This window comes from Streptomyces sp. NPDC048361 (assembly GCF_040651795.1).
In the GTDB taxonomy this organism is placed as follows: Bacteria; Actinomycetota; Actinomycetes; order Streptomycetales; family Streptomycetaceae; genus Streptomyces.
In genome coordinates, this window is record NZ_JBEZKW010000019.1 from 5,884 (window position 1) to 62,293 (window position 56,410).

Genomic DNA, 56,410 nt, shown 5'->3' on the forward strand with positions numbered 1-56,410 from the left:
CCCCGCGCCCCTGTAGGGCACCCGGAGTCGACCGGTCGCGCCCGCCGCGGCGGAGCCGCGCACGTGTCACAGCCCCGCGCCCCTGTAGGGCACCCGGAGTCGACCGGTCGCGCCCGCCGCGGCGGAGCCGCGCACGTGTCACAGCCCCGCGCCCCTGTAGGGCACCCCGAGTCGACCGGTCGCGCCCGCCGCGGCGGAGCCGCGCACGTGTCACAGCCCCGCGCCCCCGTAGGGCACCCGGGGCGAGTGACGGCAGGACACCGCGTACCGGCGGGCGGTAGGCACCCGGTGCCGAAGTGGTGTCAGGACGCATCCAGCATCGCGTGGGAGGCCTGGGGGCGCGACGGAATGCCGAGGAGGGGCGGGGCTGGTGGACAGGATGGCCATGGTCGGCTCCACCTGGGCGTACTTACTCTGGACCCATGACCCCTCAAGGCACCCCCGATCCGACGGCCGGCGCGGCAGTAAAGGCCGCCGACCGCGCGCACGTGTTCCACTCCTGGTCCGCCCAGGGCCTGATCGACCCGCTCGCCGTGGCCGGCGCGGAGGGGTCCTATTTCTGGGATTACGAGGGCAACCGCTACCTCGACTTCACCAGCGGGCTCGTCTTCACCAACATCGGGTACCAGCACCCGAAGGTCGTCGCCGCGATCCAGGAGCAGGCCGCGACGATGACGACGTTCGCGCCCGCGTTCGCGGTCGAGGCGCGCTCGGAGGCGGCCCGGCTGATCGCCTCGCACACCCCGGGGGACCTCGACAAGATCTTCTTCACCAACGGGGGCGCCGAGGCCGTCGAGCACGCCATCCGCATGGCCCGGCTGCACACCGGGCGCCACAAGGTGCTGAGCGCGTACCGCTCGTACCACGGGGGGACCCACACCGCGATCAACCTGACGGGCGACCCGCGCCGGTGGGCGTCGGACAGCGGCTCGGCCGGGGTCGCCCGGTTCTGGGCGCCGTTCCTCTATCGTTCGCCCTTCCACGCCACCACCGAGGCGGAGGAGTGCGAGCGCGCCCTCAAGCACCTTGAGGACACCATCGTCTTCGAGGGTCAGGGCACCGTCGCCGCGATCATCCTGGAGTCCGTGCCGGGCACCGCCGGCATCATGGCGCCGCCGCCCGGCTACCTGCCCGGCGTGCGCGCGCTCTGTGACAAGTACGGGATCGTGCTCGTCCTGGACGAGGTCATGGCCGGGTTCGGCAGGACCGGTAAGTGGTTCGCCTGCGAGCACTACGACGTCGTGCCCGACCTGCTGACCTTCGCCAAGGGCGTCAGCTCCGGGTACGTGCCGCTCGGCGGCGTCGCCATCAGCGCCGAGATCGCCGCGACCTTCGAGCACCGGCCCTTCCCCGGCGGCCTCACCTACTCCGGGCACCCGCTCGCCTGCGCCGCCGCCGTCGCCACCATCAAGGTGATGGAGGAGGAGCGGATCGTCGAGCAGGCCGCCCACATCGGCGCGACCGTCCTTGAGCCGGGGCTGCGTGAGATCGCCGAGCGGCACCCTTCCGTCGGCGAGGTGCGCGGTACCGGTGTGTTCTGGGCGCTGGAGCTGGTGCGCAGCAAGGAGACGCGCGAGCCCCTCGTGCCGTACAACGCGAGCGGCGCGGAGAACGCGCCGATGGCCGCGTTCGGCGCCGCCTGCAAGAAGAACGGCCTGTGGCCCTTCATCAACATGAACCGCACCCACGTCGTGCCGCCCTGCAACGTCACCGAGGCGGAGGCCAAGGAGGGCCTCGCCGTCCTCGACGAGGCGCTGACCGTGGCGGACCAGCACACCGTCTGACGCCGGCCGACGCGTCGGGCCGCCGCACCGGGCTCGACGCGTCCGGCCTGGTCAGGGTGGAAACGTACGCTCTCCTTTGTTCGGTTTCCGGGCACCCCATAGGGTGGCCGGAGCCGGAGAAGGGGAGCGAACCATGCCCGCGAGCGGAGCGGTCACCCGCAACACCCTTCGACAACAGATCGCGGACGCGCTCCGTGACGAGGTGCTCGCGGGGCGTATGTGCCCCGGCGAGGAATTCACGGTCAAGCAGATTGCCGAGCAGTACGGCGTCTCGGCCACGCCCGTGCGCGAGGCGCTCGTCGACCTCTGCGCGCAGGGCCTGCTCGACTCCGACCAGCACCGCGGCTTCCGCGTACGGGTGTTCACCGTCGAGGACTACAAAGGCATCGTCGAGGCGCGCGCCCTGGTCGTCGACGGGATATTCCGGCGGGCCGCGGTCCCCGGCTCCCTCGACGCGTACGGGCCGGCCCTCGTGTCGGTGCGGCGGCGCGGCGAGGAGGCGGCGCGGGCCGCGCGGTGCGGCGACCTGAACATCCTGGTCGGCTACGACCTGCGGTTCTGGCGCGAGCTGTGCGCACTGGCCGGCAACACCTACATCTCCGACTTCCTGCACCGGCTGCGCATGCAGAGCTGGGTGTTCGCCGTGCCCCATCTGCGCGGACACGGCGACTTCGGCGAGTCGCTGTGGACCGGCCACGGCGAAGTCGTCGCCGCGCTGGGCCGGGGCGACTTCGAGGCGGCGCGGGTGCTGATCGCCGCGTACAACGACGCATCCCTGACGTGGGCGGAGCGGCTTCCCCGGTGACGACGAACCCCCCGGCCGGAGCGGTCGAACTGAGCGTCGTCGTCCCCGCCTACAACGAGGAGCAGCGCCTCGCGCCGACCCTCGACGCGATCCGCGCCCACCTCGGCGACAGCTGTGTCTGGGAGCTGATCGTCGTCGACGACGGGTCGGGTGACGAGACCGTACGGGTGGCGAGGGAAGCCGCCGCCCGCGATGCCCGTATCCATGTCGTCGTCAGCGAGAGCAACCGCGGCAAGGGGCACGCCCTGCGGCTCGGGGTGCTCGCCTCCTACGGGCGGCGCGTCCTGGTCACGGACGCCGATCTCGCCACGCCCATCGAGGAGTTGGACCGCCTCGACAAGGCGATGACCGAAGGCGACACGGCCGCGGCGATCGGCTCGCGCGCTCACCCCGACGCACGCATAGAGGTCCACCAGAGCCGGCTGCGCGAACACCTCGGGCGGATGGGCAACCGGCTCATACGGGCCGTCGCGGTGCCCGGCATCCGCGACACCCAGTGCGGCTTCAAGCTGTTCGACGGCGAGAAGGCGCGCGCCGCGTTCGCCGACGCCCGCCTCGACGGCTGGGGCATCGACGTCGAGATCCTCCAGTTCTTCCGCCGCCGCGGCTGGCCGGTCGCCGAGGTCCCGGTGCGCTGGTCGCACCAGGAGGGCTCCAAGGTGGGCGCGGCCGACTACGGCAAGGTGCTGTGGGAGCTGGCCCGGCTCAAGGCGCGCGCGGTGCGCCGCGTCGACCTGGTGCTCGGCGCCCTGTTCCTGCTGTCGTCGGTGCTGCTCTACAAGAACCTGTGGCACGGCCTCGGGCGGAGCTACCTCACCGACTCGATGCAGGACCAGAACCAGTGGGAGTGGTTCTTCGCGGTCACCGCGGACAACGTGGCCCATCTGCGCGACCCGCTGTTCACCACCGTCCAGAACTTCCCCGACGGTGTGAACCTCATGGGCAACACCCCGATGCTGGGCCTGTCCGTGCCGCTCGCGCCGGTCACGCTGGCGTTCGGGCCGAGCCTGACGTGGGCGCTCGTCCTCACCCTGGGGACATCGGCGACCGCGTACGCCTGGTACTGGCTCTTCGCGCGCCGCGTGACCGAGAACCGGTGGGCGGCGGGGCTCGGCGGGGCGCTCGCCGCGTTCGCGCCGCCGATGGTCTCGCACGGCACCGCGCACCCGAACTTCTGCGTCCTGTTCATGCTGCCGCTGATCATCGACCGGGCGCTGCGGCTGTGCGAGGGCCGCGACGTGCGCCGGAACGGCATCGTCCTCGGCCTGTTCACGGTCTACCAGATCTTCCTCGGCGAGGAGGTACTGCTCCTCGCCACGCTCGGCATGGCCCTGTTCGCCCTGGCGTACGCGCTGGCCCGCCGCGATGTCGCGCGGGCCGCGCTCCGGCCGCTGGCCACGGGGGCGGCGTACGCGCTCGGGGTCTGCCTGGTGCTGCTCGCCTACCCGCTGTACCGGCAGTTCGCCGGCGCGCAGAGCTACCACAGCGTGCTGCACGGCGACAGCGCGGGCAATTCGCCGCTCGCGCTCGTCGACTTCGCGGGACGCTCGCTCTTCGGCGACGAGGCCACCGCCGACAAGCTGGCCCTCAACCGCACCGAGCAGAACGCGTTCTACGGCTGGCCGCTGGTGGCGCTCGCCTTCGCGCTCCTCGTACGGCTGTGGCGGCGGCCCCTGGTCAAGGCGCTGGCCTTCACCGGGGTGGCCGCCGCGGTGCTCTCGCTCGGGCAGAAGATCCGTATCCCGTACACGGACGTGGTGTTCGCCGGGCCGTGGAAGCTCCTCGCCCACCAGCCGCTCTTCGAGTCGGTGATCGAAGGCCGGGTCGCGATGATCTGCGCGCCGGTGCTCGGCGTGCTCGTCGCGCTCGGCGCGGGGCGGCTCGCGCACAGCCCGGTCCGCCTGAACAAGGCGGTCGGGTTCACGGCGATCACCCTGGCGCTGCTCCCGATCGTGCCGACGTCGTACCCGACCAACGCGCGCCCCGAAGTGCCCGAGTTCATCGCGTCGGGCATGTGGAAGAAGTACGTCGGGCCCGGGGAGTCCCTGGTTCCGGTGCCGCTGCCCGACCCGGGGTCGGCGGAGGCGCTGCACTGGCAGGCGGAGACGGGCCTCGGCTTCTCGGTGCCGGGCGGCTACTTCAACGGGCCCTGGGGGCCGGACCGGATCGGCATCTACGGGGCCTCACCGCGCTGGACGTCGAACCTGTTCGGCGACGTCCGCTCCGGCAAGCCGATCCCCGACATCGGCACGGACTGGCAGAACCAGGCCCGGGCGGACCTGGCGTACTGGCGGGCCGGCGTCCTCGTTCTGGAGCCGCAGCCACGGGCGCCCGAGCTGTACGAGACGGTGTCGCGGCTGCTCGGCCGGCCCGGCGTCAAGGTGGGCGGCGTGTGGATCTGGGACGTGTCGCCGGGGCGCTGACGCCCGCGGCTCCGAGTAACGGACGGGCTGGTGGGTAAACCTCTGCGACCGGGGCGCGCGGGGGGAACCGGTCACCCGCCGCCGGGAGTTGACGGGCGCTCTTCGCGGGGCGTGCCCGGCGCACTACGCTGTCCCGACCATCGCACGAACGAGTTGAGAGCGAGCCCGTCTTGGCCTGTGACCTGTGGCTGGTCCCCCTCGTCGACGTGCTGTGCCACAGCCCCGACAATCCGTTCGCGGAGGAGATCGCCTCGTACGACAAGGCGCTCGGCGAGGCCGGGCTTCCGGCCGTGCCGGTCTTCGCGTACATGCCGGGGCTCTCCGGCGACGTGGCTCCGGTGGCCGGGTTCGACTACGACGCGCTGCACTTCCTGCGGCGGGCCTACCTGCTCCAGCTGTGCGGGCTCGCGGTGACGCCGGTCGACGAGCTCGGCGGGGACTACGAGCAGCTCCTGGAGATGTTCGAGGCGACGGCTCAGCAGTCGCATCTGGTGTGGCACTACGACCACGCGGGGGCGTATGTGCCGGTCGACTTCGCGGTGCCGCTGTCCAACGAGGAGCTCCTTGCGGGGGGCGGGCCGCTCGGCTCCGCGCAGGGGTTGTTGCGGGAGCTCCAGTTCGTGGGGCCCGCGATCGGGATAGATCCGGCCAACCCGCCGGCGCCGCCGGAGCCGCCCGCTCGGCCGACCTCTTTGGAGGAGCCGGCCGGGCCCATCCCGTACGACGAGAGTCCGTTCGCGCGTGAGCGGCATGTCTGGCTCGGGCTCCATGCGGCCGCCACGCGCAGTCTGGCCCAGGGCTCAATGATCATCTTCAGCTGACCCTGCGGCTCGGGCATGCTGCCAAGGTCGGCCCACCCAGGGGCGCGGGGAACTGCGCGAGACGCGGGCACGGTCCGCAGGCGAAGGCGGGGTTGCTGGGGCTCCGCCCCAGACCCCGTTTCGGGCCTGAACGGCCCTCGTCCTCAATCGCCGGACGGGCTGAGGTGGCCCGCGTGGGCCGGGGCGGGGCAGCCGGACGGGCTGAGGTGGCCCGCACTGGGCGTGCTGCCGAGGCCGGCGCACCTGGGAACCGCATGGGTCAGCGGGGGCCCTCTGGGGGGCGTTGGCGGGGCATGTTGGGGCGGGTGGCCGGGGGGAGGGGGAAGCGGCCGGGGCCGGGGGCGCCGTCCATGCGCGGGGCCGCGGGGCTCAGGGTCTGCATGACCAGCGGCGCGGGCCCCGAGCGGAACTCCACCATCCAGTCCGCCGTCTCCGACCGCACCAGCTCCGTCACGTCCTCGGTGAACCGGCGCAGGACGCAGAGGCAGCGTTCGGCCGCCTCGCTCGCCGTGCCGTCCGTGGGTCCGAGTACCTCGCGCACGCTCTCCGAGGCCCAGTCGAACTGGAGGGTCTGAAGCCGGCGCTGCACGGCCTGCGCCGTGGCGACGTCCCGCATCCAGCCCGAGGTGAGCCCGAAGAAGCGGTCGCAGGCCAGGCAGGCCGCGCCGAGCAGCAAGCAGAGATAGCCCCAGCCCGCCGCGCCGGCGAGCGCCCGCGTCAGGTCGAGCAGCGGCAGGACGGCCCCCGCGATCGCCCCGGCCGCCGTACCGCACCGCAGGACACGCGCGCCGCGGCGCTTCCACAGCCGGTCGGCGAGGTACCAGTCCGCGGTGCGCAGGGCGCCCGTCTCGACCCACTGGTACAGCTCGTAGAGGCGTTCGGCGGGCTCGCCCCAGTCGCCGAGCGGGAACGGCCGCCCGGTCAGATCGCCCGTCGGCGCGCCCTCGTCCCCCCGGGCCTGGCCCGGGGCCCCCTCGGGCTGCATGTCAGGCTGGCTCACCCGCCGCTCCCTCCGCACTGCTGGCTGGCATCCGGACCACGTGGACGTACGCAGTCCCCAGTGACCGGTGACGCGGTGACCGGCGACGCCGTGACCGGTGACGCGGCGACTGGTTACGTAGTGATCGGTGACGCGGTGACTGGTTCGTAGTGATCGGTTACGTAGTGACGTAGTACAGGACGTAGTAAAGACGTGCCCACCCCGGTGACACTCGCGGTGCGTGTGCGCCGCTTGACGCGTAGTGATGCGTCCGACCGCCATTCCTACCGCCGAATGGAGGGCCCAGGGGGCGGTATCCAGGTATTTCCGCCCGGAAGTAGCCCTTGATCAGGTATAGGAACACGCACCGCATCACTCGAAAGAGTTGCGGAGCAGCGCGCCGGTCGACCACGTAGGCTCGGAGTGCCCGTCGAACCGTCCTAGCGAAACCCGGAGTGAACCGTGATCCCTGGTGGTGGCCAGCCCAACATGCAGCAGCTTCTCCAGCAGGCCCAGAAGATGCAGCAGGACCTCGCCGTGGCCCAGGAAGAGCTCGCGGCGACCGAGGTCGACGGCCAGGCCGGCGGCGGCCTCGTCAAGGCGACCGTGACCGGCTCGGGCGAGCTGCGTTCCCTCGCGATCGACCCGAAGGCGGTCGATCCGGAGGACACCGAGACCCTCGCCGACCTCATCGTGGCAGCCGTGCAGGCCGCCAACGAGAACGCGCAGCAGCTCCAGCAGCAGAAGCTGGGCCCGCTGACGCAGGGCCTCGGCGGCATGCCCGGCCTGCCCTTCTAGGGCCGGTCCCCCCGCGCGCGCCCGGTCGCGCGGAGCCAACCGTGCGCCCGCCCTACTGAGGCGGACGAAGAGCAACTACCGTAGGCATCAGAGCAACCCACGAGAGGCGTTCCGTTGTACGAAGGCGTGGTTCAGGACCTCATCGACGAGTTGGGCAGGCTGCCCGGCGTCGGTCCCAAGAGCGCGCAGCGGATCGCCTTCCACATCCTCCAGGCGGAGCCGACCGACGTGCGCCGCCTCGCGCACGCCCTGCTCGAAGTCAAGGACAAGGTCCGCTTCTGCGCGGTGTGCGGCAACGTGGCGCAGGAGGAGCGGTGCAACATCTGCCGCGACCAGCGGCGCGACCTGAGCGTCATCTGTGTCGTGGAGGAGCCCAAGGACGTGGTGGCGATCGAGCGGACGCGTGAGTTCCGCGGCCGCTACCACGTGCTCGGCGGTGCCATCAGCCCGATCGAGGGCGTCGGCCCGGACGACCTGCGCATCCGCGAGCTGCTCGCCCGCCTCGCGGACGGCACGGTCACCGAGCTGATCCTGGCCACCGATCCGAACCTGGAGGGCGAGGCGACGGCGACGTACCTCGCCCGCATGATCAAGCCCATGGGGCTCAAGGTCACCCGGCTCGCCAGCGGCCTGCCGGTGGGCGGCGACCTCGAATACGCCGACGAGGTCACCCTCGGCCGGGCCTTCGAAGGAAGGCGGCTGCTCGATGTATGACGCACCCGCGCAGGACGCCCACGGGCAGGACGCCCACGGGCAGGACGCCCACGCGGGCCACGAGGAAGGTCAACTCGATGTCTGACGCAACGCTGCACGCGACCACACAGGACCCGGACTCCTTCGCGGTCCAGATCGCCGACCAGGTCGAGTCCTTCATCGTCGCGGTCACCGAGGTGGCCAAGGGCGACGAACCCGACAGCGCGGTGCCGTTCCTGCTCCTTGAGGTCTCCCAGCTCCTGCTGGCCGGCGGCCGGCTCGGCGCGCACGAGGACATCGTCCCCGACGAGCGCTACGAGCCCGACCTCGGCCCGGAGGCCGACGCCGACGAGTTGCGCGAGCGCTTCGCCCGCCTCCTCGAACCCATCGACGTGTACTCCGAGGTCTTCGACCCGTACGAGCCGCGCAAGGCGCCGGTGCCGTGCCGGATCTCCGACGATCTCGCCGACGTCGTCACCGACCTGCGCCACGGCTTGGCCCACTACCGCGCGGGCCGCACCTCCGAGGCGCTGTGGTGGTGGCAGTTCTCGTACTTCTCCAACTGGGGCTCGACGGCCTCCGCCGCGCTGCGCGCCCTCCAGTCGCTCGTCGCCCACGTCCGCCTCAACCAGCCGCTCGAAGAGCTGGACGGCCTGGACACCGACGAGGAGCTGACGGAGGACGCCCTGGAGGAGGCGGCCGGCCGTGTGATGGCCCAGGAGCTGGCAGGTCCGCTCGGCCTGGGTGACGTCAAGTAGCCCTCGGTCCAATCGAGGTGGCCCTCGTTCCAAGGAAGCCCGCGCCCGGTCCGGGCGCGGAACGCACGCCCGGCCCCGTCAAGTCGGCGCCCATACAGGGGAGTTGGCGCGGCCCTGAGTGGACCAGTTCATCGGGACGGCGGTCGGCAGCTGGGTCGGGGTCAGGCCCGTCGCCGCCTTGAAGACGTGGTTGTAGTGGGCCTGGTCGTGGAAGCCGCAGCGCTCGGCGACCAGGCCCGGCGGCAGCCCGCTGTCCCGCAGCCGCAGCGCCGCCCGGAACCGCAGAATGCGGGCGATCGCCCCGGGTGAGCGCCCCACCTGTTCGCGAAAGCGCCGCTCCAGGTGGCGCACGCTGCAATGCGTGGTGGCGGCGAGATCCCGCACGGTGGTCCTGCCGCGCCGCAGCTCCAGCTCGCGCCACGCCCAGTCGACCTCGGGAGCCGTGCGCGGACCGCCGTCGAGCAGCCGGCCGAGCTGCTCGTCCAGGAGCCGGCACTGCTCCGGCCAGCCGGGCGCCGCCTCCAGCCGTTCCGGAAGGTGGCGCAGGGCGTACGGCAGCAGATGTGCGGGGTCCAGATGCGGTACGTCCCACTCGTGCATCGCCACCCCGAACAGCCGGTGGGCGCCCATCGGCGTCAGCCGCACCGCGACACCCCGCACAGCGCCCTGGTGGTGCCCCAACAGGGCGGTGGTGAACGGGAGATCGGCCCGCGAGCGGCAGCTCACCGTACGGGCCGGCTCGACCAGGCCCACGATGTGTACGGGCGCGTCGAACCCGAAGACGACGGTGCTCGCCGGGTCGGGGAAGAGCAGTCTGCGCTGCGGGCTGTGCGGCGGGTAGTGGTAGCCGAAGTAGCCCAGCACGTGCGGCCGCAGGCGTGGGCCGGGTGGTCTGAAGCGGAGTGGCGGTGCGCCCATGCGGGAACCCCTTCACGAACCTTCCTGTGGTTGTCCGGACGCGCAGATGCTCCTCGCGGCCCCGGCCGGCCCGCAACGGACTCGCGCGCCAATTACGGCAGTTGGTGACCGGATCGGGCCTCGTACGGCAAAGGACCCGTTAGCTCCGGATCGTGTCGCCTCCGTACAAAGACGGGGGCGGCCGGGCGGGGCAGGGTGGGTGACCGCCGCACCGGAACGGTTTCCGGTGGCGGCCTCGTGCGTCCGCCCTCCCGACAGGAGACGACCATGAACCTCTCCCGGCACATCCCGTACCGCGCGGCCCGGATCGCCGGGGCGCTCGGCGCCGCCGCGGCCCTTGCCTTAGTGGGCACCGGCACCGCGTCGGCCGCCCCGCCCGCCCCCGCCCCGCCGGCCAACTCCGTCAAGCTGCTCCCGGGCAGCGCCCAGGCCGTGCGCGCCCTGGACTCCGGCGCGCTGCGCAACCTCAACACCGGCCGCTGCGTCGACGACAGCGGCGCGTACGGCCTGCGGGCCTTCGGCTGCAACGGCATGAACTACCAGTACTGGGGCCTGTACGGACAGTCCAACGGCAACTGGGTCCTGAAGAACGGCAACACCGGCCGCTGTATCGACGACAGCGGCGCGTACGGCCTGCGGTCCTTCGGGTGCAACGGCATGAACTACCAGCGCTGGGCGCTCTACTACAACGGCAACGGCACGCTGACCTTCAAGAACGAGAACACCGGCCGCTGTATCGACGACAGCGGTGCCTACGGTCTGCGGTCCTTCGGCTGCAACGGCATGAACTACCAGCAGTTCGTGGGCCAATAACCCGTACGGGGCCAGTAACCCATACGGACGAGAACGCCACAGAGGGGCCCGGGGCAGCGTCCCCGGGCCCCTTCTCCCTGCGGGCTACGATCGGCTCGCCGAGCCCGGCGGTGCGGGGCCGCCCCCTGTGAGCCCGGACACATGCCGCGTATCCGGCGGGCGCACGGGCAGGCAGACCCGTGCGAGCGGTGCCGGTGCACGCCCGGTGTCATGGAGTGAGCGGGACATCTCACGAAGTGATACGGGGCGGGCGAATCCGGCCCGCTCGTTAAACTGAGCCGACCGCAGTAATGAAATGAGCGAGGAGCGCACGTGGGCCTTGTCGTGCAGAAGTACGGAGGCTCCTCCGTTGCCGATGCCGAGGGCATCAAGCGCGTCGCCAAGCGGATCGTGGAAGCCAAGAAGAACGGCCACCAGGTGGTCGTCGTGGTTTCCGCGATGGGCGACACGACGGATGAGTTGATCGAGCTCGCGGAGCAGGTGTCACCCATGCCTGCCGGGCGGGAATTCGACATGCTGCTGACCGCCGGAGAGCGGATCTCCATGGCCCTGCTTGCCATGGCGATCAAAAGCATGGGCCACAAGGCCCAGTCCTTCACGGGCAGCCAGGCCGGTGTCATCACCGACTCGGTCCACAACAAGGCGCGGATCATCGACGTCACCCCGGGCCGCATCCGGACCTCGATCGACGAGGGCAACATCGCCATCGTCGCCGGGTTCCAGGGTGTCAGCCAGGAGGGGAAGAACATCACCACGCTCGGCCGTGGTGGTTCGGACACGACGGCCGTCGCGCTGGCCGCCGCCCTCGACGCCGAGGTCTGTGAGATCTACACGGACGTCGACGGCGTCTTCACCGCGGACCCCCGCGTCGTGAAGAAGGCGAAGAAGATCGACTGGATCTCCTTCGAGGACATGCTGGAGCTGGCCGCGTCCGGCTCCAAGGTGCTCCTGCACCGGTGCGTCGAGTACGCCCGCCGGTACAACATCCCGATCCACGTGCGGTCGTCCTTCAGCGGACTTCAGGGCACCTGGGTCAGCAATGAACCACGTTCCAAGTCGGAGGGTCAGCAGGTGGAGCACGCCATCATCTCCGGAGTCGCCCACGACGTCTCCGAGGCGAAGGTCACGGTCGTCGGGGTGCCCGACAAGCCGGGCGAGGCCGCGGCGATCTTCCGCACGATCGCCAACGCGGAGATCAACATCGACATGGTGGTGCAGAACGTCTCCGCCGCGTCGACGGGGCTCACCGACATCTCGTTCACGCTCCCCAAGGCGGAGGGCCGCAAGGCCATCGACGCCCTGGAGCGGTCCAAGCCCGCCATCGGCTTCGAGTCGCTGCGCTACGACGACCAGATCGCCAAGATCTCGCTCGTCGGCGCCGGCATGAAGACCAACCCGGGCGTCACGGCCGGCTTCTTCGAGGCCCTGTCGGACGCGGGCGTGAACATCGAGCTCATCTCGACCTCCGAGATCCGCATCTCGGTCGTCACCCGCGCCGACGACGTCAACAACGCGGTGCGCGCCGTGCACTCGGCCTTCGGCCTAGACTCCGACAGCGACGAGGCCGTCGTCTACGGGGGCACCGGGCGATGACCCACAGGCCGGCGCTCACGGTCGTCGGAGCGACCGGGGGCGCCGGTGCGGTGATGCTCCAGATCCTGTCCCAGCATGCCGATGTCTGGGGCGAGGTCCGGCTTGTCGCGTCCGCACGCTCGGCCGGCCGTACCCTGCTCGTCCGCGGGCAGGAGTGCGAGGTCCTCGCGCTGAGCGAGGAGGCCCTCGACGGGGCCGACATCGTCCTGTTCCTGGTCCCCGCCGACGTGGCCGCCCAGTGGGCGCCGGTCGCGGCCGCCAAGGGCGCGGTGGTGGTGGACAGTTCGGCCGCCTTCCGGATGGACCCGGACGTGCCGCTGGTGGTGCCCGAGCTCAATCCGCACGCCGTACGGATGCGGCCGCGCGGAATCGTCGCGAGCCCGCACGCCACCACCCTCGCCATGAGCGTGGCGGTGGGCGCGCTGCACGCCGAGTTCTGTCTGAGCGAGCTGGTCGTCTCCACGTACCAGGCCGTCAGCGGTGAGGGGAAGGCCGGTGTCGAGGCGCTGCGCCGGCAGATCTCCCTGGTCGCCGGTACCGGCCTCGGCACGAGCCCCGGCGATGTGCGCCGGGCCGTCGGTGACGACCTCGGCCCGTTCCCGGCGCCGCTCGCCCTCAACGTGGTGCCCTGGACCGGTGAACTCGCCGATGACGGCTGGTCGTCGCAGGAGCTGGGCATCCGCGCCGAGCTGCGCAAACTGCTCGACCTGCCGCGCCTTCCGGTCGCCGCCACCTGTGTGCGGGTCCCGGTGGTGACCACGCACTCCGCGTCCGTGCACGCCCGCTTCGAGAACGAGGTGGACGTGGCCCGCGCCCACGAGATCCTGGCGACCGCGCCCGGTGTGGTGCTCTTCGACAACCCCGCCGTCGGCGAGTTCCCGACCCCCGCCGACGTGGTGGGCACCGACCCCACCTGGGTCGGCCGGGTCCGCAGCTCGCCGGACGATCCGCACGTACTGGAACTTTTCGTCTGCGGCGACAACCTCCGCAAGGGCACGTCTTTGAACGTGGCCCACATCGCCGAACTGGTGGCCCGCGAATTCACCGGGCGTTGATCCCCACGCGTTTGTAGGATCTGTGAACGCTCTGTGAGCAAGTCGCTGGTCTGTACCACTTGAACTGCCCCAACGCCTTGTTACACGATTCATTTCCGTGTCCCTGCAACCGGCAGAACGGCATGGAGCGTCTATGCGGTCGCCCCTCAAGGTGCCGTATAAATCGGGGCATTGGGGAAGAGCGGGTACGGATGAGGGCATGTGTCGCACCGCCAAAAACAGTGTCGTACGCGTACAACCCTGACGGGGAGGAACGTGTCCAACAGGCGTGGCAGAGGTACTCGACTTCAGAGCGGTACCGGCGCGCGGTGGCATGGTCGTCCGCCCTCGTCGGCGGTCCGGTGTGCCCGGCGGCATGCCGGTGATCGCGCCCATGCCGGCCACCCGCCCCGCCGCCCTCGTACCGTCCCAGGCGTCCTCCCGCGGGAGCGCTGACGAGATCATGGCGGTCGGCACCACCGTTGATCACCTCACCGAGACCTACCGGGCGCACTACCGCTCCCTGCTCGGCCTCGCCGCACTGCTCCTGGACGACACGGCTTCCTGCGAGGACGTCGTGCAGGAGGCGTTCATCCGCGTCCATTCGGCGCGCAGCCGGGTGCGCGAGCCGGAGAAGACCCTCGCCTATCTGCGCCAGACCGTGGTGAACCTGTCGCGTTCCGCGCTGCGCCGCCGCATCCTCGGGCTCAAGCTCCTCTCCAAGCCGATGCCCGACATGGCGAGCGCGGAGGAGGGCGCGTACGACCGGCTGGAGCGCGACGCCCTGATCAAGGCGATGCGCGGACTCCAGCGCCGCCAGCGCGAGGTGCTGGTGCTGCGGTACTTCGCCGACATGACGGAGGCTCAGGTCGCCGAGACGCTCGGCATATCCCTGGGCTCGGTGAAGGCGTACGGATCACGAGGCATAGCCGCCCTGCGGGTCGCCATGGAGGCGACGGCATGAAGGGGTCCGACGGAAACGACGACAAGCGGCCGGGGGAGCACGGGAAGTACGGGAAGTACGGCGAGCACGGGAAGTACGTCGAGCACGGCGAGCACGGGGAGCACGGCAAGTACGGGTCGGACCAGCGGCCCAGCATTGACCTGAACGACCTGACTGGATACGGATTCGTGGACACAACGCCGGAAAAGAACAGCACCGGCACCCCTCACCCCGGGTCTGCGCCCGCCCCCGGCGGCACCGACACGGCCGGGGAACAGGCACTGCGCAGGCTGCTGCACGGCGCGGTCGACGAGCTGACGCCCTCCGAGGGGGCGCTCGAACACCTGCGGGCCGCGGTACCCGCACGGCGTGCGCGCAAGCGGCAGGCCGTCGTGGGCTCGGTCGCGGCCGTCCTCCTGGTGGCCACCGCGGTGCCGGCCTTCCTCCATGTCGCGGACACCGCGAGCAGCACCGACGAGCAGCCCGCCGTCGCCGGCCACGGTCAGCAGACGTACGGCACGTCGGGCGGCGTCTCCGGCACGCCCGACAGGGTGCCGCCCGACGCCCCGTCCACCGGCGCCGGCACCCGGCCCGGCGGTACGCCCGACGGAAAGGGCGCCTCGAAGACGCCCAGCACGGGCACGACCGGTGACACGGCGGGCGCCGTCGACGGGCCGCACAGCGGCACCACGCAGGCGAACTCGCCGGTGTGCGCGGCGGGCGAGCTGAGCGTGAAGTCCGCGAAGGTCGGCAAGCCCGACGCGAGCGGCAAGGTGTACGGCGCGTTCCGCGTCGTCAACGCGTCGGACAGGCAATGTGCGATCGGCGGGGTCGGCACGTTCGACGTCCACGCGCAGGGCGCGGCCGACCCCGCGAAGATCACTGTGGTCCAGCACGCGGCGGGCGACCCCGCACCCGGCCTCCCCGACCCCTCCCAGGACGCGGACCACCTGGTGCTCAAGCCGGCCGCGGCCTACGAGGTGCGGTTCGCCTGGGTGCCGTCGGACACCTGCCCCAAGGCGACCCCGTCGCCCGACCCGAGCCCGTCGAGCAACCCGGCGAGCAACGCTGGGGTCACCGCGCCGACGACGGCCGGGAGCGGCGCGGGCGGCGGGGGCGCGGGCCAGAGCCCGCAACTGGCCCCGAACAGCGGCCCCCCGGTCGCGACGGAGGACGGCGCGGTGGCGGTCACCCACGTGGCCGAGCCCGGCGCGCCGACCGCGGAGGCGAAGATCCCCAACGCGTGCGCCGGGACGATCTACAAGACGGGCGTCCTCGCCGCGGGGGCCGCGACGGAGGCGGCGCACTAGGTTCGGTTCGGGCCGGGGGCCCGGGCTTCGGGTGGCGCTTGGCTTTCAGGTGGCCCGGGTGGTGGCCCCCGCGGCCTCGGGTTTCCCTGACGCGTCAAAGGCGCCGTCGGTCTCGGGGGGAGCGTCGGACCCGTCCGGGGCGAGGCCCAGTTCGGCGTCTTCCAGGGCCTCGGCCTCGCGCCGCACCAGACGGAACCACATGAAGACCACGAACCCCGCGAAGACGAACCACTCGCCGGTGTAGCCGAGGTTCTGGAACGCCTTCAGGTCGAGCCCGCTGTTCTGCGGCGCGCTCGCCGGCACCGGAATGAGGCCGGTGGCGGCGCCGGGCAGTGTCACCCAGGCGTCGTACACCGGATACGGCACCAAGTTGACGAGGGCGGCCGCGCTGATCATGCCGACCTGGCCCCGGGGCAGCCCGCCCTGCGCGTTCACACCGTCCGAACCCGCGGTCTCCGACGCCTGAAGTACGCCGGTGACGGCCACGTCGCCCGCGGGGGCGGCCGGGGCCTTGGCGCCCCGGGGGATCCAGCCGCGTACGACGGGCAGCGCCTTGCCGCCGTCGGTGCGCAGCAGGGTCAGGACATAGCTGCCCGACTTGCCGTCGACCTCGCGGTCGGGCACCAGGAACTGCTCGCCGTAGTGGCCGCGGGCCTGCGCGGGGCGGCCGGAGGTGCGCTGGTCGACGGGGAGCAGCGAGGCGAGCGGCTCGGCCTTGCGGGTGGCGGGGTCGGGGGCCTTCTCGGCGGCGTCGTGGGACTGCACGCGGTCCTCGAAGCGGCCCAGCTGCCATGAGCCCATGAAGATGCAGGCGGGGATGGCGAGCAGGACGAAGGCGTGGATTCCCCACCAGCGGGGTGTGAGCAGGAACCGGTACACACCCCCACGGTACGGAATCCTGCCGGGGGGCTGGGCTGCGGGGTGCCCGCAAGAACCCCGGGGGCCTTGCCCCCGGCCCCCTCGGGGGCTCCGCCCCCGGCCCGTTCCTGTGCTGACCGCGCCGGGTTGCTCGCGCCTTCCTCGCGCCCCATAACCCGATTTCGTCTGCGGACCGTGCTCGCGTCTCGCGCAGTTCCCCGCGCCCCTGGCGGGGCTTGCCCTGGCAGGGTGCCCAGCCGGGGCCACCCCAGCCGGTCCGGCGCTTGAGGACGAGCGCCCTCAAGGCGCGAACGGGGTCTGGGGCGGAGCCCCAGGAGTCTGTACCTCAGCTCAGCTCTCACCCCCGGAGGGTTCGGGAAGGGGTGGGGTGGGGCCTCCCGGGGTCTGGGGCGGAGCCCCAGCAAGCCCGCCGCCTTCGGGTGCGGACCGTGCTGGGTCGCCCGCGCCCGTCGTGGCGGAGCCGCGCAACAGGCACAGCCCCGCACCCCTGTAGGGCACCCGGAGTCGACCGGTCGCGCCCCCCGCGGCGCATCCGCGCAAGGCACAGCCCCGCGCCCAGCAGGGCACCCGGCGCCGATCCGCCGCCACCACCGCGGTGGACCCGCGTACAAGCGACAGCCGTGCGCGCCCGCAGGGCACCCGGCGCCGAACCGCGTGGGCAGACGCGCGGGCGCAAGGTCAGAGCACGGCCAGGCGGGCCACCAGCAGACGTACCCTCTCCTCCGTGTCCGCCGGCGGCAACCGCCCCGCTCGGGTCAGGGTCACGATCCCGTGCAGGGACGCCCAGAAGAGCTCGGTGAACAACCCCGGGTGGACCCCCTCCCCGGCGACCTCGCCGAGGCATTCCAGCAGGGCGGCGAAGGCATCCTTGAGAGGGGCCGGGGTGTCCTCCTGCGCATACGCAAGGCCGCCGTCGAGCTGGAACAGGGCGTCGTAGACCGCCGGATTGCGCGCGGCGAAGTCGAGGTAGCCGCGGGCGAGTGCGGTGACCCGGGCGCGCGGACCGGCCGCGGCGGCGGTCGCGGCCCGCAGCGCCACCGCCAGCTCCGCGGCGCCCTCAAGGGCAACCGCGCCGATGATCTCGCGTTTGCCGCGGAAGTGGCTGTAGAGGACGGGCTGGCTGTACTCGATGCTCTCGGCGAGCCGGCGCGTGGTAACCGCGTCCCAGCCGTGCTGCTCGGCGAGTTGGCGAGCCGTCGCCACGATGAGGCGCTCGCGGCCCGCCCGCTCACGCTCCTTGCGTTCCTTGACCGACATGGTCCGACCCTAGCACCGCTAGACAAGCAAGCGATGGCAACACTAGCGTTGCATCAACAGCTAGCAATGCTAGATAACTGGAGGGATCGTCATGCTCAGCACACTTGAGGTCGTCACCACCGTGGTCGTCGGCCTGATGGTGGGGGTGGAGTTCTCCGTCGCCTTCGTCATGGGTCCGATCCTCAACGCACTCCCCGAGGACAGCGGCCAGCTCGGCCATGCCCACGGAGGCCGGATGCTCGGCGCCGTCATGCCGGTCTGGTACATCGGATCGCTCGTCCTGGCCGCGCTCTGGGCCGTCACCGGATGGCACCACGCCGGGACCGGACTGGTCGTCACGGCCGCCGGACTCCTGATGCTCAGCGTGGTCATGTCGCTCCTGCTGCTCGTTCCGATCAACAACCGGAACAAGACGTGGACCCCGGAGACCCGGCCCGCGGACTGGAAGGAGCAGATGAACCGCTGGAACCGCTGGCACTACGTGCGCGTCGCCGTCATCATCGGCGCCTTCACCCTGCTGGTCGCCGCCCTGACCTGAGGGCCGAGCCGCCAGGCCGTGTGCCGCTTCGCCTCAGAGCAATCACGGTGTTCGCCGGGAATGTGCCCATGCACCTGAAGTACGTCCATAGAGCGCGCCGTTCGCCCCGTCGAAGTGGTCCGACGGGGCTGCGGACCTCCAGCCCGGCCCGGCCCGGTCCGGCCCGGTCGCTCGGCCCCGACCAGCTAGCGGTGGGTGTGCCACTCCGCCGTGTCCTGGAGGGTCTTCGCGATCCCGGGGTCGCGGACCGACGGGGTCCGGTCGAGCACCCGCACCGTCAGACGGTGGTCACCCCGCCCGAGGTCGAGGCCCCGTACCGGCACCGCCGTACGCCCCTCGTACCGCCGCAGCTCCCGCCCGTCCAGGTACCAGCGGACCGTCAACTGCCGCCCGCCCACAAGCCGCGGCACCGTGACCCGGGCCGTGTCGGACGGCCGCAGCGTACGCGCCGTCGACGTCACCGGCGTCACGACCGACGCGTGCCGGTAGAACCCCGCGATCATCGCCTCCACCCCCGGCAGATTGAACGGCTTGCCCAGGATCCGCATGATCGAGCCGTCGGTGGGCCGGTTCAGGCCGGTGACGTAGTAGCCGCCGCCCTCGTACGCCCCGACCGTCCCGCCGTCCGGCGACGTTTCACCCAGCCAGCGGTACCACTTGGTGCGGTCCGCGGCCATTTGATCCGCGGACAGGACCGAGATGTTGGACTGGTCGGCCTCGGGGCCTTCGTAGTGCTCGTACCCCGGAGTGTCCGGGTAGAAGTACTCGTCGGCCAGCTTGCCCAGGGAGTGCCCGGTCTCGTGGATGGCGACCTGGCCGGACTTGGCGTTCCCGGCGGACGCGGTCGATATGCCCTCGTAGCCGAGCGTCGCGGACGGCTCGTTGTACCCGGCACCGCCGTACTTCGCGCTGTTGGCGAGCACGACGACCAGATCGGCCTGGGGTGCCTTCGCCACGTACGCGTCGACCTTGTCCTGGTCGATGCAGAGCAGCCGCTCGACGCCGTCGCACCAGAAGTACGAGCCGAGCGCGGTGTTCTTCACGTCGCCCTGTGCCGGGTCGCCCGAGACGCCGCTCTCGGCGGAGACCGCGTCCACCGTCCACACGTTGAAGAGGTTCTGGTACGTCGTGTACGGCTCGACGCCGGTGATCTCGCCCCACTTCTCCTTGGCGTCGGCGTGGAACTGGTCCAACTGGTCGGCCGTGTAACCGTCACCCACGATGACGATGTCCAGGCGGTCGGCGATCGAGCCGTTGTCGATCACCTTGGTGACCTGGCCGTCCCCGGCGGCGGACGCGGACGCGGCGGCGGACGCCGAGAGGTGCGGCGCGGGCCTGCCGAGTCCGTTCTTCGGCACCAGGGCATGCCCGGAGCCCGCGAGGGTCGCGCCCGACGCGGCCTCCGGACCGGGTATCTCGACCTGAACCCGCGGCGGGGCCGGCGGCGAGCCGGCGGCGGCCGCGGTGCCGGGCCCGGCCGCGAGCGCGGCGAGAACGGTGGCGCCGGCGAGCGTGGCCGCCGCGGTGCCTCTGCGCGCGATGAAGCCCCTGCGCATGGATGGGCGCATGAAGTCCTCTCTCTGTAACGGAAGTTAAGCAGCTAGGTAAATGCATTGAACGGCCTGCTTAAATTAGGGGGCGCACAGGACGTGCGCAATGCTTTGGGGCCAAGGGGAAGCCATGGACGCACCTGCCGTGATCGGCCGCCGAGTTCAGCAGCTGCGCAGCCAACTGGGGCTTACACAGCGCCAAGTGGCCGAACCCGCCTACACGCCGGCGTACGTCTCCACCCTGGAGTCCGGCAAGGTCCGCCCCTCGGACGCGGCCCTGCGCCATCTCGCCGAGCGGCTCGGCACCACGTACGAGGAGCTGGCCACCGGACGCCCGGCCCGGCTCGTCACCGAGCTGCGCCTCGGCCTCACCGACGCCCAGCGGGCGCTGGCCACCGGCGAGGCGGACGAGGCGGCCGTCCGCTACCGCCACCTGCTGACCGAGGCCGAGCTGCACGGCCTCGACGAGGAGCGCGCCGAGGCGCTTCAGGGACTCGGCGACTGCGCGTTGGAAACCGGTGAACTGACCGACGCCGTACGGCACTTCGAGGAGAGCGAGCGACTCCTGGCCGACGAGCCGCTGCCGCGCCGCGCGCGGGCGGTCCGGGGCCGGGCTGTCGCCCACATCCTCGCCGGTGAACTGCGCTACGCCTGCTACCTCCTGGAGTCGGCCATCGACGAGCTCGGCACCAGCGGGCTCGCCGACCCCGAGGCACTGGTCCTCCTGTACGCCGCGGTCATCGGCCCGTACCTGGACATGGGCGCCCAGGCCCGCGCCGCGCGGGCCGCCGAGCTGGCGCTCGCACTCGCCCCGCAGGTCAACGATCCGGCGCTGGTCGCGGGGATGCACCGGCAGGTCGCGCGGACCTTCCTGGCCGAGGGGCGCCTGGCCGACGCGGACGACGCGCTCGCCAAGGCCCAGTCGATCTACCGCCAGCTGCGGCTGCGCACCGACCTCGCGCACTGCCACTGGATGCGCGGCTACGTCTACGCCCAGGAGGATCAACTCGGCCTCGCCGAACGGGAGTTGCGCACGGCACGTGACATGCTCGCCGCCAAGCGGGCCGTCCTGTTCACCGCGCAGGTCGAGGTGGAGCTCGCGGATGTACTGCGTCGGCTCGGGCGGCACGAGGAGGCGATGGCGCTGCTCGCCCCGCTCACCGAACTCGGCGACCAGCACGGCGCGGTGCACGCGGGCGGCGCGCACCGGCTGCTCGGCCTCATCCGCGAGGAGCGGGGCGAGCCCGAGGCGGCGGAGGAGCATTACGTCACCGCGCTCGGGCTGCTCGAACGCAGTGGAGCCACCGGCGACCTGGCCGACCTGTGCCGGCTCCTCGGCGATCTGCTGCGCCGCGCGGGGCGCGTCGAGGCGGCGATGGACGCCTACCGCACCGGGCTCGGCCATCGCGCCGCCCCCGGCACGACCACCCTGGGCCCGGCCCCGCTGCCGCCCGGCCTCTGAGCGAAGGCGCCACCCCCGCGGCGCGCCGGGTCGCGCCGAGGGCGCTCCAGTGAGATAGTTGAAATCCGAACGGAATAGCTCTACCGTGAATGTCGTTGAAAGTTAAACCGCTTCGGCGCAAGGCCGCGGCGCGTAGCGAAGGAGTACGCCATGGGTCTCTTCGGCCGTAAGAACAGCGACAGCAGCACCGCCCCCCTCGACTCCGCGGCGCCCACCGCGGTCGACCCCGCACTCGCCGCGCTGACCGGCACGTACACCATCGACCCGGCCCACAGCAGCATCGGCTTCACCGTGCGGCACGCCATGGTCACCAACGTCCGCGGCTCCTTCACCGACCACGAGGGCACCCTGACCCTGGACGGCACGAACCCGGCCGCGTCCGCCGCAACCATCGTCGTCAAGATCGCCAGCGTGGACACCGGCATGGCCGACCGCGATGCCCACCTGCGCAGCCCCGACTTCTTCGACGCCGAGCAGTTCCCGCTGATGAGCTTCCGCTCGACCGAGGCCAGGGCGCTCGGCGGCGACACGTACCGCCTGGTCGGCGACCTGACGATCAAGGACGTCACCCGGCCGCTCTCCATCGACCTGGAGTTCCAGGGCTCGGCCACCGACCCCTACGGCAACCAGCGCGTCGGCTTCGAGGGCAGCGCCGAGATCCTGCGCTCCGACTGGGGCCTGACCTGGAACGCCGCCCTGGAGACCGGGGGTGTCATGGTCAGCGACAAGGTGAAGCTCACCTTCGACATCTCCGCGATCAAGTCCGCCTGACGCGCGCCCGGCCGGCACCTGGGGTGCCGGCCCGCCGCGTCGCCGCGCACACAGCGCACCTGGCGCACCTGGCGATATTGCGTTGTCCGGCGCCGCTCCCCCGGGCGACGCTTCCCGCATGGAGAACAACACCGCGGCCCCGGGTGCCGCCGCCAACTCCCCCGCCGTCGCCGCCCTTTTCTCGCGCGGGCGTCTGACGGCCATTCCACGGAAGACGGCCCGCCGCGAGCAGCTGCTGGCCCATCTCGCGGTGACGCTCTTCGCGCCCGGCCGTGATTACACGGAGCGCGAGGTCAACGAGGCGCTGCTCGCCGTGCACGACGACTTCCCGGCACTGCGCCGGTTCCTGGTGACCGGCGGCCACCTCACCCGCACGCGGGACGGCGCCACCTACCGGCACGCGATGTAGTCCACACCCGCGCCGTGGCCGGGGCCAGTTACCGGCCGGCCAGGTAGTCCACGAAGACGGTGAGCGTGACGGCCACCGCGGCCACGACCACCGCGGCCGCCGTCTTCTCCCGCGTCGTGTACGGCGGTACGGGAGGCAGGGCGGGGAACGTGCCGCGCGAGGACGGCGGCGCGGCCGCCACCTGCGGCCGGGCGAGCGCCCGCCTGCGGGCGGCGCCGAGCACCCGGTGGAGCAGGGGGAAGAGCCCGGGGCCGAGCAGCGCCGCGAGGCCGGACCACTCCGGCAGCCGCAGCGCGACCACGGCGAGCAGGACGAGGACGAACCACGCCCAGCAGGTGAGGGCGCCCGCGAGCGGCGCCCTGATCAGCAGACGCAGCGGCGCCCGGCCGCGCCGGGCGAGGGCGGTGAGGGTCTCGGCGAGTACGGCGGTGCGGTCGTCGGCGGGCCGTGAGCGGGCCTGGTCCCACGCCTGCTGTGCGGCGCCGGCCGCGTGTCCTATGACGGCGAGCACGAGCCGTGCGTCGTGCCGCTGGACCCGGCCCGTCGAAGGCTGTCCGGGGGTCCCGCCCGCGTCGGCCGCGTGTGCCGCGTGCGGCGATTCGGGGGCCAACTTCCGTATCCGGGCGGCCAGTTCGGGTGCCCTGCGGTTGCGGGCCGGGTCGTCGTCGGCGAGACACAGATCGGTGTAGGCGGCGAGCAGACCGAGGTCGTCGGGGAAGGTGTCGAGCCCCTCGCGGAACACGGCCTCCGCGCGGTCGGCGTGCCCCTCGACGCTTTCGGCGGCGTACGCGCGGCCGAGCAGGGCGTAGAGCCGGGGGTCGGGCCCCTCCGTGTACAGCGCGGCCCGCGCGGCCTTGCGGGCAGCGCTGGTGCGGCCCGCGCGCAGCAGCGCCTCGGCATCGGCGCAGGCCGCGATGGTGTCTTCGTGCCCGGCGTGCAATGTGTCCCCAACTTTGGATGTGCGGCTCGCAACTATCGCTCGCGGGAACGCGGCGGGTCAACAGCGAGGTCACCGGGGGCGGAACCGCCGGCCCCGGTCACCAGTCACCGGCCCCGGATCATCACTCGCCGCCGCCGAATCCCCCGCCGTCGCCGGCCCCCGTCAGCAGTCGCCGGCCCCGGGTCATCAGTCGCCGCTGAACCCCCCGCCGTCGCCGGCCTCGGGTCACCGGTCGCCCGAGTCACCAGTCGCCGCCGGCCAATCCCCCGCCGTCACCAGTCTCCGCCGCCGAACCCTCCACCGTCGCCGCCCCCGCCGCCCCAGTCTCCGCCCCCGAAGTCGGAGGGGTTGAAGTCGGAGCCCGACACGTCGCCGCCGTCGAAACCGGAGCCCGCGTCGTAGGAGCCGGCGCCGTAGTCCGAAGCGTAGGCGGGCGTCGACAGCATCGAGCCGAGCATCGTGCCCATCAGGAGGCCGGGCAGCATGCCGCCGCCGAAGTAGCCGCCCGCCCAGGGGCCGTACGCCGGGCCCGCGTCGTAGTAGGGGCGGCGGCCCTGGTCGGTGTCGACCTCGCGGACCATCGGGTCCTGGCCGTCACGCAGCCGGGTCGCGTCCGCGAGGCAGACCGGCACCTGGCGCGGGGCGCCGCCGGCCGGAGTCCAGGTGGCGTCCTCGACGGAGGGGCCGTGGCGCGGGTCGAAGAAGCAGGGGGCGCGGCGCTCGGGCAACGGCCGGTGTTCGCGACGGGCGGCGAGGGTGGCGAGCGAGAAGCGGCCGTCCTCCAGTGCCTGGGTCACGCCGGTCACGTCGGCGGGCCGTTCGGCCTTCGCCATCAGGGACTTGGAGGTTTCGTAGGAGTCGAGGGCGCGCTCGTAGTCGGCGCGCATCGCGTCGTCGGCGCCGGCCTCGGCGGGGTGGAAGTCGAGCCGGTCCAGCTCCTCGCCGAACGCGGTGATGTCCTCGTCGACGACGACCTGGAGGCGCTGGAGCGCGGCCCGCTCCTCCTCGGCCTTCTTCTTGCGGCTCCGCCGCACCAGCGCGTACGCACCGGCGCCGCCCGCCACGACCACGGCGCCCACGCCGATGAGTGCGCCGGTGTTCACGCCGCCGTCGGAGCCGGAGCCGCCGCCCCACGAGGCGGGCGCGCGGCCCTTCATCTGCGGGAGCGCCTTGTCGACGAACGCGTTGAGCTGGGTCACCGCGTCACCGCCGGTGCCGGGGGCGCGTACCGCGCTGTTGAGGTTCTTGACGGACTGCGGCGGCATGACCTTGCGGTCGGCGCCCGAGGTGAACGCGTCACCGAGCCGGATCGCGTACAGGCCGGTGACGCCGGTGTCGGTCCGCAGGTACTGCAGGATCGAGTCCCTGGGGAACGCGGCGCTGTTGGGCAGTACGGCCACGAACAGCGGTTTGTTCGCGTCCTTGATCTTCTTGGCCAGGGCGTCGGCCTGGGCGGGACTGAGCTGGTTCGCGGCTCCGGGATCCACGTAGACCGGGCTCTTCTTGAGCTGGTCGGCCACGTCGGACGCGCCGCTCGCGCCGCTCGCGGCCATGGCGGGCGCCGCCGCGACCAGTACGGCGAGCGCTACGGCGGGGAGTACGGAGAAAACCCTGAGCCTCATGGTGCCGACGCTACCCGAGGCCGCCCGGAAACGGACATACGGGGTGGCGCGACCGGGGTGCGGGGCGGGCGCGAAGTACCGGCCGGGCTCCTCCCCCACCCAGGGCGCCACCGGGCCCCCTTACCGGCGCGGCTGGATCCCGGCCCGGAGCAGACCGTACGTACACGCGCCCCGGGACCCCTCCCGCCCCCAAGACACCACCGAGCCGGCCCCACTACCGACGCGGCTCGACCCCGGCCCGGAGCAGACCGTACGTGTACGCGTCCTGGAGCGCTTCCCATGACGCGGCGATCACGTTGGGGCCCGCGCCGACGGTCGTCCACTCGGCCGTGCCGTCCGTCGTGGTGATCAGGACGCGCGTGGTGGAGGCGGTGCCGTGCTTGCCCTCAAGGGTGCGCACCTTGTAGTCGACCAGCTCGAACTTGGCGACCTGCGGATAGAACCGCTCCAAGCCCTGGAGCAGCGCGGAGTCCATGGCGTTGACGGGGCCATTGCCCTCGGCGGTGACGATGAGGCGTTCCTGGCCGACCCAGAACTTCACGGTGGCGCCGTTGGCGTGGGTGCCGTCCTGGCGGGTCTCGATGATCGCCTGGTACGACTCCATGCGGAAGTAGTCGCGCGGCCCGCCCTCGACCTCGTCGCGAAGGAGCAGCTCGAAGGAGGCGTCGGCGGCTTCGTAGGTGTAGCCCTCCAGTTCGCGCGCCTTGACCCGCTCCACGACCCGGGCGACCATCTCGCGGTCGTCGCCGAGGTCGACGCCGAGCTCCTTGCCCTTGAGCTCGATGGAGGCGCGGCCGGCCATGTCGGAGACCAGCATGCGGATGTGGTTGCCGACCAGGCCGGGGTCGATGTGCTGGTACAGATCGGGGTCGACCTTGATCGCGGAGGCGTGCAGGCCGGCCTTGTGGGCGAAGGCGGAGACACCGACGTACGGCTGGTGCGTGGAGGGCGCGAGGTTGACCACCTCGGCGATGGCGTGCGAGATGCGGGTCATCTCCGCGAGCGCGCCCTGGGGCAGCACCTTCTTGCCGTACTTGATCTCCAGTGCGGCGACGACGGGGAACAGGTTGGCGTTGCCGACGCGCTCGCCGTAACCGTTGGCGGTGCACTGCACGTGGGTGGCGCCCGCGTCGACGGCGGCGAGGGTGTTGGCGACCGCGCAGCCGGTGTCGTCCTGGGCGTGGATGCCGAGCCGGGCGCCGGTGTCGGCGAGCACGGTGGCGACGACCGCGTGGATCTGCGCGGGCAGCATGCCGCCGTTGGTGTCGCACAGGACGACGACGTCCGCGCCGGCCCCGCTCGCGGCCCGTACGACGGCCTTGGCGTACTCGGGGTTGGCCTTGTACCCGTCGAAGAAGTGCTCGCAGTCCACGAAGACCCGGCGGCCCTGCTCGCGCAGGTGGGACACGGTGTCGCGGACCATCTCCAGGTTCTCGTCCAGGGTGGTGCGCAGGGCCAGCTCGACGTGCCGGTCGTGCGACTTGGCGACCAGAGTGACCACAGGGGCGCCGGACTCCACCAGGGCCCGCACCTGCGGGTCCTCGGCGGCTTTGCCGCCCGCGCGGCGGGTGGCGCCGAAGGCCACGAGCTGGGCGTTCTTGAAGCGGATCTCCTGCTGTGCGCGGGCGAAGAACTCGGTGTCGCGGGGGTTCGCGCCGGGCCAGCCGCCCTCGATGAAGCCCACGCCGAACTCGTCCAGGTGCCGGGCGATCGTCAGCTTGTCCGCGACGGTGAGGTTGATGCCCTCGCGTTGGGCGCCGTCGCGCAGCGTCGTGTCGAAGACGTGGAAGCTGTCGTCGACCCGAGGGCCGGCGAGAAGACTCTCCTCGGCGGCCTCGTGCGCCTCGTTGGTCGTCATGCTGATCTGACTCCTGTCGGGTGAGTGGCTCCGAACTGCTGGCTCCACTTGCCCCCGTCGTCGCGCTGCTCGCCCCGGCCGTGGTGGGGCCGGTAAACGAAAAGACCCCTCGCGGGTGCGAGAGGTCTGCGCGCGGGTCTGGGGCACGATGCCGCTGCCGCGGATGGTTCCACGGTTTCAGCGGTCACTGCGGACCGGCGCGCTGCTGTCCATAATCATGGCGAAAGCGAGCACGCAAGCAGTCTGCCACAAGGGTCCGGTCGGCTGAGACGGGGTCTCACCATCCGGGCCGCCCCGCCCGACCTGCGCTAATTCGATGCGACGGGCTGGGCCCGGGTGGCCGGCGCCTCTTCCTTTACCCGGTTGAGGTCGATGTCCCGCGTCTCGCGCATGGTGAGGTAGACGACGAGGGAGACGGCGGCGCATCCGGCCACGTACCAGTAGAAGCCGGATTCGGCGCCGGCCTTCTTGAACCAGAGCGCCACGTATTCGGCGGTCCCGCCGAACAGGGCGTTCGCCAGGGCGTAGGGCAGGGCGACGCCGAGCGCGCGGATGCTGGTGGGGAAGAGCTCGGCCTTCACGCAGGCGTTGATCGAGGTGTAGCCCGTGACGACGACCAGGGCGAGCAGGGCGAGGCCGAAGGCGGGCCAGAACGTGCCGGCGTGCTTGAGCATCGTCATGATCGGCACGGTCAGGAAGGTCGAGCCGACGGCGAAGGTGATCAGGAGCGGCCGGCGTCCGATCCGGTCGGAGAGCGCGCCCGCGAGCGGCTGGAGGCACATGAAGACGAACAGCGCGCAGAAGCTGACGAGCGAGGCGGTGGACTTCTCCATGCCGGCGCTCTTGGAGAGGAACTTCGTCAGGTACGTCGTGTACGTGTAGTACGCGACGGTGCCGCCCATGGTGAGCGCCATGACGAGCAGCGCCTCCCGCCGGTGCGCCCACAGCGCCTTGAGGGTGCCGCGGTCCTCGTCCCCGGCCGCGCCCGACTCCTCGTACACCTCGGTCTCCAGCATGGAGCGGCGCAGGTAGAAGACGACGGCCGCGCCGAGCGCGCCGACGATGAAGGGGATGCGCCAGCCCCAGCTGTGCAGGGCCGCGTCCGAGAGGCTGCGCTGCAGCACGATCTGGAGGCCGAGGCCGACGAGCTGGCCCGCGGTCATCGACACGTACTGGAAGCTGGAGGCGAAGCCGCGCCGCCCGGGGTCGGAGGCTTCGGTGAGGTAGGTGGCGCTGGCCGCGTACTCACCGCCGACGGAGAGCCCCTGGAGGAGTCGGGCGACCAGCAGAACGGCCACTCCCCCGTATCCGGCGACCGCGTACGTCGGGGCGATCGCGATCAGGATCGCCGAGGCGGACATCAGGGTGACGGTCAGGGTGAGCGCGGCCTTGCGGCCCTTGCGGTCACCGATGCGGCCGAGCAGCCAGCCGCCGACGGGCCGCATGAAGAAGCCGACGGCGAAGATCCCCATGGTGTTCATGAGGTTGGCGGTCTCGTTGCCCTTCGGGAAGAACGCGTCCGCGAAGTACACGGCGAAGGTGGCGTACACGAACCAGTCGAACCACTCGACCATGTTGCCGGCCGACCCGACCCAGATCTTCTTCCAGTGCTCTCGTCCCATGGACGCTCACGGTGGCGCAGCGGGGCCCGGCGGACAAGGAGTGCGGGCGCAACGATGTGGCGTACTTACGTGCGTTGCGTTCCCCGGCGCCGGGGTCCGCGCCGGTGGCACACCGGTCGCGGACCGCGGCGGCGTGCCGGTGGCGGGTCAGGGGCGCAGCAGCGATTCGTCCACGAACTCCCTTACGTGGGCCATGACTTGCTCCCTGCCGGTGCCGGGCAGGCCGACCGCTACGTGGACGCTGAAGCCGTCGAGCAGGGCGCGCAGCCGGGAGGCGAACCGGTCCGCGTCGACGGGGCGGAACTCGCCGCGCGAGACGCCCTCGGCGAGTATCGCCACCAGGTCGCGGTGCCAGGCGCCCTCGATGGCGGCCTGCCGCACGCGGGCCCCGTCGTCGGCGTTCTGCGAACGGTTCCAGACTTCCAGCCACAGGATCCAGTGCGGGTCGCGCGGCCCGTCGGGCACGTACAGGTCGACGTAGGCGTCGAGCCGCTGCCGTACGGTGCCGGGCCGGGCGAGCAGCGCGCGCCGCTCGTCCCCGAGGCGCCCCTCGCTCCACTCCAGGGTCTGGAGCAGGAGCTCGTCCTTGGTGCGGAAGTAGTAGAGGAGGTGCCCGCTGGACATACCGACCTCACGGCCGAGCCCGGCCATGGTGAGCCCGTCGAGTCCGCGCTCGGCGATGGTGGCCATGGCGGCGGCGAGCAGTTCCTCGCGGGGCGGGGCGGTGTTGCGGCGGCGCGGTGCGTTCACCCGTATGTTCTACCCGATACGCGGGCCGCCCCCAGCCACGCGAGCCGCCTCCGCGGGGGCGGGAGCCCTGTGTACGCGGCCCGCCCGGCCGGGCGAGCCGCCTCCGCGAGGGCGGAAGCCCTGTGCACCCCGGCCGCCCCGGCCACGCGAGCCGCCGCCCCGGCCGCCCGAGCCGCCGCCCCCGCGGGTGGGAGCCGCGTGCGCCCCGGCCCGCCCGGGCCCCGCGAGCCCCCTCTCCCCGGGGGGAGCCATGCGGACGTCCGCGCCTGGGGGCGGCCCGGGCGGCGCCGGTAGCCACGCCTGCGTCGCGCCCCGGTGGGAGGTCCGCGCCGTCAGGGCGTGACGGAGGCCTCGACCGCGTCGAGCGCGATGCGCCAGGGGAAGCCCTCGGGGGGCTGCTCGCCGGGCTGGTTCGGCACGAAGCCGGCGCCGGCGCCCGTGTCGCCCCCGTAGAGCACGGTGACCCCGGCGGAACGCAGCGTCTCCACGGACTGCTCGAACTGGGGGTGCCGGGCGTAGGCGGCGTTCAGGCACGGCATGGCCACGATCGGTATCCGCTTGCCGATCGCCTCGGCGGCGACCCCGACGACGAAGGCCGAAGTCAGCCCTGCTGCCCAGGAGTTGACGGAGTTGAACGTGGCGGGCGCGAAGAGAATGACATCGGCGGCCGGCCAGGTGTCCGGCTCCCCCGGGCTTCTGTACTGCCACCGCACCGGATGCCCGGTCAGGGTGGCGAGCCCGGAGAGGGACTCCTCGATCCAGGACGCCGCGGCGGGAGTCAGCCCGAGACACACGTCCCAGCCACCCGCTTGCAGCGATTCGATCACCGCGGCGACCTCGAAGACGGGCGGGGCCGCGGAGCAGAACAGGTACACGGTCCTTGTAGTCATGCGGCCCAGTCGATCACATGGCGTCCCTGCCGCCTCCGAGCCGTCGACGGTTGGCCCTGCGCGAGCCGGCGCCCCGCGACGCCCGAACCGCCCCCGGAATGCGGGCTCTCGGCAGGCGCACGGAGGTACGAGGCGGAGAGGGTGCACCCGCCCGGTCACACCGGCACGACCAAGCGCGGCTTTCCCTGCTCCGCCGTGTAGTCGAGCGCCTGCCAAGTGCCGGTCGAGGGCGCGGTGGCGTGCGGGAATCCCACGGTCACGCGGGTGTGGTCGACCATCCACCGGTTGCGTGCGTGATAGGCCGCGGTGTCCAGGTCGGCCGCGCCGAGTTCGACGATGCCATCGATGCGGGGGACCTCGTACGGTCCACGACGTGACGTGCCTCGGCGGGCTGCTGAGCGAGGGTTCCGGGCACTACGACGGTGATGTGCGCATCGGTGCTTCTGGCCAGCCACTCCAGAGCCAGGCTGTCGATGCCGCGGGCTCCGCCGATAAGGAAGTGCCCGTCGGTGAACGCGGCGAGGTGGGCCGCGAAGAGGACGCCGTAGTCGTGCCGGGGGCGGTGTTCGGTCGTACGTGTTCCCGTGATGGCCACCGTCCGCATGCCGACTCCGCTTCGCGAGCTGTCAGATCGAGACCCGGTAGAACACCTTGCCCATGTGCTGTGGCGCCCCAAGGGCCTCGTACAGGGCCAGGGCAGGCGGGTTGTCCGTGTCCGCCGTCCACTCGACGCGCGAGCACCCGGCTTCGGCCGCCGCTGCCTTGACCCCTTCCATGAGCGCCCGCGCGACACCCTGGCGACGGGCGCCGCCGCGTACGTACAGCTCCTTGAGGTACAGAGAGGTGTCCGCGCCGGCTGCCGGCCACAACAGCGAGTATGAGGCGAGGCCGAGCACACGGTCGCCGTCGCGGGCCAGCAGGCAGTGGGCAGCTGGACGGGCACTGAACAGCGCGGCACGGATTTCGGTAACGGGCGGGCGGACATTGTCGCCGCCGTAGTAGGCCTCGGTCTCGCCAAGGATCTCGGCGATCACATCAAGGTCGTGTTCCGTCGCGGGACTGATCTGCACCATTGCCGGCCCTCTCGCCCGGGGGCAGCGCCAACATTTCGCGCAGTACCCGCATTTCTGGCACGGTCCGTGCCTCGGGCACCCTAGCGACCAGTTCGGCGGCGCGGTAGGTGATCAAGGCCGAGAGGTGCCCCGGCCGCAGGCCCGCCAGGGTGTCCGTGGCGTGCGCGGCAGCCTCCGCCGCGTTTCCCGCGATGGCCAGACACATCGCCTGATCCAGGCGTACCAGCGCCCGGTCCATGTGGTCGGAGACGGGGTACAACTCCAGCGCCCGTTCCTGCTGTTCACCGGCCGGACCCGTCTCTCGGAGATGCGTCAAGGCGTTCCCGCCATGGAAGCGGAACTGAGACTCCGAGTATCCGAACGCCGACGCGACCGCATCAGCCGGATCCAGCCGCTGGAGGGCTGCCTCGGCCTCGGCCAGCGCCGCACTCGTTTCAGCACGGCGGCCGAGAAGGGCGTGCGCACGCGCCGCCAGGGGCGCCGCCAGTGCCGGTCCCACGCAGGGCAGACCCCCTGCCAACTGCTGCGCGCGACCGGCGAGTTCCAACGCACCCTCTAGATCTCCCCCGTAGTACAGCTGGTAGGCCTCTTGCGCGTACATCCACGACAGTGTCGCCCTGTCCTCGGCCGCGGCCGCAGCGGCTCGGCCAGTACCCCACCAGGCCGCCGACCGCCCGTCGCCGAGTTTCAGCAGAGTGAGCGCCATGAGCCCGGACATGCGGGCCACGGAGATCGTCAGGCGTTTGCGCACCGGCGCGGACTGGCGGCCGCACAGCATGAGACGCAGGTCTGTGAATCCGGCGAGGAGTTCGGGCAGGAGTTCGGCGGCGGCCCGATACCGGGTGGCCCGGCCATGACGCGCGACCGTGTACTCCACGTCGTCGAGCGAATGGTCCGACAACGGCCCTGCGGTGAGCGACTCGTGCAGCCCGCGCTGGAGAACGTGCGCCTGGTCCAAGGGGTTCGCGCCCGGACGGGCGTCAGCGAGAGCGATCAGCTCGCCCCGGGCGCCCAGGGCTCGATCGAGCGCTGCGGCGATCTCGCGGCTCGGAAAGCGGCGATCCTTCTCCAGATCGGCGATATAGCTCTTCCCGCAGGCCGCGAGCGCGGCGACATCGCGGAGCGAGCGCGATCCTCGCAGCCTGCGCAGCGCCTGCCCGAAGGTTTCGATCATGGACGCCCCCAGCCTCCGCAGCGTCCGCAGCACAGCGGACATGGGCGGACACGCGACTCCTGCCACTCACGGTCCGTATCGGAAACGCTACTCCGGTACACACCTCGTAGTCAGCGGCAAGGAGAACAACAACATGTCCTCACGACAAGACAGAGTGCTACAGGCCTGCTGTCATGACGGCGCGCTCACCGACGAGCCGATCAAGATCGGCGAAGTGCACACGGCCGCGGGGGCCGGCGCAGACATCTACTCCTGTCCGCGACACTTCCTGCTGTACCAAGCCGGTGACAGGGACCAGGACGCCGCGCCCCCCACCCCCCGCATCAAATTCTGCCTCTACTGCGACCGCCCCATCGAAGGCGTAGCCATCAAGGTCAGCGGAGCGGACCACCTGGCCGCTCCCAGCGGGGCTCGTGGGGACGACTACCGGCACCTCAAGGGCGACCCGGCCTGCCGGCCCCGGCGGTGACGGTGAACGGACCGGGCACCCCGGGTGGGGCTACACCCTCGGCTGCTGCTGCGTGATGCAGTGAATGCCGCCCCCGCCCGCGAAGATCGTGCGCGCGTCCACCAGCGTCACCGTGCGCTCGGGGAACAGACGGCGGAAGATCCCCGCCGCGTTCTCGTCGCGCGGGTCGTCGAACGCGCACAGGACGACCCCGCCGTTGCAGAGGTAGTGGTTGATGTAGGAGTAGTCGACCCAGCCGTGGTCGTCCTGGACGACGGTCGGGGCCGGGATCTCGACGACCTCAAGGGAGCGGCCGCGCGCGTCCTTCTGGGCGCGGAGCAGCGCCACGTTCTCCTTGCAGAGCTCGTGGTCGGGGTGGGACGGGTCGGGCTGGGTGTGGGCGACGACCACGCCGGGGCGGGCGAAGGCGGCGACGATGTCGACGTGGCCCAGTGTGCCGTAGCCGTGCGGCGGGTAGTCGGCGGTGAGGCCGCGCCGCAGCCAGATCGCCTTGCGGGTGCCGAGCATCGCGTGGATCTCCGTCTCGACCTCCTCGCGGGTCCAGTCGGGGTTGCGCTCGGGGCCGAGCTGCACGGTCTCGGTGAGCAGCACCGTGCCCTCGCCGTCGACGTGGATGGCGCCGCCCTCGTTGACCAGGCGCGAGGTGTACGTACGCGCCCCGGCGAGATCCGAGACGTGCGCGCCGATCTTCGCGTCGTGCTCCCACGTCGCCCAGTCCTGGGCGCCCCAGCCGTTGAACGTCCAGTCCACGGCGGCGAGTTGGCCGTTGCCGTCGGTGAGGAAGGTCGGGCCGATGTCCCGCATCCACGCGTCGTCGAGTTCGCGCTCGACGAGGTCGACGTCGGGGCCGAGGAGCGCGCGGGCGCTGTCGGCCTGGCCGGGGCCGACCACCATGGTGACCGGCTCGAAGCGGCGTACCGCGCGGGCGACCGAGGCCCAGGCGGCGCGGGACTCGGCGAGTTCGGCCTCGTTGGGGAAGGTGACGTTGGGGCCGGGCCACGCCATCCAGGTCCGCTCGTGCGGAGTCCACTCGGCGGGCATGCGGAAGCCGTCGGCGGCAGCAGACATCAGGGTGGTCCTTACAGGAAGTAGAGGCGGTTGAGGGAGACGGAGTCGGCCGGTTCGGAGCGCAGCGGGTCGCCGTCGAGGGTGACGAGTCCGGTGGCGCCGTCCACACCTACCGCTCCGGTACGGGAGTTGAGGAGGAGGTCGGCCGGGCCGATGCCCCGGGTGCCGCGTACGGCGACCCGGCGGCGGCGGGTGGGCAGCTGGTCGCCGCCCTGGTCGACGGCGGCCTTGGCCACGAAGGCGACGGACAGCTCGGCGGGTGTGCCGCCGTGCGCCCCGAACAGCGGGCCTAGCACCAGGGGTTCGCAGGTGTCGGTCGCGGCGTTGGGGTCGCCGGTGACGCCCCAGGCGGGGAAGCCGGACTTGAGCACCATCTGCGGCTTGGCGCCGAAGTAGGCGGGGCGCCACAGCACGATGTCGGCCATCTTGCCGGGCTCGATGGAGCCGATCTCGTGCGAGAGGCCGTGGGCGATGGCGGGGTTGATGGTCAGCTTGGCGATGTAGCGCAGGACACGCGCGTTGTCGTCGTCGGGCCCGTCGCCTTCGAGGGGGCCGAGCTCGGCCTTCACTTTGCCCGCCATGGCGAACGTACGGCGTACGGTCTCGCCGGCGCGGCCCATGCCTTGGGCGTCGGAGGAGGTGATGCCGATCGCGCCCAAGTCGTGCAGCACGTCCTCGGCGCCCATCGTTCCGGCGCGGATGCGGTCGCGGGCCATCGCCGCGTCGCCCGGCAGGTCGGTCTTGAGGTCGTGGACCGAGACGATCATGCCGTAGTGCTCGGCGACCGCGTCCCGGCCGAAGGGGAGGGTGGGGTTGGTGGACGAGCCGATGACGTTGGGGACGCCGGCCATCTTCAGGACGTTCGGGACGTGGCCGCCGCCGCAGCCCTCGATGTGGAAGGCGTGGATGGTGCGGCCTTCGAGGACCTTCAGGGTGTCCTCGACGGTGAGGCATTCGTTCAACCCGTCGCTGTGCAGGGCGACTTGGACGTCGTGCTCTTCGGCGACGCGCAGTGCGGTGTCGAGCGCCCTGGTGTGGGCGCCCATGTCCTCGTGCACCTTGAAGCCGCACGCGCCGCCTTCGGCCAGCGCTTCCACCAGCGGGGCGCCGTTCGAGGACGAACCACGGCCCAGGAAACCGATGTTGACGGGCCACGCGTCGAACGAGGCGAAGGCGTTGCGCAGCGCCCACGGGGAGTTGACGCCGACGCCCCAGACCGGGCCGAACTCCTGGCCGATGATCGTGGTGACGCCGGAGGCGAGCGAGGCCTCCATGATGCGCGGGGACAGCAGGTGGACGTGGGGGTCGACGGCTCCGGCGGTGGCGATGAGCCCCTCGCCGGAGACGATCGAGGTGCCGGTACCGACGACCACGTCGACACCGTCGAGGGTGTCGGGGTTGCCGGCCCGCCCGACGGAGACGATCCGGCCCTCGCGGATGCCGATGGACACCTTGCGGATGCCCTGCACCGCGTCGATCACGACGACGTTGCTGATGACGACGTCGCACGTCTCGCGTACGGCGGCGGCCTTCAGATGCAGCCCGTCGCGGGCCGTCTTGCCGAAGCCGGCCAGGAACTCGTTGCCCGGCGCCTGGGAGTCGGACTCGATCCGGACGGTCAGGCCCGAGTCCCCGAGCCGGATCCGGTCCCCGGTGCGGGGGCCGTGCACGGAGGCGTACTCGTACGGGTCCATCACTTCTCTCCCTCGCGTGAGCCGTGCGTGTCCCGCGTGTCCCGCGTGTCCCGCGTGCCGGTTCCCAGGTATCCGCAGGCGGCGGCCTTGCGCAGTGCTTCCGCCTTCGCACCGGGCGCGTCCAGCGGCCCGTCGACCAGGCCGGCGAAGCCGATCGCGATCCGGTCGCCGCCGATCGGCACGAGGCCGATCTCCGCGCTCTCGCCGGGCCCGAACCGTACCGAGGACCCGGCCGGCACGCACAGCCGCATGCCGTAGGCCGCGGCCCGGTCGAAGTCGAGCCGCGGGTTGGCCTCGAAGAAGTGGAAGTGCGAGGTGACCGAGATCGGCACCGTGGCGGTGTTGGTCACGGTGAGCAGCACCTCGTGGGCCGCCTCCGGGTACCCCTCGCCGGGCAGCAGGGCGCCGGGCGCGTCCTGGCCGGCCGTGCCGCCGATGGGGTCGGAGACCACCGCGAGCCGGGATCCGTCGTCGAAGACGGCCTCCACGTGGACCTCGGTGACCACGTCGGACACGCCGGGGAGCACATCCTCGGGGCCGAGCACCGCCCGGGCCGCCTCGATCGCCTCGGCAAGCCGCCTGCCGTCCCGGGCCGCCTCGCAGACGGTGTCCGCGATCAGCGCGGTCGCCTCGGGCACGTTCAGCCGCAGTCCTCGGGCTCTGCGGGCCCGGGCCAGCTCGGCGGCACCGAACAGCAGCAGCCGGTCACGCTCCGTCGGGGTCAGTCGCACGCCACCACACCTCCTGTTTGAACGCCACTCTAACCAGAGATTTCACAGACGGGAAGCATTGACGGCACGGCTTGGTGTGCGTCACATTGAGCGGCACTCAAACCCCACACGAGTGATCCCCGAAACAAGTCACCCCACGACGAGGGAGAGGCGCCGGTATGCCCATAGAACAGCGCGGAGTCGATACGGTCCCGGAGGCGGAGCGCACCAGCGGGCCACGCGACCTGGTCTCGATCCTGCTCGGCTCGAACCTCTGTCTCGGGGTGATCATCTTCGGCTGGCTGCCGGTCTCCTTCGGCCTCGGCTGGTGGGCCTCGGTCAGCGCCGTGATCGCGGGGACCCTGGCCGGCACCCTGCTGACCGCGCCGCTCGCGCTGGTCTCGCTGCGTACGGCCACCAATCTGTCGACCTCCTCGGGCGCCCAATTCGGCGTACGGGGACGGCTGGTGGGCTCGGTCGTCGGCCTGCTGCTCTCGCTCGGCTACACCGCCCTGACCGTGTGGATCGGTGGCGACGCCATGACCGGCGTCCTGCACCGCCTGTTCGGACTGCCCACCGGCGGCGCCTCGTACGGCATCGTGTACGCGCTGCTCGCCGCGGCCACCGTCATCGGCGCGGTCTACGGCTACCGGGTGCTGCTCCGCCTCTCGCGCATCCTGGCCATCGGCATGACGGCGCTGCTGGTGCTCGGAGTCTTCGCCTACGCACCGCACTTCACCACCGCGGCGCTGCCGGAGGCGGGCGGCTATCTGCTCGGCTCGTTCTGGCCGACGTGGCTCTTCGCGATGGTCGCGGCCGGGCTCAGCGGGCCGATCGCCTTCATCACACTGCTCGGCGACTACACGCGCTACATCTCCCCGACCCGCCACCGCCCGCGCCGCGTCCTGCACGCCACCTGGCTCGGTCTGACGGCGGGTCTGCTGGTGCCGCAGCTCTTCGGCACGTTCACCGCGTACGCGGCCCGCGCGGCCACCGACTTCGCGGGCCCGCTGGTCTCCGCCTCCCCCGGCTGGTATTTGGTGCCGCTGCTGCTCTCGGCTTCCGCGGGCTCGGTCGGCAACGCGGGTCTGATGCTGTACTCGATGGGGCTCGACCTCGACGCGATCCTGCCGCGCGCCTCACGTACCCAGGCGACGTTCGCGGTGGCCGGCGTCGCCACGGTGTGCGTGTTCGCGGGGCACTTCGCGTGGGACGCGCAGGCCGCGATGACCTCGTTCGTGCTGCTCCTCACGGCGATCGGCACGCCCTGGGCGGTCATCACCCTGATCGGCTTCGTGCGCTGTCGCGGCGTGTACGACGCGGACGCCCTCCAGGTCTTCAACCGGCGTTCGCGCGGCGGCGTCTACTGGTACCGGACCGGCTGGAACCCGCGCGCGGTGATCTCCTGGGCGCTGGGCGCGGGCGTCGGCCTGCTCGCGGTCTCCCTGCCCAACTACCAGGGCCCGATCCTGAGTTGGACCGGCGGAGTGGACTGCAGCTTCCTGCTGTCGGGGGTGGTGGGCGGCCTGGCGTATCTGTCACTGACGGCGCGTCACGCACACGCGCCGGAGGGGCTGGCTGCCGAGGCTGAGATCAGCCCGGCATCCAGCCCCTCCGGCGTGTGAGGAGCGGGGGTTCGGGGGCTCAGCCCCCGAGGCCCTAGCCCAGCGGGTGCATCCACCCGTGCGGGTCCGGGGCTGCCCCGGTCTGAAGGTCGAGGAGCGCCTTGCGGAGCTTCATCGTGACCTCGCCCGGCTCACCGTCGCCCTGCGTCCAGTTGTGGCGGGCCGACTTGACCGAGCCGACCGGGGTGATGACCGCGGCCGTGCCGCAGGCGAACACCTCGGTCAGGGTGCCGTTCTCGTTGTCCCGCTTCCAGTCCTCCGTGGAGATCCGGCCCTCGACGGCCTCGTACCCGAGGTCGCGGGCGATCTTCAGGAGCGAGTCACGGGTGATGCCGGGCAGCAGCGAGCCGGTCAGCTCGGGCGTGACGATCTTGTGCGTGCCGTCTTCCTGCCCGTACACGAAGTACAGGTTCATGCCGCCCATTTCCTCGATCCAGCGGTGCTCGACCGCGTCGAGCCACACCACCTGGTCGCAGCCGTGCTGGGCGGCCTCGGCCTGGGCGACCAGGGAGGCCGCGTAGTTGCCGCCCGTCTTGGCGGCGCCGGTGCCGCCCTTGACGGCGCGCACGTACTCCTCGGACAGCCAGACCGAGACGGGCTTCACGCCGCCGGGGAAGTAGGCGCCGGCCGGGGAGGCGATCACGATGAACAGGTACTCGTTGGCCGGCTTCACACCGAGACCGACCTCGGTCGCGATCATGAAGGGGCGCAGGTAGAGGGAGGCCTCGCCGGAGGAGGGGACCCACGCCTTGTCCTGCTGGATCAGCGCGTCACAGGCGGCGATGAACAGGTCGGTGGGGAGCGCGGGCATCGCGATGCGGCGCGCGGAGTTCTGGAAGCGCTCGGCGTTGGCCTCGGGCCGGAACGTGGCGACCGTGCCGTCGGGCTGGCGGTACGCCTTGAGGCCCTCGAAGATCGTCTGCGCGTAGTGCAGCGTCATGTTGGCAGGGTCCATGGACAGCGGGGCGTACGGCACGAGCTGGGCGTCGTGCCAGCCGCGGCCCTCGGTCCAGCGGACCGTCACCATGTTGTCGGTGAAGTGGCGGCCGAAACCGGGGCTGGCCAGAATCGCCTCGCGCTCCGCGTCGGACAGCGGGTGCGAGGTGGGCTTGAGCTCGATCGTGGGCGTCGTCATGAGTGCTGTGTCCTTCACCGGTGGATAGTGACGGACCGCGCTCACGCCGCTGCCTGTGCTGGACGTCCGAGCTGCTCCGCATGCCGCGGCCCACGTCTGATTATCGCTCTTGGCAGGCCTTGGACATAACGGTGTGATGTGCGGTCCGGGATTGATGGTGTCACCCGGTGGCCGCATGCGAAAAGCCGCCGGGTGCGAAATGCGACCCGGCGGCTGATGCGTATGGTGCGCCGGGAGCTAGCCGGCTACTCGCGCGGCGAGCGCGTCGCCGATCTCGTCCGTGGTGCGGAGCGCGCTGCCGCGTCCCGCCAGGTCCGCGGAGACGGCGCTCTCGATGCGGGCCGCCTCGTCCTCGTAGCCGAGGTGACGCAGGAGCAGGGCGACCGAGAGGATCGTGGCCGAGGGGTCGGCCTTGCCCTGGCCGGCGATGTCCGGCGCGGAGCCGTGCACCGGCTCGAACATCGACGGGAAGTCGCCGCTCGGGTTGATGTTGCCCGAGGCCGCGACACCGATGCCGCCGGAGACAGCCGCCGCGAGGTCGGTGATGATGTCGCCGAAGAGGTTGTCGGTGACGATCACGTCGAACCGCGCCGGGTCGGTGACGAGGAAGATCGTCGCCGCGTCCACATGCAGGTAGTCGGTGGTGACGTCGGGGAACTCCGTGGCCACCTTGTTGAAGATGTTGGTCCACAGGTGACCGGCGTACGCCAGGACGTTGTTCTTGTGGACCAGCGTCAGCTTCTTGCGCGGGCGGGCCTGGGCGCGGGCGAAGGCGTCACGGACCACGCGCTCGACACCGAAGGCGGTGTTGACGGAGACCTCGGTGGCGACCTCGTGCGGCGTACCGGTACGGATCGAGCCGCCATTGCCGGTGTACGGGCCCTCGGTGCCCTCACGCACGACGATGAAGTCGATCTCGGGCTGGCCGGCGAGCGGGGTGGCGACGCCGGGGAGCAGCCTGCTGGGGCGGAGGTTGACGTAGTGGTCGAAGAGGAAGCGGAGCTTGAGCAGGAAGCCGCGTTCCAGGACGCCGGACGGGACCGAGGGGTCGCCGATCGCGCCGAGCAGGATCGCGTCGTGCTGCTTGAGCTCGGTGACGTCGGCGTCGGTGAGGGTCTCACCGGTGGCGTGGTAGCGCCGTGCGCCGAAGTCGAACTCCCTGGTCTCCAGCTTCACGTCCTGCGGAAGGACGGCTCGGAGAACCTTCAGGCCCTGGGCCACGACCTCCTGGCCGATGCCGTCACCGGGGATCACTGCGAGATTGATGCTGCGAGAACTTGCCGACATGGGGGAACCCTACTGGCCGTCCCAAGCGCTGACACCCGATGTCCAGAGTGTGGACAAGCTCCAGCAGTCGGCGCGGCTGCGCGGACGCGGTCCCCGGCCCATCGCGTAGGCGTCTGTACGCCCGGCGTTCACCCCGCGGTGATCATCCCGTCGACTCCGTACGGGACTTTTTCGGCCATGGACATCCCCAGATTCGGCATTCCCGACAAGCTCGCCGAGCGCATGAGCATGGCCGAGCAGCACGAGTACCTGCGCTCGAAGCTGAGCCGTCGTGGCGTGCTGCGCACCACCGCGGCCACGGCCGCCGTCGCCGGGGCGGGTCTCGCCACGGCCGGGGCGGCCTCGCCCGCCTATGCCGCGCCGACCGCGCTCACCTCCACCTCGCGCCACGGCGTGGACGGTTCGCTGGCCGCGCCGTTCGGCCGCCACCTCGCGTACGGGGCGGACCCCAAGACGCAGATGCGGGTCTCCTGGCAGGTGCCGTTCGCGGTGCGGAAACCGTACATCCGTATCGGTACCAGCCCCTGGTCACTGAGCCGGAAGATCGATGCGGAGGTGCGCCATCTGACGACGCCCGCCCTCAACGGCGGGAAGATCGCGGCGGCCGAGCAGTTCTATGTGCACGCCGGCCTCGACCGGCTGCGGCCGGGCCAGACGTACTACTACGGCGTCGGCCACGACGGCTTCGACCCGGCGGACCGCCGCAATCTGGGCACGCTCGGCACCTTCACGACGGCTCCCTCGCACGCTGAGAACTTCACGTTCACGGCCTTCGGCGACCAGGGCGTCAGCTACCACGCGCTCGGCAACGACCAGGTGATCCTCGGCCAGAACCCGGCCTTCCACCTGCACGCGGGCGACATCTGCTACGCCGACCCGTCGGGCTCGGGGCAGTCCTCGGACCAGTACGACGCGCGCACCTGGGACCAGTTCCTTGCGCAGACGGAGTCGGTCGCCAAGACCGTGCCGTGGATGGTGACCACCGGCAACCACGACATGGAGGCCTGGTACTCGCCGCAGGGCTACGGCGGCCAGAACGCCCGCTGGTCACTGCCGGCCAACGGACCCGACCCGGTGAACCAGCCCGGCGTGTACTCGTTCGTGCACGGCAACGTGGGGGTGGTGGCGCTCGACGCCAACGATGTGTCGTACGAGATTCCCGCCAACTTCGGCATCAGCGGCGGCGAGCAGACGACATGGCTGAACAAGCGGCTCGGTGAGCTGCGCGCCAACCGCGCCGTCGACTTCATCGTGGTCTTCTTCCACCACTGCGCCTTCTCCACGACGAGCTCGCACGCCTCGGAGGGGGGCGTGCGCGACGCGTGGGTGCCGCTGTTCGAGAAGCACCAGGTGGACCTGGTGATCAACGGCCACAACCACGTCTACGAGCGCACCGACGCGATCAAGGGCAACACGGTGGGCCGCAAGGTCGCGATCGGCGAGCGCACCGACCCGACGCGTGACGGCATCGTGTACGTCACGGCCGGCGCGGCGGGGCGTTCGCTGTACAGCTTCCCGGTGCCCGACTCGTACGAGGGCCATGTCGCGGACCGCGACAGCGTGAACACGTTCCACTGGGCGAAGGGCGGCACGAAGGTCACCGAGACCGTGGAGTGGTCGCGCGTGCGCTACACCAACTACTCGTTCCTCGCGGTGGAGGTCGAGACCGGCCGCCACCCGCGGATGAAGGTCAGCGCCCTCGCCGAGACGGGCGAGCGCATCGACCACTTCGAGATCCAGCGCGGGCGGTAAGCCGCCCGAGCGTCGGCGGGCCGCCGGGCTCAGTGCCCGGTGGCGCCGCCGTTGTCCCTGCGGTCGAGGGCGCGCTGGAGGGCGGCGGCGGCGTTCTTGCGGTCGGACTCGCTGCTGCGCGAAGAGTGACGGACGCGGCGGGCGGGCTGCTTGACCATGGGGATTCGACTCCTCTGCTGGGGGGCCCGGGGCAGGCCCCGGCGGATGCAGTGAGGTGCCGGAAGGGGCGGGGAGCGCGGCCGCAGGGGTTGCCTGCCAAAGGGCACTGCGCTCACGACCGCCCTTCGCTGGATCAGCGAGACGTTCGGCTCCTACAAAGCTAAGCGCTGCCCTGGAGTCTGTCTCTACAATTACTCGGACTTCCTACTATCTGAGACGGCGGCCCTCGCCTGCCCCTGCGGCGCCGGCTCCGCGCGCCGGGTGCGGACCGCGTCGCCCGCTCCGTCGCGCAGCCGCAACGCCCCTGCGGCGGGGAGCAGACAGACCGCTCCGAGCAGGCAGAACGCCACCGCGTAGGCGCCCGAGGGCGTGTCCTGGAAGGAGCCGCCCAGGCGCAGCGCGATGGTGGCGACGGCCACGGCGAGCCCCGCGGCGAGCTGGTTGGCGGTCACGGACAGCGCGTTGGCGTCGCGCAGCCGCTCGGACGTCACCTCGCTGAAGGCGATGGTGGAGTAGCAGGTGAGGCCGAGCGAGCGGGCGGCGCCGCCGAGTGTGACGAGGGCGGCGGTCACGGCGAGCGGGGTCGCCGCGGTGAGCAGGGCGCAGCCCGCGACGGCGCAGGCGAGCCCGACCGTGGAGACGAGCAGCAGCGGACGGAACCCGAAGCGGTTGATGAGCGGGGTGGTCGCCGGCTTGATCCCGATGTTGCCGACGAAGACGAAGAGCACCACCGCGCCGGACTTCACCGCGCTCCAGCCGAAGACCTCCTGGAACAGCAGGGGCAGCAGGAACGGCATGGAGCCGACGACGATCCAGAAGAGCGAGCCGCCGGTGACGGCGGCCCGGAACGTCACGACGTCCAGGGTGCGCAGGTTGACCAACGGGTGGGCTGTGCGCAGCAGATGGCGCCAGGCCGCGCCGAGCGCGAGGACGGCGACGGCTCCGACGGCGGCCGCCGACCGCCACCCGCTGTCGGTCTCGGCGACCAGATGGGCGGCCCAGGTGAGGGCGGCGAGCCCGGTGCAGCCGAGCAGCACGCCGGGCACGTCGAGCGGGGGCGGGGTGACGGTGGGCCCGGCCGAGACCAGGCGGCGGGCGACGGCGAACGCGGCCGCGCCGAGCGGGAGGTTGACGAGGAACATCCAGTGCCAGCTCGCGTACGTGGTGAGCACTCCGCCGAGCAACGGCGCGACGACGGGGGCCATCAGGCCCGGCCACACGATGTACGCCATGATCTTCGGTATGTCGGTCTTGGCGGCCCCGTCGAGCACGAGGAGCCGGCCGACCGGCACCATCATGGCGCCCCCCGCACCTTGCAGGACGCGCATCGCGACGAGCACGCCGAGGTCCCCGCTCGCGGCGCAGCCCGCCGACGCGAGGGTGAAGAGCACGATGGCGGTGAGGAAGATCCGCCGGGCGCCGTAGCGGGCGGTGAGCCAGCCGCTGAGCGGTATGAGGACGGCGAGGGTCAGCAGATAGACGGTGATGACCAGGCCGACCGAGCCGGGCGTGGTGTCGAGGGAGGCCGCCATCTGCGGGGCGGCGGTGGCCACGATGGTGCCGTCGAGCATCTCCATGAAGAAGCAGGCGGCGACGAGCAGGGCGGTCGTGCGCTGTCGGGTGTCGAGCATGGGTTCAGCGTGGTGGCGAGGCACTGCTGCACACAAGGTCCGACTTGTCAGCCGAGGCGTGCACCGCATGCAGCCCTCATTCATACTGGCGCCATGCACCAGCTGCCCGACATGAATCTGCTGCCCGCGCTCGACGCCCTGCTGCGGGCGGGCGGTGTGGCCGGGGCCGCCGCCGAGATGCGCATCTCACCGTCCGCCATGAGCCGGACCCTGGGCCGGCTGCGCCGGGTCGTCGGCGACGAGCTGCTCGTGCCGTCGGGGCGCGGCCTCGTCCTGACGCCGCGCGCCCGCGAACTCCAGCCGCGCGTGGAGGCGGCCCTGGCCTCGGCCCTGGCCGCGCTGCGCCCGCCCCCTGAGCTCGAACTCGCCGCGCTGGAACGGGAGTTCACGATCCGGTCCAATGACGGTGTGGCCGTCGTCTTCGGCTCGGCGCTGACCGAACGGGTGCTGCGCGAGGCGCCCCGGGTGCGGCTGCGGATGCTGCCCGAGGGCGACGAGAACCCGGCCGATCTGCGGGATCTGATCGACCTGGACGTGGGGCAGATGGGCGAGCTGCCGCACGACATCCGCAGCGAGCCGCTCGGCGCGTACGGCTATGTGGCGGTGGCGCGCGCCGACGGCCCGTACGCGAACGAACGCCTCACCCCGGAGCGATTCGCCGCGCTCCCCCACATCACGGTCACCCGGCGTGGCCGCGTGCGCAGCGTCGTCGACGAACGCCTGGCCGAACTCGGCCTGACCCGCGACGTGCTGGCCACCGCACCGACGTACACGGCCGCCTGCTTCTTCGCGCTCCACTCGGACGCCCTCGCGTTGGTGCCGCGCCCGTACGCCCTGGAGGCGGCCCGCGCGATGCCCCTCGCGGTCCTGCCCATCCCGCTCGACCTGCCGTCCAACCCGTTCGTCCAGGCCTGGCACCTCCGCGTCGACGCGGACCCGGCCCACCGGTGGCTGCGGGGCATGCTCGCGGAGATCGTGACGGAGCTCGGGCCGGGCACCTCGGACGACACCACCATCTAGCTTGCGTTCCTACCTAGGTGGTGCTGGAATACACCCATGGCCGCAGACCGCAGATCCAGCTGGCTCAAGGGCGTCCTCGACCTCCTCGTCCTGTCCTGTCTCACCCAGGGCGAGAGCTATGGGTACGAGATCTCCAAGGCGCTCACCGCCGCGGGGCTGGGCGAGATCAAGGGCGGCACGCTCTATCCCGTGCTCAACCGCCTGGAGGAGGCCGGCCTCACGGTCGGCGAGTTCCGGGCCGCCGAGCGCGGGCCGGGGCGCCGCTACTACCGGCTGACCGACGACGGACGCCGTGCGCTGGCCGAACAGGGCACCGCCTGGCGGGAGTTCCACGCCACGGTCACGACCATGCTCACCAGCACACTTCCAGGGGGACCGGCGTGACCACCGAATACTTCACGGAACTGAGCCGGCTGCTCGCGGACCGCGGCATGCCGGACCACGACGTGGCGGCGACCGTCGCCGACCTCACCGGCTATCTCGCGGAGTCCGGATCGCCCGACGCCCGCGAGGAGTTCGGCGCCCCGGAGACCTTCGCGGAGCGGCTCACCCGGGGCCACGACGGCGAGCGGCCGGAGGCCGGCGCCGAGACCTGGAAGTGGACCAGCGACATCTACACCGACCGCCTGCTTCTGAACCGGTACGGGGCCGAGGGCTGGGAGGTCGAGACGATCGACTTCCTCGGCCGCTTCGTGTGCCACCGCCCGTCGCGGGACGCGCTGCGGTGGGAGTACCGCCGCGAGACCTCGCACGGCGCGAAGGAACGCGATGCGCTCCTGGCCGAACTTGAGCCGGACGGCTGGGAGGTGTGCGGGCGCTGGCTCCACCTGACGTACCTCAAGCGCCCGCTCGCCGCAGATGCGGGCCCGGCGGCCGGCCTCACCACGACCCCCGCCGCCCCCGCCCGGCACGTCTTCTTCAGCGCCAAGTACCGTTCTCTGCTCGCCGTGTTCGCGGTGTCCGTGGTCCTGCTCGCGCTCGTCCTGGGCTTCGACGTGATCGAACTCGACCGGCCCGCCGTCCGCTTCGGTCTGCTTGTCGGCGCCGCCGGTGGGGCGCTGCTCGGCTGGTACGGAGTGAAGCGGGACCTCGCCCAAGGTGCCGACAGCGCTTGACCGCCGGACGCCTTCGCGAAGATCACGGCCGAGCTCCCCGCCCCACCCCGCGATCTCGGCGGAGCTCCCGCCCCACCCCGCGATCTCGGCGGAGCTCCCGCCCCACCCCGCGATCTCGGCGGAGCTCCCGCCCCACCCGCGCCACCGCCACCTCACGCCCCGGCTCTGTCATCACGGCTCTCATCGGACCTTAAGAAAGCCAGTCGTTGACCGAGAGTTCATAAATCCATCCCTGTAGAGGTCTAGCTCCAGACCATTGCCCGGCGCCACTCTTGCGCTCGATGTGCCGCAGGGGCACAGGGGCACAGGGGATGCGAAGAGGCGGGCGGATGACACCGATCAGTCGTAGAGGATTCGTGGCACTCGGCGCGGGCATGGCAGCCGGCGCCGTGCTGCCATCGGCGGCGGCCCAGGCCGTCGGTTCGGCGGTCACGAGCACGGCGGCCGCCTCGGCCACCGGCACCATCAAGGACGTCAAGCACGTGGTGATCCTCATGCAGGAGAACCGCAGCTTCGACCACTACTTCGGCCGGCTCAAGGGCGTCCGGGGCTTCGGCGACAAGAGCGGCATCCTGCTCCCGGGCGGACAGCCCGTCTTCAACCAGCCCAACGGTCTCGGCCGCCAGTACCCGTGGAAGCTCAGCTCGACACCGGGCGCGGGCGGCGCCGACGGCGAGACGCTCGCCCAGTGCAACGGCGACCTGCCGCACAGCTGGACCTCGCAGCACGCGGCGTGGAACAAGGGCCGCATGGACAGCTGGGTCTCCGGTGTCGGCAACGTCCGCTCGCTGGGCTACCTCGAACGCGGCGACATCCCGTTCCACTACGCACTCGCCGACAACTACACCATCTGCGACGCCTACTTCAGCTCCACGCTCAGCGCCACCGGCCCCAACCGCACCTTCCTGTGGAGCGGCAAGGTCGACGCCACCAGCAACGACGGCGGCGACGAGTCGGGCCTGACCTGGCAGACGTACGCCGAGGCGCTCCAGCGCGCCGGGGTCAGCTGGAAGGTGTACCAGAACGCCAACGACAACTACGGCGACAACGGGCTCGCGTACTTCAAACAATTCACCTCCGCGCCTGCGGGCGACCCGCTGCACGACCGCGGCATGGGCTCGGTCCCGCCGGTCAGCGGCTCCACCCCGGACGACATCGCCGCCGCGATCAAGGCCGACGCGCTCGCGGGCAAGCTCCCCCAGGTGTCCTGGGTCGTCGCCAACCAGGCGTTCTCCGAGCACCCCTACGCCCCGCCCGGCGACGGCGCCCACTTCGTCGACCTGGTCTACCGCGCGCTGGCCGCCGCCCCCGACGTCTTCGACTCGACGGTCCTGTTCCTCAACTACGACGAGAACGACGGCTTCTTCGACCATGTCCCCCCGCCGTCACCGCCCGCCGGGACCGCGGCCGAGTTCCTCAACGGGATACCGTACGGCCTCGGTTTCCGCGTGCCGATGCTGGTCATGTCGCCCTGGACGCGCGGTGGTTGGGTGTCGTCGGAGGTCTTCGACCACACGTCGGTCCTGCGCTTCATGGAGACGTGGACCACGGCGCTCGGCACCCCGGCGTCCTGCCCCAACATCAGCACCTGGCGCCGCAAGGTCACCGGCGACCTGACCGGGGTCTTCGACTTCGCGTCCCCCGTGTACGGCATGCCGTCCGGGCTTCCCGCCACGAAGGTGATCGGTATCGGCACCTGTGGTCCGCTGCCCAACCCGGCGCCGCAGAACAACGCGCTGCCCACGCAGGAGTCCGGCACCCGCCCGGCCCGTGCGCTGCCCTACCAGCCGGGCGGCAACCTCGACCGGTTCGAGTTCAAGACGGGCGGGCAGATCCTCGCCTGGTTCGGCATGGCCAACGTGGGCTCCCCCGCGACCAGCGCCGCGCACTTCTCCATCCACCCCAACGCCTACCGCGACACCACGCCCTGGCAGTACACCGTCGACGCGGGCGGCACGGCAACGGACTTCTTCCAGATCGGCACCGGTGCGGGCGCGGGCAAGTACGACTTCACCATGGTGGGCCCCAACCGCTTCCTGCGCCGCTTCGTCGGCGACGCCACCAAGCCGGGCAAGTCCGTCGAGGTGGCGGCGCGCTACGCCGTCGAGTCCGGCACGGGCAAGATGGCGGTCTGGTTCAAGATGACCAACTCCTCGGCCGCGGCAGTAAAGTTCACCATCACCTCGAACCAGTACCGGACCGGCACCTGGACGTACACCGTCCCGGCGGCCGGCTCCACCGAGGACTTCTTCAACGCGGTGGCCCTCACGAACGGCTGGTACGACTTCACCGTCACGGCCGACTGCGACACCACCTGGTCGCGCCGCTACACCGGCCACATCGAGACGGGCGCGGTGTCGGTCAGCGGCTGAAGCCGGGCGACCGCCCGGGGGCCGTCTGGGTGCCGTCTGGGTGCTGATGCCGATGCGTTCGCGAGCCGGTGCCGAGCTGCTTCTGAGTACGGGCACTCATGTGGCGCCGACCCCGCGCCAGCACAGTGGAGCCCATGAACGGCCTCTACGCACTCAAGCCCTGGTACGCGGACCGGCTCTCCGGCATCCGCGGGGCGCTCGCCCGGCGCGGGGTGTCGCCCGACACCCTGACCGCGGCGGGCGTGGTGTCCGCCGCGGGGGCGGCCGCGGCGCTCGCCCTGTTGCCCGCACCACTCGCCGCCCTGCCGGTCGCGGTGCTCCTCGCGGCTCGCCTGGCCTTCGCCAACCTGGACGGAGCGCTGGCCCGTGACACCGGGCGCACCACGCGCCGTGGCGCACTTCTCAACGAACTCGGCGACCGGGCGGCCGACTTGGTGATGTTCGCGGGGTTCGTTCCGCCGGCCCCGCTCTGGCTGGTCGCCATCGCGGCGCTCACCGCGACCCTGCCGTCGTGGATCGCGCTCGCGGGCGCGGCGGCCGGCGCGCCGCGCCGCAACGGCGGCCCCCTCGGCAAGACCGAGCGCTGTCTCCTGGTGGTCGTGGCGGCCGCGTCGGGCTGGGCCGTCCCGGTTCTGCTGATCGTCTCGCTCGGTTCGCTCGTGACGGCCGGGGTGCGGTTCGCCTGGCTGTGGCGGGAGTTGGCGGCATGAGTACGTACGGTCGTACGGTCCTGGTGGGCGTCGCGGTGCTCGGTGTGAGCGGTCTTGCGGTGGCCGCGCTGCCGGCGCGGGTCCGGGTGCGGGCCGAGGTGCGCAGGCGGTGGCGGACTTGGGCGCTGGCCGCGCCGGTCTATCTCGGCGCGCTGTTCTTCGGCGGCGGCGGTGCGTGCGCCCTTGCGGTCACGCTCGGCTTGATCGCGATGGCGGAGTACGGACGGATGACGGGTCTGCGCCGCGCGGAGGCCGCGGTGCTGACGGCGGCCGCGGTGGCGCTTCCCACGCTGGCCTGGACGGCGCCCTCGACGCTTGACCTGCGCACGATGGGCCTGCTGTTGCCGGCCGCGGCGCTGCCCGCGCTGCTGCGCGGCGACCCGGCCCACGGCTTCACCGACGCCGCCCGCACCGTCTTCGCGCTGCTGTGGATCGCCGTTCCGCTGACCGCGCTGGTCACGCTCGGCCAGACGGCGGCCGCGGTGGGCATCGCGGTGGCGCTCGGCGATGTGGGCGCGTGGTGCGGCGGTACGTTCCTGGGCCGCCGGGGCGCCCTTGCCCGCCCCCTCTCGCCACTCTCCCCGAACAAGACCTGGGCCGGTGTCCTCGGCACGGCGCTCACAACGGGCCTTGTTCTCCTGGCCGTTGGGGCGTGGTCGTGGCACCTGTGGGCGGCGGTGGCCCTCGGCTGCGTCCTCGGCGATCTCCTCGAATCCATGGTGAAGCGGGAGGCCGGGGTGAAGGACGCGGGCAGCTGGCTGCCCGGCTTCGGCGGCCTGCTCGACCGTATCGACTCCCTGCTCCTGGCCCTGCTGCTCGCGATGGCGGTGACCCGATGACGACGACCCTGACCTCCCCGGACCGCACCGGCACCCGCATCCGGTCACGGCTTGCCGCACTGGGGCGGCGCGCCCTGTGGTGGTCCGCACTGACCCTGTCCGGCGGCGTGGAGCGCCGGGGGCATCTGCCGCGCGGCGGCTGTGTGGTCGTGGCCAACCACTCCTCGCACGCCGACACCGCGGCCCTGCTCGCCGCGCTCGACGCCCGGCACACTCCGGCGATCGGCGCGGCCGCCGACTACTGGTTCGCCTCGCCGTGGCGGCGCCGCATCTGCAGCCGGCTGGCCGCGGGTTTCCCGGTACGGCGCTCGGGCGGCGGCATGGAGGACCTGCTCGCCATGGCGGACGGGCTGCGGGCCGGCCGGGCGGTGGTCCTCTTCCCCGAGGGCACCCGGGGCCGCGACGGCGAGGTCGGCTCCTTCCACCGGGGCGCGCTGGTCCTGGCGGCACACGCCGGGGTGCCGGTGGTGCCGGTGGGCATCGCGGGTACGGACCGGCTGCTGCCCAAGCACGGCCGGTTCCGGTCCGCTCTGATCCGGGTCCGCATCGGCGCGCCGCTGCCGCCGTCGGCCACACCGGAGGAGGCCCGCGTCGCGGTGGCGGCGCTGCACGCCCGCACCAACGCGGAGGCGCTGCGCGACTCGCCCCTGCGCCGTCGGGTCGCGGCCCTCGCGGCCTCACGGGCCGGCCTCCTCCTGGCCTTCGCCTGGGCGTTCGCGGAGGCCCTGAGCTGGCCGCTGATGCCGGAGCTTTTGCTGGCGACCCTGTGCGCCGCGGCGCCGCACCGAGCCGTCCGGCTCTCCCTCACCGCCCTGGCGGGCAGCCTGGCCGGCAGCGTACTGGCGCTCCAACTCGCGCTGTTCGGCGCCCACTTGCCCGCGCCGCTGACCACGGACCGGATGCGTACGGAGGTCCGCCACGAGCTCTCCGCCGAGGGCGCGCGGGCCGTCCGCCACCAGCCGTGGGACGGCATCCCCTTCAAGGTGTACGCGGCGGAGGCGGGCCACGCGGGAATCCCCACGGCCCCCTGGCTCCGCGAAGCCGCCCTCGCCCGCGGCACCCGCACCCTGACGGTCGGCGTGGCCGTCGCCGGGGCGGCGCTCATGGCACGGCGGTGGAGGCGCTGGTACGGGGTGTACCTGGCCCTGCTGGGCGCGGGCTTCGGCGTGGGGCTCGGGCTGATCGTGGGGGCTTGGGCGTAGGCCGGGCGGGCCGGGCCGATCGTGGGGGCGTGGGCGCAGGGCCGGCGGCCGGGCCGATCGTGGGGGCGCGGCGGGCGTAGGGCCGGCGGCCCCGCGGGTGCCGGGGCCGCCCGCCCCCTACGGTCAGAACAGCCGGTCGCTGTCCTCGAGGTAGGCACTGAGCTCGCCCGCGGCGAGACGGCCGCCGGTGAGGCCGCGGTAGAGGACGGACTCGCCGCTGCCACTGGCGAGCAGGTCGGGGTGGCCGTCCCGGTCCCAGTCGCCGATGCCGAGCAGCGTGCCGAACGCGCCCCAGCCACCCGTACCGATCATGACGCGGCTGCCGAACCGGCCCCGGCCGTTGCCGGGGTAGAGCCACAGCTTGCCCGCGGTGTCGCTGACCACGAGGTCGTTCTTGCCGTCGCCGTTCAGGTCGCCCGGCCCGGCGAAGGCCTTCATGACGTTCCAGCCGCCGCCGATGAGCAGCCGCTTGCCGAACCAGCCCCGGCCGTTGCCCGGGTACATCCAGAGCTGCCCCGAGGTGTCGCGGGCCAGCAGGTCGCCCTTGCCGTCGCCGTTGAGATCGCCCGCGGCCTGGATCGCGCTCATGGTGTTCCAGCCGCCACCGATGAGCAGCCGCGTACCGAACCGGCCCCGGCCGTTGCCCGGGTACATGTAGAGCGATCCGGCGGTGTCGCGGGCCAGCAGGTCCTCGTTGCCGTCGCCGTTGAGGTCGCCGTGCCGGGTCAGCGCGGTCATGGAGTTCCAGCCGGCCCCGATGAGGGACCCGGTGCAGTCACCCGGCAGAAACCACAGCCGGCCCGCCCAGCTGCGGCCCAGCAGGTCCGGTGTCCCGTCGCGGTCGAGGTCCCCGAACGTCTGCGCCGGGCCCGGGCCGTTCCCGTACTGACCCGACCAGTCCGGGTACTCGTTGCCGCCCTGACACTCCCGCATGGTGTGCGCCAAGCGGGCTGAGCCGAGGTTGTTGTCCAGGTGGCTGTTCTTGTCCGCGAAGTCGGACAGATTGACGCCGTAGGCTCCGGTGCCGCTGGCCTGGACGTCGTGGACGGAGTCCAGGTACTCGTAGTTGGTCCGGCTGTAGAGGCAGAGACTGGCGGCGCTGGAGCGGTTGATGACCGAGGACGCCTTGAAGCGCCACGATCCGAAGTCTCGCTGCGACGTCGTGTACGACGCCATCGCGCCCTGCCCGTCGGCGCCGTCGAAGACGCAGAGCTTGCCCTGAGGGCAGCGGTCGAATCCGGTCGCGGCCTGGGCCGGAACGACCGAGGTCGCGACGAGGCCCAGTGCGGCGGCGGCCGTCACCAGGGCAGCACGAAGCTTGGTGCGCATGAAAGGTTCCCCCCAAAGGAACGACTCACCTGGGCATGTGTGCCGAGTGAGAGCTGCATAGTAGTGGCCGCACAGGGACCTCACAGCATGGGGCGAGCCGGCCGTATCCGCCCGGCACAGCACGGGCGGCCAGGCCCCGTCCGCCCGGTCGGCGCGGCTCCCGTCCCGCTCCCCGCGGACACGCCCCGGGTCTTTCAAGTCACCTACCCGCCAAGGGGCTTGGACCGGACCATTCGGCCCGGCAGACTCGCTCCATGCCTACACCGACCGAGCAGCACTGGACCCCCGTACACGGAGAGCCGTACCGGTCCGTCCCCTACCGTCCGGCGCGGATGACGTCCGCCGAGACCCTGGCGCGGGCCGCCGCGCTGCGCGAGCGCATGGACGAGCGGCGGACCGTACGCAGCTTCTCGCCCGACCCGGTGCCCGAGCGGGCCGTCCGCGACGCGATCGCGTGCGCCGCGACCGCGCCGTCCGGCGCCCACCAGCAGCCGTGGACGTTCGTCCTGGTCAAGGACGCGGACGTACGCCGCAGGATCCGCGAGGCGGCCGAGGAGGAGGAGAAGATCTCCTACGACGGGCGGCTCGGTGAGGAGTGGCTCGCGGCGCTGCGGCCGATCGGCACGGACGCCGTGAAGACCCACCTCACCGACGCCCCGGTGCTGCTCGTCGTCTTCCAGCAGCGCTACTGGCTGGCCGATGACGGCACCAAGCACAAGCACTACTACGTCGACGAGTCGGTCGGCATCGCCGTGGGGATGCTGCTCTCGGCCCTGCACCAGTCCGGTCTCGCCGCGCTCGTGCACACGCCGAGCCCGATGCGCTTTTTGTCCGAGGTGCTCGGACGCCCCACGAACGAGAAGGCGTTCGCGGTCATCCCGGTCGGCTATCCGGCCGACGACTGTGAGGTGCCGGACCTCGTGCGCAAGTCCCTCGATCAGGTGCTGGTCGAGATCTGAAGCCTGCTCCGCGAGGCCCCGAAAAGTCGTGGGGTGCAGGAGGCGGCCCACGTAGCGCCCGCCCGGTACGGGAAAGGAAACCGCCCCCGTCCTCGGTTGGGGGACCAAGGACGGGGGCGGGGTTTCGGTGCGGCTACGGACGTCAGCCCATGTGCGGGTAGCCGTAGTCGGTCGGCGGGACCAGCGTCTCCTTGATGGCGCGGGTCAGCGTCCAGCGCATCAGGTTCTGCGGGGCGCCCGCCTTGTCGTTGGTGCCGGAGGCGCGGCCGCCGCCGAAGGGCTGCTGGCCGACGACGGCGCCGGTCGACTTGTCGTTGATGTAGAAGTTGCCCGCCGCATAGCGGAGCTTGTCCATGGTGTATGCGGCCGCCGCGCGGTCGTTGGAGATGACGGCGCCGGTCAGGGCGTAGTCGGAAGCCGACTCCATCTGCTCCAGCATCGCGTCGTACTTCGCGTCGTCGTAGACGTGGATCGCCAGGATCGGGCCGAAGTACTCGGTCGTGAAGACCTCGTTGGCCGGGTCGGTGCACTCGATGACGGTCGGGCGCACGAAGTAGCCGACCGAGTCGTCGTAGGCGCCGCCGGCGACGATCGTGCAGGAGGCGTCGGCCTTCGCACGGTCGATCGCGGCCTTGTTCTTGGCGAAGGAGCGCTCGTCGATGACGGCGCCGATGAAGTTCGACAGGTCGGTGACGTCACCCATGGAGATGCCGTCGACCTCGGCCGCGAACTCCTCCTTGAAGCCGTCGTTCCAGATCGAGGCCGGGACGTAGGCGCGCGAGGACGCCGAGCACTTCTGGCCCTGGTACTCGAAGGAGCCGCGGGTCAGCGCGGTCTTCAGGACGGCGCGGTCGGCGCTGGGGTGCGCGACGACGAAGTCCTTGCCGCCGGTCTCGCCGACCAGCCGCGGGTAGGTGCGGTACTTCTCGATGTTGGTGCCGACCGTCTTCCACAGGTGCTGGAAGGTCTTGGTGGAACCCGTGAAGTGGATGCCCGCCAGGTCGCGGTGGTTGAGGGCGACCTCGGAGACGGCGAGGCCGTCACCGGTGACGAGGTTGATGACACCCTTGGGCAGGCCCGCCTCCTCCAGGAGCTGCATGAGCAGCACGGCGGCGTGGGTCTGCGTCGGGGACGGCTTCCACACGACGACGTTGCCCATCAGGGCCGGGGCGGTCGGCAGGTTGCCCGCGATGGCCGTGAAGTTGAACGGCGTGATCGCGTAGACGAAGCCTTCGAGCGGGCGGTGGTCCATGCGGTTCCACACGCCCGCGGAGTTCGCCGGGGGCTGCTCGGCGAGCAGGTTGCGGGCGTAGTGGACATTGAAGCGCCAGAAGTCGACGAGCTCGCACGGGGTGTCGATCTCGGCCTGCTGCGCGGTCTTGGACTGGCCCAGCATGGTGGAGGCGGCCAGCGTCTCGCGCCAGGGGCCCGAAAGGAGCTCGGCGGCGCGCAGGATGATCGCGGCGCGGTCGTCGAAGGACATCGCGCGCCAGGCCGGGGCCGCGGCGAGGGCGGCGTCGACCGCGTCCTTGGCGTCCTGCTCGGTGGCGTTGGCGTAGGTGCCGATGACGGCCTTGTGGTTGTGCGGCTGCACGACGTCGAAGCGCTCACCGCCGCCCATCCGCTTCTCACCGTTGATGGTCATCGGCAGGTCGACGGGGTTCTCGGCCAGCTCCTTGAGCTTGGCCTCCAGACGGGCCCGCTCTTGGGAACCAGGGGCGTAGCCGTGCACCGGCTCGTTGACCGGGGCGGGGACCTGGGTCACAGCGTCCATGATTCCTTGACTCCTTTGTGAGGGGTGTTCGGGGGAACGGAGGCGCGGGGCCTGTCCGAAAAACCGTGGTGGGGGAAGCGGGGGGGGCGACTAGTTCTTGGTGATCATCGAGCGGACGAAGAACAGCAGGTTGGCCGGCTTCTCCGCGAGGCGCCGCATGAAGTATCCGTACCAGTCGGTGCCGTACGCCGTGTAGACGCGCATCCGGTGGCCCTCGGCGGCGAGCCGCAGGTGCTCCTCGCCGCGGATCCCGTACAGCATCTGGAACTCGTACTCGTCCAGTTTGCGCCCCGCGCGCCGCGCGAGCTCCTGACCGACGGCGATCAGACGCGGGTCGTGGGACCCGATCATCGGGTAGCCCTCGCCCTCCATCAGGATCCGCAGGATGCGGACGTACGCCTTGTCGATCTCGCGCTTGTCCTGGTACGCGACCTCGGCGGGCTCCTTGTAGGCGCCCTTCACGATGCGCACCCGGCTGCCGGCGTCGGCAAGGCGCCGGGCGTCGGCCTCGGTGCGGAAGAGGTAGGCCTGGATGACGCAGCCGGTCTGCGGGAAGTCCTTCCGCAGCTCTTCATGGATCGCGAACATCGAGTCGAGGGTGGTGTGGTCCTCGGCGTCCAGGGTGACCGTGGTGCCGATCGCGGCGGCGGCCTCGACGACCGGGCGCACATTGGCGAGCGCCAGCTCGTGGCCGCCCTCCAGCGCCTGACCGAACATGGAGAGCTTCACGGACATCTCGGCCTTGGTGCCGTGGCCGAGCTCCTTGAGCCGCTCGATGAGCTCCAGGTAGGCGTCGCGCGCGTGGGCGGCCTGCGCGGGGGTGGTGATGTCCTCGCCCACCACGTCCAGGGTGAGCTCCAGGCCCTTGCCGACCATCTCCTCGACGATGGTGACGACCTGGTCGACGCTCTCGCCGGGGATGAAACGGTTCACCACGGGCTTGGTCACCGGGGCGGCCGAAACGAGCTTGCGCATCTTGTCGCTGCGCGACGCGGCGAGGATCACGGGACCCAGCACGGGGCACCTCCACGGAAAGAACTAGACGGGGCCGCGACCGGCCGGAGGGACGAGGGGTCGCCTTTCCCGGCGTACC

The 56,410-nt window shown here is 71.7% G+C and carries 51 protein-coding genes; 27 read left to right on the forward strand and 24 right to left on the reverse strand.

From position 1 onward, the window contains the following. Positions 1-422 precede the first annotated feature (422 nt). The 4 genes from AB0D31_RS13650 (at position 423) to AB0D31_RS13665 (ending at position 5,833) form a co-directional block, all read left to right on the forward strand. The gene (locus tag AB0D31_RS13650) at positions 423-1,784 is read left to right on the forward strand and encodes an aspartate aminotransferase family protein (RefSeq protein WP_362721424.1); all 1,362 of its coding nucleotides are present in this window, start codon (positions 423-425) and stop codon (positions 1,782-1,784) included. A gap of 133 nt (positions 1,785-1,917) precedes the next feature. After that, positions 1,918-2,589, forward strand: a complete 672-nt coding sequence (locus tag AB0D31_RS13655; RefSeq protein WP_362721427.1) for a GntR family transcriptional regulator — start codon at positions 1,918-1,920, stop codon at positions 2,587-2,589. After that, a complete protein-coding gene (locus AB0D31_RS13660) occupies positions 2,586-5,012 on the forward strand; it encodes a dolichyl-phosphate beta-glucosyltransferase (RefSeq protein ID WP_362721428.1) in 2,427 nt (808 codons plus the stop codon). Before AB0D31_RS13655 ends, AB0D31_RS13660 begins: the two co-directional genes overlap by 4 nt. Before the next feature lie 170 nt (positions 5,013-5,182). Then, positions 5,183-5,833: a hypothetical protein gene (locus AB0D31_RS13665; protein ID WP_362721430.1), complete on the forward strand. Its 651-nt coding sequence runs from the start codon at positions 5,183-5,185 to the stop codon at positions 5,831-5,833. Positions 5,834-6,092: 259 nt separating this feature from the next. On the opposite strand, the gene AB0D31_RS13670 is transcribed toward AB0D31_RS13665, so the two are convergent. Then, positions 6,093-6,833: an SLATT domain-containing protein gene (locus AB0D31_RS13670; RefSeq protein ID WP_362721433.1), complete on the reverse strand. Its 741-nt coding sequence runs from the start codon at positions 6,831-6,833 to the stop codon at positions 6,093-6,095. Positions 6,834-7,274: 441 nt separating this feature from the next. Between AB0D31_RS13670 and AB0D31_RS13675 the strand changes: the two genes are divergently transcribed. From AB0D31_RS13675 to AB0D31_RS13685, 3 genes are all read left to right on the forward strand, one after another. Next, positions 7,275-7,610, forward strand: a complete 336-nt coding sequence (locus AB0D31_RS13675) for a YbaB/EbfC family nucleoid-associated protein (RefSeq protein ID WP_362721436.1) — start codon at positions 7,275-7,277, stop codon at positions 7,608-7,610. A 114-nt stretch (positions 7,611-7,724) separates the two neighbouring features. After that, on the forward strand, positions 7,725-8,324 hold the full coding sequence (gene recR, locus AB0D31_RS13680) for a recombination mediator RecR (RefSeq protein WP_267058805.1): 600 nt from the start codon (positions 7,725-7,727) through the stop codon (positions 8,322-8,324). Positions 8,325-8,401: 77 nt separating this feature from the next. Continuing rightward, a complete protein-coding gene (locus AB0D31_RS13685) occupies positions 8,402-9,061 on the forward strand; it encodes a DUF5063 domain-containing protein (RefSeq protein ID WP_267058804.1) in 660 nt (219 codons plus the stop codon). 78 nt (positions 9,062-9,139) lie between these two features. On the opposite strand, the gene AB0D31_RS13690 is transcribed toward AB0D31_RS13685, so the two are convergent. Further along, positions 9,140-9,979, reverse strand: a complete 840-nt coding sequence (locus AB0D31_RS13690; protein WP_362721440.1) for a helix-turn-helix transcriptional regulator — start codon at positions 9,977-9,979, stop codon at positions 9,140-9,142. 267 nt (positions 9,980-10,246) lie between these two features. On the opposite strand from AB0D31_RS13690, the gene AB0D31_RS13695 reads away from it, so the two are divergent. From AB0D31_RS13695 to AB0D31_RS13715, 5 genes are all read left to right on the forward strand, one after another. Then, positions 10,247-10,792 carry a ricin-type beta-trefoil lectin domain protein gene (locus tag AB0D31_RS13695; RefSeq protein ID WP_362721443.1) on the forward strand — a complete coding sequence of 182 codons (546 nt, stop codon included), beginning with the start codon at positions 10,247-10,249 and terminating at the stop codon, positions 10,790-10,792. A gap of 312 nt (positions 10,793-11,104) precedes the next feature. Then, on the forward strand, positions 11,105-12,385 hold the full coding sequence (locus AB0D31_RS13700; RefSeq protein WP_267058803.1) for an aspartate kinase: 1,281 nt from the start codon (positions 11,105-11,107) through the stop codon (positions 12,383-12,385). Next, on the forward strand, positions 12,382-13,440 hold the full coding sequence (locus AB0D31_RS13705; RefSeq protein ID WP_362721446.1) for an aspartate-semialdehyde dehydrogenase: 1,059 nt from the start codon (positions 12,382-12,384) through the stop codon (positions 13,438-13,440). Before AB0D31_RS13700 ends, AB0D31_RS13705 begins: the two co-directional genes overlap by 4 nt. A gap of 268 nt (positions 13,441-13,708) precedes the next feature. Next, positions 13,709-14,383: a SigE family RNA polymerase sigma factor gene (locus AB0D31_RS13710; RefSeq protein ID WP_362721449.1), complete on the forward strand. Its 675-nt coding sequence runs from the start codon at positions 13,709-13,711 to the stop codon at positions 14,381-14,383. Next, positions 14,380-15,672: a hypothetical protein gene (locus AB0D31_RS13715; protein WP_362721452.1), complete on the forward strand. Its 1,293-nt coding sequence runs from the start codon at positions 14,380-14,382 to the stop codon at positions 15,670-15,672. The genes AB0D31_RS13710 and AB0D31_RS13715 overlap by 4 nt, the downstream gene beginning before the upstream one ends. Before the next feature lie 45 nt (positions 15,673-15,717). Here the strand turns inward: AB0D31_RS13715 and AB0D31_RS13720 are convergent, their stop codons facing one another. Both AB0D31_RS13720 and AB0D31_RS13725 read right to left on the reverse strand, forming a co-directional pair. Then, positions 15,718-16,551, reverse strand: coding sequence for an SURF1 family protein (locus tag AB0D31_RS13720; protein ID WP_362721454.1), 834 nt, complete (start codon positions 16,549-16,551; stop codon positions 15,718-15,720). A gap of 678 nt (positions 16,552-17,229) precedes the next feature. Next, positions 17,230-17,808: a TetR/AcrR family transcriptional regulator gene (locus AB0D31_RS13725; RefSeq protein ID WP_362721456.1), complete on the reverse strand. Its 579-nt coding sequence runs from the start codon at positions 17,806-17,808 to the stop codon at positions 17,230-17,232. Positions 17,809-17,899: 91 nt separating this feature from the next. Here AB0D31_RS13725 and AB0D31_RS13730 point away from each other — a divergent pair, with 91 nt between their 5' ends. Then, the gene (locus AB0D31_RS13730) at positions 17,900-18,346 is read left to right on the forward strand and encodes a DUF1772 domain-containing protein (protein ID WP_362721458.1); all 447 of its coding nucleotides are present in this window, start codon (positions 17,900-17,902) and stop codon (positions 18,344-18,346) included. A gap of 185 nt (positions 18,347-18,531) precedes the next feature. Here the strand turns inward: AB0D31_RS13730 and AB0D31_RS13735 are convergent, their stop codons facing one another. Continuing rightward, positions 18,532-19,914, reverse strand: coding sequence for a M64 family metallopeptidase (locus AB0D31_RS13735; protein WP_362721459.1), 1,383 nt, complete (start codon positions 19,912-19,914; stop codon positions 18,532-18,534). Positions 19,915-20,026: 112 nt separating this feature from the next. On the opposite strand from AB0D31_RS13735, the gene AB0D31_RS13740 reads away from it, so the two are divergent. The 3 genes from AB0D31_RS13740 (at position 20,027) to AB0D31_RS13750 (ending at position 22,538) form a co-directional block, all read left to right on the forward strand. Continuing rightward, positions 20,027-21,358: a helix-turn-helix domain-containing protein gene (locus AB0D31_RS13740; protein ID WP_362721461.1), complete on the forward strand. Its 1,332-nt coding sequence runs from the start codon at positions 20,027-20,029 to the stop codon at positions 21,356-21,358. A 150-nt stretch (positions 21,359-21,508) separates the two neighbouring features. Further along, positions 21,509-22,129, forward strand: a complete 621-nt coding sequence (locus tag AB0D31_RS13745; protein WP_362721464.1) for a YceI family protein — start codon at positions 21,509-21,511, stop codon at positions 22,127-22,129. Positions 22,130-22,247: 118 nt separating this feature from the next. Then, the gene (locus AB0D31_RS13750; protein WP_362721466.1) at positions 22,248-22,538 is read left to right on the forward strand and encodes a DUF2087 domain-containing protein; all 291 of its coding nucleotides are present in this window, start codon (positions 22,248-22,250) and stop codon (positions 22,536-22,538) included. Between the two features lie 28 nt (positions 22,539-22,566). Here AB0D31_RS13750 and AB0D31_RS13755 read toward each other — a convergent pair whose 3' ends face one another. From AB0D31_RS13755 to AB0D31_RS13795, 9 genes are all read right to left on the reverse strand, one after another. Continuing rightward, positions 22,567-23,478: a hypothetical protein gene (locus AB0D31_RS13755; protein ID WP_362721469.1), complete on the reverse strand. Its 912-nt coding sequence runs from the start codon at positions 23,476-23,478 to the stop codon at positions 22,567-22,569. Between the two features lie 272 nt (positions 23,479-23,750). Then, entirely contained in the window at positions 23,751-25,100 is a 1,350-nt protein-coding gene (locus AB0D31_RS13760) for a hypothetical protein (protein ID WP_362721471.1), read from the reverse strand. Positions 25,101-25,314: 214 nt separating this feature from the next. Continuing rightward, positions 25,315-26,958 (reverse strand): citramalate synthase, encoded by a 1,644-nt coding sequence (gene cimA / locus AB0D31_RS13765; protein ID WP_362721473.1) that lies wholly within the window; start codon positions 26,956-26,958, stop codon positions 25,315-25,317. Positions 26,959-27,266: 308 nt separating this feature from the next. Further along, positions 27,267-28,580 carry an MFS transporter gene (locus AB0D31_RS13770; protein WP_362721476.1) on the reverse strand — a complete coding sequence of 438 codons (1,314 nt, stop codon included), beginning with the start codon at positions 28,578-28,580 and terminating at the stop codon, positions 27,267-27,269. Between the two features lie 147 nt (positions 28,581-28,727). Further along, positions 28,728-29,330 (reverse strand): TetR/AcrR family transcriptional regulator, encoded by a 603-nt coding sequence (locus tag AB0D31_RS13775; protein ID WP_362721479.1) that lies wholly within the window; start codon positions 29,328-29,330, stop codon positions 28,728-28,730. A 332-nt stretch (positions 29,331-29,662) separates the two neighbouring features. After that, positions 29,663-30,220, reverse strand: coding sequence for a flavoprotein (locus AB0D31_RS13780; protein WP_362721482.1), 558 nt, complete (start codon positions 30,218-30,220; stop codon positions 29,663-29,665). Positions 30,221-30,476: 256 nt separating this feature from the next. After that, entirely contained in the window at positions 30,477-30,824 is a 348-nt protein-coding gene (locus AB0D31_RS13785; RefSeq protein ID WP_362721484.1) for a hypothetical protein, read from the reverse strand. A gap of 22 nt (positions 30,825-30,846) precedes the next feature. Beyond that, positions 30,847-31,293, reverse strand: coding sequence for a GNAT family N-acetyltransferase (locus AB0D31_RS13790; RefSeq protein ID WP_362721487.1), 447 nt, complete (start codon positions 31,291-31,293; stop codon positions 30,847-30,849). Then, positions 31,256-32,467, reverse strand: a complete 1,212-nt coding sequence (locus AB0D31_RS13795; protein WP_362721490.1) for a helix-turn-helix transcriptional regulator — start codon at positions 32,465-32,467, stop codon at positions 31,256-31,258. Before AB0D31_RS13795 ends, AB0D31_RS13790 begins: the two co-directional genes overlap by 38 nt. A 133-nt stretch (positions 32,468-32,600) precedes the next feature. Here AB0D31_RS13795 and AB0D31_RS13800 point away from each other — a divergent pair, with 133 nt between their 5' ends. Further along, a complete protein-coding gene (locus AB0D31_RS13800; RefSeq protein ID WP_362721493.1) occupies positions 32,601-32,936 on the forward strand; it encodes a hypothetical protein in 336 nt (111 codons plus the stop codon). Positions 32,937-32,966: 30 nt separating this feature from the next. Here the strand turns inward: AB0D31_RS13800 and AB0D31_RS13805 are convergent, their stop codons facing one another. From AB0D31_RS13805 to ureA, 3 genes are read right to left on the reverse strand one after another with little or no spacing between them, the layout of a single operon-like run. Then, complete coding sequence (locus tag AB0D31_RS13805; RefSeq protein WP_362721496.1) at positions 32,967-34,004, reverse strand: agmatine deiminase family protein; 1,038 nt, start codon at positions 34,002-34,004, stop codon at positions 32,967-32,969. Between the two features lie 11 nt (positions 34,005-34,015). Beyond that, entirely contained in the window at positions 34,016-35,698 is a 1,683-nt protein-coding gene (locus tag AB0D31_RS13810; RefSeq protein WP_362721499.1) for an urease subunit alpha, read from the reverse strand. Then, positions 35,698-36,429, reverse strand: coding sequence for an urease subunit gamma (gene ureA, locus AB0D31_RS13815; protein WP_362721502.1), 732 nt, complete (start codon positions 36,427-36,429; stop codon positions 35,698-35,700). Before ureA ends, AB0D31_RS13810 begins: the two co-directional genes overlap by 1 nt. 158 nt (positions 36,430-36,587) lie before the next feature. Between ureA and AB0D31_RS13820 the strand changes: the two genes are divergently transcribed. Then, a complete protein-coding gene (locus AB0D31_RS13820) occupies positions 36,588-38,033 on the forward strand; it encodes a cytosine permease (protein ID WP_362721505.1) in 1,446 nt (481 codons plus the stop codon). A 34-nt stretch (positions 38,034-38,067) separates the two neighbouring features. Here AB0D31_RS13820 and AB0D31_RS13825 read toward each other — a convergent pair whose 3' ends face one another. Then, complete coding sequence (locus tag AB0D31_RS13825) at positions 38,068-39,168, reverse strand: branched-chain amino acid aminotransferase (RefSeq protein ID WP_362721508.1); 1,101 nt, start codon at positions 39,166-39,168, stop codon at positions 38,068-38,070. A gap of 237 nt (positions 39,169-39,405) precedes the next feature. Further along, a complete protein-coding gene (locus AB0D31_RS13830) occupies positions 39,406-40,455 on the reverse strand; it encodes a 3-isopropylmalate dehydrogenase (protein WP_362721511.1) in 1,050 nt (349 codons plus the stop codon). 177 nt (positions 40,456-40,632) lie between these two features. Between AB0D31_RS13830 and AB0D31_RS13835 the strand changes: the two genes are divergently transcribed. After that, the gene (locus AB0D31_RS13835; RefSeq protein WP_362721514.1) at positions 40,633-42,207 is read left to right on the forward strand and encodes a metallophosphoesterase family protein; all 1,575 of its coding nucleotides are present in this window, start codon (positions 40,633-40,635) and stop codon (positions 42,205-42,207) included. A 29-nt stretch (positions 42,208-42,236) separates the two neighbouring features. Here AB0D31_RS13835 and AB0D31_RS13840 read toward each other — a convergent pair whose 3' ends face one another. Both AB0D31_RS13840 and AB0D31_RS13845 read right to left on the reverse strand, forming a co-directional pair. Beyond that, on the reverse strand, positions 42,237-42,365 hold the full coding sequence (locus tag AB0D31_RS13840) for a hypothetical protein (protein WP_267056578.1): 129 nt from the start codon (positions 42,363-42,365) through the stop codon (positions 42,237-42,239). A 192-nt stretch (positions 42,366-42,557) separates the two neighbouring features. Next, positions 42,558-43,997, reverse strand: coding sequence for an MFS transporter (locus AB0D31_RS13845; RefSeq protein ID WP_362721517.1), 1,440 nt, complete (start codon positions 43,995-43,997; stop codon positions 42,558-42,560). Between the two features lie 93 nt (positions 43,998-44,090). Here AB0D31_RS13845 and AB0D31_RS13850 point away from each other — a divergent pair, with 93 nt between their 5' ends. The 7 genes from AB0D31_RS13850 to AB0D31_RS13880 all read left to right on the forward strand — a co-directional run bounded on the left by AB0D31_RS13850 (position 44,091) and on the right by AB0D31_RS13880 (position 51,255). Beyond that, positions 44,091-45,017 (forward strand): LysR family transcriptional regulator, encoded by a 927-nt coding sequence (locus tag AB0D31_RS13850; RefSeq protein ID WP_362721519.1) that lies wholly within the window; start codon positions 44,091-44,093, stop codon positions 45,015-45,017. 36 nt (positions 45,018-45,053) lie between these two features. Beyond that, complete coding sequence (locus AB0D31_RS13855; RefSeq protein ID WP_362721521.1) at positions 45,054-45,401, forward strand: PadR family transcriptional regulator; 348 nt, start codon at positions 45,054-45,056, stop codon at positions 45,399-45,401. Beyond that, positions 45,398-46,132, forward strand: coding sequence for a hypothetical protein (locus tag AB0D31_RS13860; RefSeq protein ID WP_362721523.1), 735 nt, complete (start codon positions 45,398-45,400; stop codon positions 46,130-46,132). The genes AB0D31_RS13855 and AB0D31_RS13860 overlap by 4 nt, the downstream gene beginning before the upstream one ends. A gap of 329 nt (positions 46,133-46,461) precedes the next feature. Continuing rightward, a complete protein-coding gene (locus AB0D31_RS13865; protein ID WP_362721526.1) occupies positions 46,462-48,504 on the forward strand; it encodes a phosphocholine-specific phospholipase C in 2,043 nt (680 codons plus the stop codon). 134 nt (positions 48,505-48,638) lie between these two features. Next, positions 48,639-49,214: a CDP-alcohol phosphatidyltransferase family protein gene (locus AB0D31_RS13870; RefSeq protein ID WP_362721528.1), complete on the forward strand. Its 576-nt coding sequence runs from the start codon at positions 48,639-48,641 to the stop codon at positions 49,212-49,214. Then, a complete protein-coding gene (locus AB0D31_RS13875) occupies positions 49,211-50,053 on the forward strand; it encodes a phosphatidate cytidylyltransferase (RefSeq protein WP_362721530.1) in 843 nt (280 codons plus the stop codon). The genes AB0D31_RS13870 and AB0D31_RS13875 overlap by 4 nt, the downstream gene beginning before the upstream one ends. Continuing rightward, a complete protein-coding gene (locus AB0D31_RS13880; protein ID WP_362721533.1) occupies positions 50,050-51,255 on the forward strand; it encodes a lysophospholipid acyltransferase family protein in 1,206 nt (401 codons plus the stop codon). The genes AB0D31_RS13875 and AB0D31_RS13880 overlap by 4 nt, the downstream gene beginning before the upstream one ends. A 123-nt stretch (positions 51,256-51,378) precedes the next feature. On the opposite strand, the gene AB0D31_RS13885 is transcribed toward AB0D31_RS13880, so the two are convergent. After that, a complete protein-coding gene (locus AB0D31_RS13885) occupies positions 51,379-52,584 on the reverse strand; it encodes an FG-GAP-like repeat-containing protein (RefSeq protein ID WP_362721536.1) in 1,206 nt (401 codons plus the stop codon). 254 nt (positions 52,585-52,838) lie between these two features. On the opposite strand from AB0D31_RS13885, the gene AB0D31_RS13890 reads away from it, so the two are divergent. Further along, on the forward strand, positions 52,839-53,543 hold the full coding sequence (locus AB0D31_RS13890) for a nitroreductase family protein (RefSeq protein ID WP_362721539.1): 705 nt from the start codon (positions 52,839-52,841) through the stop codon (positions 53,541-53,543). Between the two features lie 142 nt (positions 53,544-53,685). On the opposite strand, the gene pruA is transcribed toward AB0D31_RS13890, so the two are convergent. Next, positions 53,686-55,317 carry an L-glutamate gamma-semialdehyde dehydrogenase gene (gene pruA, locus AB0D31_RS13895; RefSeq protein ID WP_362721542.1) on the reverse strand — a complete coding sequence of 544 codons (1,632 nt, stop codon included), beginning with the start codon at positions 55,315-55,317 and terminating at the stop codon, positions 53,686-53,688. A gap of 90 nt (positions 55,318-55,407) precedes the next feature. Next, entirely contained in the window at positions 55,408-56,334 is a 927-nt protein-coding gene (locus AB0D31_RS13900; protein WP_362721545.1) for a proline dehydrogenase family protein, read from the reverse strand. Between the last annotated feature and the right edge of the window lie 76 nt (positions 56,335-56,410).

Coding starts and splice junctions, on each gene's coding strand:
- AB0D31_RS13650 (WP_362721424.1), top strand. CDS start 423: ATGACCCCTCAAGGCACCCCCGATCCGACGGCCGGCGCGGCAGTAAAG.
- AB0D31_RS13655 (WP_362721427.1), top strand. CDS start 1,918: ATGCCCGCGAGCGGAGCGGTCACCCGCAACACCCTTCGACAACAGATC.
- AB0D31_RS13685 (WP_267058804.1), top strand. CDS start 8,402: ATGTCTGACGCAACGCTGCACGCGACCACACAGGACCCGGACTCCTTC.
- AB0D31_RS13690 (WP_362721440.1), bottom strand. CDS start 9,979: ATGGGCGCACCGCCACTCCGCTTCAGACCACCCGGCCCACGCCTGCGG.
- AB0D31_RS13695 (WP_362721443.1), top strand. CDS start 10,247: ATGAACCTCTCCCGGCACATCCCGTACCGCGCGGCCCGGATCGCCGGG.
- AB0D31_RS13705 (WP_362721446.1), top strand. CDS start 12,382: ATGACCCACAGGCCGGCGCTCACGGTCGTCGGAGCGACCGGGGGCGCC.
- AB0D31_RS13715 (WP_362721452.1), top strand. CDS start 14,380: ATGAAGGGGTCCGACGGAAACGACGACAAGCGGCCGGGGGAGCACGGG.
- AB0D31_RS13725 (WP_362721456.1), bottom strand. CDS start 17,808: ATGTCGGTCAAGGAACGCAAGGAGCGTGAGCGGGCGGGCCGCGAGCGC.
- AB0D31_RS13730 (WP_362721458.1), top strand. CDS start 17,900: ATGCTCAGCACACTTGAGGTCGTCACCACCGTGGTCGTCGGCCTGATG.
- AB0D31_RS13735 (WP_362721459.1), bottom strand. CDS start 19,914: ATGCGCCCATCCATGCGCAGGGGCTTCATCGCGCGCAGAGGCACCGCG.
- AB0D31_RS13740 (WP_362721461.1), top strand. CDS start 20,027: ATGGACGCACCTGCCGTGATCGGCCGCCGAGTTCAGCAGCTGCGCAGC.
- AB0D31_RS13745 (WP_362721464.1), top strand. CDS start 21,509: ATGGGTCTCTTCGGCCGTAAGAACAGCGACAGCAGCACCGCCCCCCTC.
- AB0D31_RS13750 (WP_362721466.1), top strand. CDS start 22,248: ATGGAGAACAACACCGCGGCCCCGGGTGCCGCCGCCAACTCCCCCGCC.
- AB0D31_RS13760 (WP_362721471.1), bottom strand. CDS start 25,100: ATGAGGCTCAGGGTTTTCTCCGTACTCCCCGCCGTAGCGCTCGCCGTA.
- cimA (WP_362721473.1), bottom strand. CDS start 26,958: ATGACGACCAACGAGGCGCACGAGGCCGCCGAGGAGAGTCTTCTCGCC.
- AB0D31_RS13770 (WP_362721476.1), bottom strand. CDS start 28,580: ATGGGACGAGAGCACTGGAAGAAGATCTGGGTCGGGTCGGCCGGCAAC.
- AB0D31_RS13780 (WP_362721482.1), bottom strand. CDS start 30,220: ATGACTACAAGGACCGTGTACCTGTTCTGCTCCGCGGCCCCGCCCGTC.
- AB0D31_RS13785 (WP_362721484.1), bottom strand. CDS start 30,824: ATGCGGACGGTGGCCATCACGGGAACACGTACGACCGAACACCGCCCC.
- AB0D31_RS13790 (WP_362721487.1), bottom strand. CDS start 31,293: ATGGTGCAGATCAGTCCCGCGACGGAACACGACCTTGATGTGATCGCC.
- AB0D31_RS13795 (WP_362721490.1), bottom strand. CDS start 32,467: ATGATCGAAACCTTCGGGCAGGCGCTGCGCAGGCTGCGAGGATCGCGC.
- AB0D31_RS13800 (WP_362721493.1), top strand. CDS start 32,601: ATGTCCTCACGACAAGACAGAGTGCTACAGGCCTGCTGTCATGACGGC.
- AB0D31_RS13805 (WP_362721496.1), bottom strand. CDS start 34,004: ATGTCTGCTGCCGCCGACGGCTTCCGCATGCCCGCCGAGTGGACTCCG.
- AB0D31_RS13810 (WP_362721499.1), bottom strand. CDS start 35,698: ATGGACCCGTACGAGTACGCCTCCGTGCACGGCCCCCGCACCGGGGAC.
- AB0D31_RS13820 (WP_362721505.1), top strand. CDS start 36,588: ATGCCCATAGAACAGCGCGGAGTCGATACGGTCCCGGAGGCGGAGCGC.
- AB0D31_RS13825 (WP_362721508.1), bottom strand. CDS start 39,168: ATGACGACGCCCACGATCGAGCTCAAGCCCACCTCGCACCCGCTGTCC.
- AB0D31_RS13830 (WP_362721511.1), bottom strand. CDS start 40,455: ATGTCGGCAAGTTCTCGCAGCATCAATCTCGCAGTGATCCCCGGTGAC.
- AB0D31_RS13835 (WP_362721514.1), top strand. CDS start 40,633: ATGGACATCCCCAGATTCGGCATTCCCGACAAGCTCGCCGAGCGCATG.
- AB0D31_RS13840 (WP_267056578.1), bottom strand. CDS start 42,365: ATGGTCAAGCAGCCCGCCCGCCGCGTCCGTCACTCTTCGCGCAGCAGC.
- AB0D31_RS13845 (WP_362721517.1), bottom strand. CDS start 43,997: ATGCTCGACACCCGACAGCGCACGACCGCCCTGCTCGTCGCCGCCTGC.
- AB0D31_RS13850 (WP_362721519.1), top strand. CDS start 44,091: ATGCACCAGCTGCCCGACATGAATCTGCTGCCCGCGCTCGACGCCCTG.
- AB0D31_RS13855 (WP_362721521.1), top strand. CDS start 45,054: ATGGCCGCAGACCGCAGATCCAGCTGGCTCAAGGGCGTCCTCGACCTC.
- AB0D31_RS13865 (WP_362721526.1), top strand. CDS start 46,462: ATGACACCGATCAGTCGTAGAGGATTCGTGGCACTCGGCGCGGGCATG.
- AB0D31_RS13870 (WP_362721528.1), top strand. CDS start 48,639: ATGAACGGCCTCTACGCACTCAAGCCCTGGTACGCGGACCGGCTCTCC.
- AB0D31_RS13875 (WP_362721530.1), top strand. CDS start 49,211: ATGAGTACGTACGGTCGTACGGTCCTGGTGGGCGTCGCGGTGCTCGGT.
- AB0D31_RS13880 (WP_362721533.1), top strand. CDS start 50,050: ATGACGACGACCCTGACCTCCCCGGACCGCACCGGCACCCGCATCCGG.
- AB0D31_RS13885 (WP_362721536.1), bottom strand. CDS start 52,584: ATGCGCACCAAGCTTCGTGCTGCCCTGGTGACGGCCGCCGCCGCACTG.
- AB0D31_RS13890 (WP_362721539.1), top strand. CDS start 52,839: ATGCCTACACCGACCGAGCAGCACTGGACCCCCGTACACGGAGAGCCG.
- pruA (WP_362721542.1), bottom strand. CDS start 55,317: ATGGACGCTGTGACCCAGGTCCCCGCCCCGGTCAACGAGCCGGTGCAC.